At 67.4% G+C, this 55714-nt stretch carries 54 protein-coding genes (1 of these 54 only partly in view); 17 read left to right on the top strand and 37 right to left on the bottom strand.

The genetic code is table 11. The features are described 5' to 3' along the window. Together ABD104_RS12510 and ABD104_RS12505 are read left to right on the top strand one after the other, a co-directional pair. Positions 1–833 carry the 3' portion of a VWA domain-containing protein gene (locus ABD104_RS12510; RefSeq protein WP_087839450.1) on the top strand. It extends 238 nt beyond the left edge of the window, so 833 of the gene's 1071 nt are visible here — the last part of the coding sequence; its start codon lies off the left edge, out of view; the stop codon is at positions 831–833. A gap of 74 nt (positions 834–907) precedes the next feature. Further along, positions 908–2290, top strand: a complete 1383-nt coding sequence (locus ABD104_RS12505; protein ID WP_087839449.1) for a UDP-glucose dehydrogenase family protein — start codon at positions 908–910, stop codon at positions 2288–2290. Here ABD104_RS12505 and ABD104_RS12500 read toward each other — a convergent pair. Next, complete coding sequence (locus ABD104_RS12500; RefSeq protein ID WP_087839448.1) at positions 2281–3243, bottom strand: LysR family transcriptional regulator; 963 nt, start codon at positions 3241–3243, stop codon at positions 2281–2283. The genes ABD104_RS12505 and ABD104_RS12500 overlap by 10 nt on opposite strands. A gap of 114 nt (positions 3244–3357) precedes the next feature. Between ABD104_RS12500 and ABD104_RS12495 the strand changes: the two genes are divergently transcribed. Continuing rightward, positions 3358–3999, top strand: a complete 642-nt coding sequence (locus ABD104_RS12495; protein WP_087839447.1) for a DsbA family protein — start codon at positions 3358–3360, stop codon at positions 3997–3999. A 3-nt stretch (positions 4000–4002) separates the two neighbouring features. Here the strand turns inward: ABD104_RS12495 and ABD104_RS12490 are convergent, their stop codons facing one another. Further along, positions 4003–5859: an alpha/beta hydrolase family protein gene (locus tag ABD104_RS12490; RefSeq protein ID WP_243724563.1), complete on the bottom strand. Its 1857-nt coding sequence runs from the start codon at positions 5857–5859 to the stop codon at positions 4003–4005. Positions 5860–6035: 176 nt separating this feature from the next. Here ABD104_RS12490 and ABD104_RS12485 point away from each other — a divergent pair, with 176 nt between their 5' ends. From ABD104_RS12485 to ABD104_RS12470, 4 genes are all read left to right on the top strand, one after another. Then, positions 6036–6722, top strand: coding sequence for an MlaC/ttg2D family ABC transporter substrate-binding protein (locus ABD104_RS12485; protein ID WP_338618650.1), 687 nt, complete (start codon positions 6036–6038; stop codon positions 6720–6722). A gap of 171 nt (positions 6723–6893) precedes the next feature. Further along, positions 6894–7535 (top strand): guanylate kinase, encoded by a 642-nt coding sequence (gene gmk / locus ABD104_RS12480; protein ID WP_087839444.1) that lies wholly within the window; start codon positions 6894–6896, stop codon positions 7533–7535. Between the two features lie 35 nt (positions 7536–7570). Beyond that, entirely contained in the window at positions 7571–7774 is a 204-nt protein-coding gene (rpoZ, locus tag ABD104_RS12475) for a DNA-directed RNA polymerase subunit omega (RefSeq protein WP_087839443.1), read from the top strand. Positions 7775–7867: 93 nt separating this feature from the next. After that, a complete protein-coding gene (locus ABD104_RS12470; protein WP_087839442.1) occupies positions 7868–10126 on the top strand; it encodes a RelA/SpoT family protein in 2259 nt (752 codons plus the stop codon). A gap of 8 nt (positions 10127–10134) precedes the next feature. Here ABD104_RS12470 and greB read toward each other — a convergent pair whose 3' ends face one another. The 3 genes from greB to ABD104_RS12455 are packed head-to-tail and all read right to left on the bottom strand — an operon-like array spanning position 10135 to position 12364. Continuing rightward, on the bottom strand, positions 10135–10698 hold the full coding sequence (gene greB, locus ABD104_RS12465; protein WP_087839441.1) for a transcription elongation factor GreB: 564 nt from the start codon (positions 10696–10698) through the stop codon (positions 10135–10137). A 5-nt stretch (positions 10699–10703) separates the two neighbouring features. Further along, positions 10704–11546, bottom strand: a complete 843-nt coding sequence (locus ABD104_RS12460; protein WP_087839440.1) for a 3',5'-nucleoside bisphosphate phosphatase — start codon at positions 11544–11546, stop codon at positions 10704–10706. 2 nt (positions 11547–11548) lie between these two features. Next, entirely contained in the window at positions 11549–12364 is an 816-nt protein-coding gene (locus ABD104_RS12455) for an alpha/beta fold hydrolase (RefSeq protein ID WP_254914617.1), read from the bottom strand. A gap of 286 nt (positions 12365–12650) precedes the next feature. Between ABD104_RS12455 and ABD104_RS12450 the strand changes: the two genes are divergently transcribed. Continuing rightward, positions 12651–14339, top strand: coding sequence for an acetate--CoA ligase (locus ABD104_RS12450; protein ID WP_087839438.1), 1689 nt, complete (start codon positions 12651–12653; stop codon positions 14337–14339). Here ABD104_RS12450 and ABD104_RS12445 read toward each other — a convergent pair. Continuing rightward, positions 14269–15105 (bottom strand): ferritin-like domain-containing protein, encoded by an 837-nt coding sequence (locus ABD104_RS12445; RefSeq protein ID WP_420495164.1) that lies wholly within the window; start codon positions 15103–15105, stop codon positions 14269–14271. The genes ABD104_RS12450 and ABD104_RS12445 overlap by 71 nt on opposite strands. A 58-nt stretch (positions 15106–15163) precedes the next feature. On the opposite strand from ABD104_RS12445, the gene hslO reads away from it, so the two are divergent. Next, positions 15164–16096, top strand: a complete 933-nt coding sequence (hslO, locus tag ABD104_RS12440; RefSeq protein ID WP_087839436.1) for an Hsp33 family molecular chaperone HslO — start codon at positions 15164–15166, stop codon at positions 16094–16096. 96 nt (positions 16097–16192) lie between these two features. Next, positions 16193–16897 (top strand): TadE/TadG family type IV pilus assembly protein, encoded by a 705-nt coding sequence (locus ABD104_RS12435; protein WP_087839435.1) that lies wholly within the window; start codon positions 16193–16195, stop codon positions 16895–16897. A 64-nt stretch (positions 16898–16961) separates the two neighbouring features. Here the strand turns inward: ABD104_RS12435 and ftsB are convergent, their stop codons facing one another. The 7 genes from ftsB to ABD104_RS12400 all read right to left on the bottom strand — a co-directional run bounded on the left by ftsB (position 16962) and on the right by ABD104_RS12400 (position 23486). Next, the gene (gene ftsB, locus ABD104_RS12430; RefSeq protein WP_087839434.1) at positions 16962–17309 is read right to left on the bottom strand and encodes a cell division protein FtsB; all 348 of its coding nucleotides are present in this window, start codon (positions 17307–17309) and stop codon (positions 16962–16964) included. Positions 17310–17358: 49 nt separating this feature from the next. Further along, positions 17359–18642: a phosphopyruvate hydratase gene (gene eno, locus ABD104_RS12425; RefSeq protein WP_087839433.1), complete on the bottom strand. Its 1284-nt coding sequence runs from the start codon at positions 18640–18642 to the stop codon at positions 17359–17361. Positions 18643–18664: 22 nt separating this feature from the next. Then, complete coding sequence (kdsA, locus tag ABD104_RS12420; protein ID WP_087839432.1) at positions 18665–19552, bottom strand: 3-deoxy-8-phosphooctulonate synthase; 888 nt, start codon at positions 19550–19552, stop codon at positions 18665–18667. Between the two features lie 16 nt (positions 19553–19568). Further along, positions 19569–21227: a CTP synthase gene (gene pyrG / locus ABD104_RS12415; RefSeq protein WP_087839431.1), complete on the bottom strand. Its 1659-nt coding sequence runs from the start codon at positions 21225–21227 to the stop codon at positions 19569–19571. A 199-nt stretch (positions 21228–21426) separates the two neighbouring features. Further along, on the bottom strand, positions 21427–22101 hold the full coding sequence (locus ABD104_RS12410) for a Rossmann-fold NAD(P)-binding domain-containing protein (RefSeq protein WP_132980019.1): 675 nt from the start codon (positions 22099–22101) through the stop codon (positions 21427–21429). Beyond that, on the bottom strand, positions 22085–22747 hold the full coding sequence (locus ABD104_RS12405) for a 3-oxoacid CoA-transferase subunit B (protein WP_087839429.1): 663 nt from the start codon (positions 22745–22747) through the stop codon (positions 22085–22087). The genes ABD104_RS12410 and ABD104_RS12405 overlap by 17 nt, the downstream gene beginning before the upstream one ends. 46 nt (positions 22748–22793) lie before the next feature. Next, positions 22794–23486 carry a CoA transferase subunit A gene (locus ABD104_RS12400; protein ID WP_124689058.1) on the bottom strand — a complete coding sequence of 231 codons (693 nt, stop codon included), beginning with the start codon at positions 23484–23486 and terminating at the stop codon, positions 22794–22796. Positions 23487–23645: 159 nt separating this feature from the next. Here ABD104_RS12400 and ABD104_RS12395 point away from each other — a divergent pair, with 159 nt between their 5' ends. Beyond that, positions 23646–25274: an electron transfer flavoprotein-ubiquinone oxidoreductase gene (locus ABD104_RS12395; RefSeq protein WP_087839546.1), complete on the top strand. Its 1629-nt coding sequence runs from the start codon at positions 23646–23648 to the stop codon at positions 25272–25274. Positions 25275–25285: 11 nt separating this feature from the next. Here ABD104_RS12395 and ABD104_RS12390 read toward each other — a convergent pair whose 3' ends face one another. Genes ABD104_RS12390 through ABD104_RS12375 form a run of 4 tightly spaced genes read right to left on the bottom strand, consistent with a single transcriptional unit; the run spans position 25286 to position 28745 of the window. Then, the gene (locus tag ABD104_RS12390; protein WP_207958656.1) at positions 25286–26107 is read right to left on the bottom strand and encodes a heme ABC transporter ATP-binding protein; all 822 of its coding nucleotides are present in this window, start codon (positions 26105–26107) and stop codon (positions 25286–25288) included. After that, positions 26104–27210 carry a FecCD family ABC transporter permease gene (locus ABD104_RS12385; RefSeq protein WP_087839427.1) on the bottom strand — a complete coding sequence of 369 codons (1107 nt, stop codon included), beginning with the start codon at positions 27208–27210 and terminating at the stop codon, positions 26104–26106. Before ABD104_RS12385 ends, ABD104_RS12390 begins: the two co-directional genes overlap by 4 nt. 13 nt (positions 27211–27223) lie before the next feature. Continuing rightward, positions 27224–28117 (bottom strand): heme/hemin ABC transporter substrate-binding protein, encoded by an 894-nt coding sequence (locus ABD104_RS12380; protein ID WP_243724560.1) that lies wholly within the window; start codon positions 28115–28117, stop codon positions 27224–27226. A gap of 13 nt (positions 28118–28130) precedes the next feature. Then, positions 28131–28745, bottom strand: a complete 615-nt coding sequence (locus tag ABD104_RS12375; protein ID WP_087839425.1) for a biliverdin-producing heme oxygenase — start codon at positions 28743–28745, stop codon at positions 28131–28133. A 251-nt stretch (positions 28746–28996) separates the two neighbouring features. Between ABD104_RS12375 and ABD104_RS12370 the strand changes: the two genes are divergently transcribed. Beyond that, positions 28997–31174 (top strand): malate synthase G, encoded by a 2178-nt coding sequence (locus ABD104_RS12370; protein ID WP_087839424.1) that lies wholly within the window; start codon positions 28997–28999, stop codon positions 31172–31174. Between the two features lie 77 nt (positions 31175–31251). Here ABD104_RS12370 and ABD104_RS12365 read toward each other — a convergent pair whose 3' ends face one another. Continuing rightward, positions 31252–31896, bottom strand: a complete 645-nt coding sequence (locus tag ABD104_RS12365; RefSeq protein ID WP_132980018.1) for a peroxiredoxin-like family protein — start codon at positions 31894–31896, stop codon at positions 31252–31254. Positions 31897–32016: 120 nt separating this feature from the next. Between ABD104_RS12365 and ABD104_RS12360 the strand changes: the two genes are divergently transcribed. Continuing rightward, positions 32017–33030, top strand: a complete 1014-nt coding sequence (locus ABD104_RS12360; RefSeq protein ID WP_087839422.1) for a Bug family tripartite tricarboxylate transporter substrate binding protein — start codon at positions 32017–32019, stop codon at positions 33028–33030. A 14-nt stretch (positions 33031–33044) separates the two neighbouring features. Beyond that, positions 33045–34034, top strand: coding sequence for a 2-dehydropantoate 2-reductase (locus ABD104_RS12355; RefSeq protein WP_279817701.1), 990 nt, complete (start codon positions 33045–33047; stop codon positions 34032–34034). On the opposite strand, the gene ABD104_RS12350 is transcribed toward ABD104_RS12355, so the two are convergent. The 18 genes from ABD104_RS12350 to ABD104_RS12265 all read right to left on the bottom strand — a co-directional run bounded on the left by ABD104_RS12350 (position 34024) and on the right by ABD104_RS12265 (position 52768). Further along, positions 34024–34599, bottom strand: coding sequence for an NUDIX domain-containing protein (locus ABD104_RS12350; RefSeq protein WP_132980015.1), 576 nt, complete (start codon positions 34597–34599; stop codon positions 34024–34026). The two genes, ABD104_RS12355 and ABD104_RS12350, sit on opposite strands and share 11 nt — an antisense overlap. Continuing rightward, the gene (locus ABD104_RS12345; protein WP_132980014.1) at positions 34596–34916 is read right to left on the bottom strand and encodes a DUF2818 family protein; all 321 of its coding nucleotides are present in this window, start codon (positions 34914–34916) and stop codon (positions 34596–34598) included. Before ABD104_RS12345 ends, ABD104_RS12350 begins: the two co-directional genes overlap by 4 nt. A gap of 73 nt (positions 34917–34989) precedes the next feature. After that, positions 34990–36471: an NADH-quinone oxidoreductase subunit NuoN gene (gene nuoN, locus ABD104_RS12340; protein WP_132980013.1), complete on the bottom strand. Its 1482-nt coding sequence runs from the start codon at positions 36469–36471 to the stop codon at positions 34990–34992. Between the two features lie 18 nt (positions 36472–36489). Then, complete coding sequence (locus ABD104_RS12335; protein ID WP_165963206.1) at positions 36490–37977, bottom strand: NADH-quinone oxidoreductase subunit M; 1488 nt, start codon at positions 37975–37977, stop codon at positions 36490–36492. A gap of 11 nt (positions 37978–37988) precedes the next feature. After that, on the bottom strand, positions 37989–40025 hold the full coding sequence (gene nuoL, locus ABD104_RS12330) for an NADH-quinone oxidoreductase subunit L (RefSeq protein ID WP_132980011.1): 2037 nt from the start codon (positions 40023–40025) through the stop codon (positions 37989–37991). 27 nt (positions 40026–40052) lie between these two features. Further along, on the bottom strand, positions 40053–40361 hold the full coding sequence (gene nuoK, locus ABD104_RS12325; RefSeq protein ID WP_087779243.1) for an NADH-quinone oxidoreductase subunit NuoK: 309 nt from the start codon (positions 40359–40361) through the stop codon (positions 40053–40055). Then, positions 40358–41005 (bottom strand): NADH-quinone oxidoreductase subunit J, encoded by a 648-nt coding sequence (locus ABD104_RS12320; protein WP_132980010.1) that lies wholly within the window; start codon positions 41003–41005, stop codon positions 40358–40360. The genes nuoK and ABD104_RS12320 overlap by 4 nt, the downstream gene beginning before the upstream one ends. A 14-nt stretch (positions 41006–41019) precedes the next feature. Further along, positions 41020–41508, bottom strand: a complete 489-nt coding sequence (gene nuoI, locus ABD104_RS12315) for an NADH-quinone oxidoreductase subunit NuoI (RefSeq protein ID WP_132980009.1) — start codon at positions 41506–41508, stop codon at positions 41020–41022. A gap of 41 nt (positions 41509–41549) precedes the next feature. After that, on the bottom strand, positions 41550–42623 hold the full coding sequence (gene nuoH, locus ABD104_RS12310) for an NADH-quinone oxidoreductase subunit NuoH (RefSeq protein ID WP_132980008.1): 1074 nt from the start codon (positions 42621–42623) through the stop codon (positions 41550–41552). Next, complete coding sequence (nuoG, locus tag ABD104_RS12305) at positions 42623–44950, bottom strand: NADH-quinone oxidoreductase subunit NuoG (protein WP_132980007.1); 2328 nt, start codon at positions 44948–44950, stop codon at positions 42623–42625. The genes nuoH and nuoG overlap by 1 nt, the downstream gene beginning before the upstream one ends. A 76-nt stretch (positions 44951–45026) precedes the next feature. Further along, positions 45027–46346 carry an NADH-quinone oxidoreductase subunit NuoF gene (gene nuoF / locus ABD104_RS12300; RefSeq protein ID WP_132980006.1) on the bottom strand — a complete coding sequence of 440 codons (1320 nt, stop codon included), beginning with the start codon at positions 46344–46346 and terminating at the stop codon, positions 45027–45029. Beyond that, positions 46343–46846 carry an NADH-quinone oxidoreductase subunit NuoE gene (gene nuoE, locus ABD104_RS12295; protein ID WP_132980005.1) on the bottom strand — a complete coding sequence of 168 codons (504 nt, stop codon included), beginning with the start codon at positions 46844–46846 and terminating at the stop codon, positions 46343–46345. The genes nuoF and nuoE overlap by 4 nt, the downstream gene beginning before the upstream one ends. A gap of 31 nt (positions 46847–46877) precedes the next feature. Further along, positions 46878–48131 (bottom strand): NADH-quinone oxidoreductase subunit D, encoded by a 1254-nt coding sequence (locus ABD104_RS12290; RefSeq protein WP_132980004.1) that lies wholly within the window; start codon positions 48129–48131, stop codon positions 46878–46880. A gap of 2 nt (positions 48132–48133) precedes the next feature. Next, the gene (locus ABD104_RS12285) at positions 48134–48727 is read right to left on the bottom strand and encodes an NADH-quinone oxidoreductase subunit C (protein ID WP_132980003.1); all 594 of its coding nucleotides are present in this window, start codon (positions 48725–48727) and stop codon (positions 48134–48136) included. 90 nt (positions 48728–48817) lie between these two features. Beyond that, complete coding sequence (locus tag ABD104_RS12280) at positions 48818–49294, bottom strand: NuoB/complex I 20 kDa subunit family protein (RefSeq protein ID WP_087779235.1); 477 nt, start codon at positions 49292–49294, stop codon at positions 48818–48820. A 38-nt stretch (positions 49295–49332) separates the two neighbouring features. Beyond that, a complete protein-coding gene (locus tag ABD104_RS12275; protein WP_087839409.1) occupies positions 49333–49692 on the bottom strand; it encodes an NADH-quinone oxidoreductase subunit A in 360 nt (119 codons plus the stop codon). Positions 49693–50069: 377 nt separating this feature from the next. After that, the gene (locus ABD104_RS12270; RefSeq protein ID WP_132980001.1) at positions 50070–51734 is read right to left on the bottom strand and encodes a methyl-accepting chemotaxis protein; all 1665 of its coding nucleotides are present in this window, start codon (positions 51732–51734) and stop codon (positions 50070–50072) included. 146 nt (positions 51735–51880) lie between these two features. Then, positions 51881–52768 carry an NAD(P)-dependent oxidoreductase gene (locus ABD104_RS12265; RefSeq protein ID WP_132980000.1) on the bottom strand — a complete coding sequence of 296 codons (888 nt, stop codon included), beginning with the start codon at positions 52766–52768 and terminating at the stop codon, positions 51881–51883. 115 nt (positions 52769–52883) lie between these two features. Between ABD104_RS12265 and ABD104_RS12260 the strand changes: the two genes are divergently transcribed. Next, positions 52884–53885 (top strand): SDR family oxidoreductase, encoded by a 1002-nt coding sequence (locus ABD104_RS12260; protein WP_338618611.1) that lies wholly within the window; start codon positions 52884–52886, stop codon positions 53883–53885. Positions 53886–53910: 25 nt separating this feature from the next. On the opposite strand, the gene ABD104_RS12255 is transcribed toward ABD104_RS12260, so the two are convergent. Further along, a complete protein-coding gene (locus ABD104_RS12255; RefSeq protein WP_343927617.1) occupies positions 53911–54543 on the bottom strand; it encodes a UdgX family uracil-DNA binding protein in 633 nt (210 codons plus the stop codon). Between the two features lie 128 nt (positions 54544–54671). Between ABD104_RS12255 and ABD104_RS12250 the strand changes: the two genes are divergently transcribed. Together ABD104_RS12250 and ABD104_RS12245 are read left to right on the top strand one after the other, a co-directional pair. Then, positions 54672–54995 carry an ArsR/SmtB family transcription factor gene (locus tag ABD104_RS12250; protein ID WP_132979997.1) on the top strand — a complete coding sequence of 108 codons (324 nt, stop codon included), beginning with the start codon at positions 54672–54674 and terminating at the stop codon, positions 54993–54995. Further along, on the top strand, positions 54992–55423 hold the full coding sequence (locus tag ABD104_RS12245) for an SRPBCC family protein (protein ID WP_087839405.1): 432 nt from the start codon (positions 54992–54994) through the stop codon (positions 55421–55423). Before ABD104_RS12250 ends, ABD104_RS12245 begins: the two co-directional genes overlap by 4 nt. Positions 55424–55714: the final 291 nt, after the last annotated feature.

The following is a 55714-nucleotide window of genomic DNA, read 5'->3' as shown; positions in this document are numbered from 1 at the left end:
CCCTGCCCTCGGACACCCTCACCGTCGTCCTGGCGGTGGATGTCTCGCGCAGCATGCAGGCCGCCGACATCGCCCCCAACCGTCTGGTGGCGGCGCAGATGGCGGCCAAGCGCTTCATCTCCGAGCTGCCGTCCAACGTGCGGCTGGGCATCGTCTCGTTCGCCGGTACCGCCGCGGTCGTGCAGACGCCCACGGACAACCGGCAGGACATGATCGAAGCCATCGATCGTTTCCAGCTGCAGCGCGCCACCGCCACCGGAAGCGGGCTGATCCTGGCCCTGTCCATGCTGTTCCCCGACGACGGCATCGACCTGGAATCGGTCATCTTCGAAACCCCGTCCGTCCGCGCCGGGCGCCGCGCCGTACCGCTCGACCAGGCGGCCGCCGCCGAGGCGGCCAAGAAAAAACAGAAGACCTTGCAACCGGTGCTGCCGGGCTCGTACACCTCGGGCACCATCATCCTGCTCAGCGACGGCCGGCGCACCACCGGCCCCGACCCGCTGGACGCCGCGCGCATGGCCGCCGAACGGGGGGTGCGCGTCTACACCGTGGGTTTCGGCACCCAGCAGGGCGCGCCCATCGGCGACGAGGGCTGGTCGTTCTTCGCAAGACTGGACGAACCCACGCTGCGCACGGTCGCGCAGATGACGGGAGGCGAGTATTTCCTGGCCAGCTCCGAGGCCGACCTGAGTTCGGTATACCGCAATCTCAACGCCAAGTTCTCGATGGAACGCAAGGAAACCGAACTCAGCGCCCTGCTGAGCGCGGCGGCGGTCGTCCTGCTGACCCTGGCCTGCGTGCTGTCCATGCTCTGGTTCCAGCGCAGCCGCTAGCGCACCGTTCCGTTGCGCCGCCGTGACAGGCCTTTGTCAGCAGATTGCAATGCGCGCCCGATATAAATCGGGACATGAATCTCGCGATCATAGGGGCCGGCTACGTCGGCCTGGTTACCGGTGCGTGCCTGGCCGACGTGGGCAACCGCGTCGTCTGCGTCGAACGCAATACCGAGCGCCTGCGCGTGCTGCGCGGCGGGGGCATCCCCTTCTTCGAACCCGGGCTGGCCGAGATGGCCGCGCACAACGCGCAGGCAGGACGCCTGGCCTTCACCGATGACCTGCCCTCGGCACTGAGCGATGCCGAGATCGTCTTCATCGCGGTCGGCACGCCGGCGGACGAGGACGGCTCGGCGGACCTGGGCCACGTGCTCGAGGCCAGCGCGGCCCTGGGCCGGGCGATCCCGCGCGACATGGTCGTCGTCGTGAAATCGACCGTGCCCGTCGGCACCTGCCACCGCGTGCAGGCACTGATCGAGGAAACCCTGCGCGAGCGCGGCGCCCCGTGGCGCGTCTCGGTCGCCTCGAACCCGGAGTTCCTGAAGGAAGGCAGCGCGGTCGACGACTTCCAACGTCCCGACCGGATCGTGATCGGCACCGAGGACGCCCGCGCGCTGCGGCTGATGGCGGCTCTGTACGCCCCCTACAACCGCAATCGCGACCGGCTGATCCACACCGACGTGCGCTCGGCCGAATTCACGAAATACGCGTCCAACGTCATGCTGGCCACGCGCATCTCGCTGATGAACGAGCTGGCCAGGATCGCCGAGAAAGTCGGCGCGGACATCGAGGCGGTGCGCCACGGCGCCGGCGCCGATCCCCGCATCGGCCACCACTTCCTGTACGCAGGCGTGGGCTACGGCGGATCGTGCTTTCCGAAAGACATCCAGGCGCTGGCCCGGCTGGCGGCCGACCATGGCGAATCGACGCCGTTGCTGGACAGCGTGCAGCGGGTGAACGAGGAACAGAAGCGCGTCATGGCGGCGAAGATACGCCGGCACCTGGGCCCGTCGCTGCACGGCCGCTGCGTCGCGCTGTGGGGCCTGGCCTTCAAGCCCAATACCGATGACATACGCGAGGCGCCCAGCCTCGCGCTGGTGCGCGAGCTGCTGGCCGACGGCGCGACCGTGCGCGCGTACGATCCGGTCGCCGCCGACAACGCGCGCCGCGCGATCGACCACCCCGGCCTGGTCATCGTCCCCAACGCGCTGGCGGCCTGCGAAGGCGCCGACGTGCTGACCGTGGTGACCGAATGGCGCGAGTTCAAGTCGCCCGATTTCCGCGGGCTGGCGGGCCGGCTCAAGTCCCGCGCGATCTTCGACGGCCGCAACCTGTACGACCCCGAATACGTGGAAAGCTGCGGGCTGGCCTACTACGGCATAGGACGCGGCGCCCGTCCCGCCCGCCCGGGGCGGGAGGACGCGGACACGCCCGCGGTCACGACCGGCTACTGGTGACGGCTTGCGCCGCGCCGGCCGCGCGCGGCCTGCGCGGCCAGGATGTCCTGCAGTTCGGCGTCCCAGGCCGGCGGATCCGAAAAGCGCTGCGCCAGGAAATCGAGCAGCGTGCGCAACGTGGGCGGCATGTGCTTGCGCGAGGTGTAGACGCCGTACAGGGTCATGTCGCGCGGCGGCGCATCGGGCAGCAGCACCCGCAGGCGTTCCGCGCGCACCAGCCCGCCCACCGCATAGGTCGGCAGCATCGCGATGCCGGCCCCGCACACGGCCGCCTCGACCAGCGTGGTCGCTTCGTTGGAGCTGATGTTCCCGCCCACCGCGACGGACACCGGCGCGCCGGCGCGAACGAAGTGCCACAGGCTCTTGCCGGTGTACGAATGGGTCAGGCAATTGTGCAGGCCGAGTTCCTCCAGCCTGCCCGGCGTGCCGTGGTGGCTCAGGTAGTCGGGCGAGGCGCACAGCACCGAGCGGCATGCCGTCAGCCGGCGCGCGATCAGGTTGGGATCGAGGTCGTTGGTGACGCGCAGCGCGAGGTCGATGCGTTCGTCGACCAGGTTGACGGTGCGGTCCGCCATGACCATGTCCACGGCCACGTCGGGGTATTGGCGGGTGTAGTCGACGATGGCCGGCGCCAGGTGGGCCTGCCCGAAGGACGTGCTCGCCGTCACGCGCAGCACGCCGCGCGGCGCGCTGTCCGGGCTGGACACGGCGGCGCGCATGTCCCCTTCCAGTTCCAGCATCTGGCGGCAGCGGGCCAGCACCTCGGCGCCGGGCGGCGTCAGGCTCAGCCTGCGCGTGGTCCGGTGCAGCAGCCGGGCCCCCACCCATTCCTCCAGTTCGGCCAGATAGCGCGAGACGGCCGGCCGGGACAATTCCAGCGCCTCGGCCGCCGCGGACTGGCTGCCCCGGTCGACTACTTCGACGAATACGCGCATCGCGCTGAGTCTGTCCATACCTGACCGGTTCCGGCAACAAATAATTCTTGATTCTACGGTTTTTACTATCGTTTTTTGTAATTATCCTGGCACCTGGCGAAAATCCGGACGCATGCGTCCCCCAAGCCCATCATGGAAACGACCAGGCTTCACTACATCTACGATCCCTTCTGCGGCTGGTGCTATGCCTCGGCCCCCTTGATGGCCGCGGCCCGCCACCTGCTGCCCGTGACCGCGCACGGCGGCGGCATGATGGCCGGCAGCAACCGACAGCCCGTGACCGACCGCCTGCGCAACTACGTCATGCCGCACGACCGGCGCATCGCGGCCATGACCGGCCAGCCTTTCGGCCAGGCCTATTTCGATGGCCTGCTGCGCGACCACGATGCGGTGTTCGATTCCGAACCGCCCATCACCGCCATCCTGGCTGCACTCGACGCGGGCGGCGAAGGACGCGACCTGGACCTGCTGGCCCGGCTGCAACGCGCCCATTACGTGGAAGGCCGGCGCATCGCCGACGCCGGGGTGCTGACCGAGATGGCGGCCGACATCGGCCTGGATCGGCCGGCCTTCGAAGCCGCCTATGCGGCGCGCAAAGGCCAGCCGACACGCGACCACATCGCCGAAAGCCGCGCCCTGCTTGCCCACGCCGGCGGCCAGGGCTTCCCGACCTTCGCGCTGGAACGCAATGGCCGCTACCGGCTGCTGGATACCGGCCGCTACCTTGGCCGCGTCGACGAATGGCGCGCGGCGCTGGCCGGGCTGATCGACTAGGGCCTACAGGTATTTGGCCAGGAACGCTTCCATCGCGGCGTAGAACTCGAACTGGTTCTCCTCGTTGTGGAAGCCGTGCCCTTCGTTGTCCTTGACCATGTATTCGACTTCCACGCCACGCGCGCGCAACGCGGCCACGATCTGGTCGCTCTCGTCCTTGTTGACGCGCGGGTCCTTCGCCCCCTGCGCCACGAACAGCGGCGCCTTGATGCGGTCGACGAAGAACACCGGCGACGCCGCGTGCAGCATGTCCTTGTCCCGCTCGGGATCGCCCACCATCTCGTGCATGGAATCCAGGAAAGGCTTCCAGTACGGCGGAATGGTATTCATGAACGTGAAGAGGTTCGAGACTCCCACGTAGTCCACGGCCGCCGCGTACAGGTCCGGCGTGAAGGCGATGCCCGCCAGCGTCGCGTAGCCGCCGTAGCTGCCGCCGTAGATGGCGATGCGCCCGGGGTCGGCGATGCCTTCGCGCTTGAGCCATTCGACGCCGTCGGTGATGTCGTCCTGCATGGCCCGGCCCCACTGCCTGAACGAGGCCTCCCAGAACTTGCGCCCGTAGCCGGTCGAGCCCCGGAAATTCATCTGCAGTACGGCATAGCCGCGGTTGGCCAGGAACTGGACTTCGGGGTTGTAGCCCCAGGTATCGCGCGCCCACGGCCCGCCATGGGGATGGATGACGACCGGCAGGTTGCGCGGCGTCACGCCCACCGGCAGCGTCAGATAGCCGTCGATCTTCAAGCCATCGCGGGCGGTATAGCGCACGGGCTTCATCGGCGCCATGTCGCGTTCCAGCAGCCACGGCTGGATCTCGCCCAGCTTGGTCAGCTTGCGCGAGGCGGCGTCGTACAGGTAGCGCGCTCCCTGGGTGCGGTCGTTGTAGGCCGCCACGACGAAACGTGTCTCGTCGCGCGTCTCGCTCTGCAGCGCGACCTCGTAGCCGCGCAGTTGGCTTTCCAGGTCGGCGTAGATCTCGGCGGTGGCCGGATCAAGCACCTGGCGCTGGGCCTTCCAGGTCACATAGCCGATCTCGGTCAGGACCTTGCGCCGGTGCGAGTAGGCCAGCCCCGAGACGTCGACCTCGGGATGCTCGAATATCAGCGCGCCTTCGCGCGCGGTGTGCGGATCGAATTCGAACAGCGCGGCCTTGTCCCGGCCGCGGTTGGAGCTGACGTAGATGCGCTTGTTGTCGAACGTGAAGAATAGCGGCGCGACGCTTTCCTTGAAATCCGTGGTCAGGATGGGGCGGAACTCCTCGGCCTCGGTATCGCGATAGAGCAAGGTATTGTTGACCCCGTCCGTGGCCACCGCCAGCCTCAGCCGGCCATCGTGGTCCGTGGCCCAGCCGGTGATGTTGCCGGGGTTCTGCGCGATCAGCTCTTCCTTCCCGGTGGCCACCTCGACGCGGAACACGTCGAACACCTGGGGGTCCCGCCGGTTGTGCGACAGCAGCACGTGCGCGTCGTCGTCGATCAGGTCGTCCACCACGTCGGCCCGCACGCCGTCGTAGGGGGTGAGGTCGGTCGGTTCGGACGCGCCGTCCAGCGGCACCGACAACAGGTGGAAGTTCTCGTCGCCGCCGAAATCCTTGACGTACAGGATATGGGCCGGCCCCTTCCAGAGGAACCCGCCCACGTCCCGCTCGGCTTCCCCGGTCAGCGCCCGCGCCGGGCCGGTGGGGACGCCCTGCTCGTCCAGCGCCTGCACGTGGACGTTCTGGCGGCCCTGGGCAGGCGCCAGGAAGGCCAAGTGCCGGCCGTCGGGCGAGATGCGATAGCTGGAACGTTCCGGTTTGCGGAAGAAATCGCGCACGTCGTAGCGCTTGACGAGCCGTATGGCGGAAGTGGAGGTCGAGGTCATGGCGCGGTCCGCGGGGAAAGGAAGGAAAGGATCGGAAAACATAGCACAGCGACACGGCGCCATCCGCCGCCCCCGGCCTTCGCAGCATTCTGTTTCAGTCGTCCGGAACACCGGACGTGATATACCCTCCAATACATACCGACGGCCTCCGGCCGCCGTCCGTCCAGGGAGATTCCATGCTCGACTCGCGCCCCGCCCCCCAAGCCCTCGCCCCGATCCGCCACCGCCTGGCCTGGCTCGCCTGCTGGGCCACCGCGCTGGCCCTCGCCTTCTTCGCCGCCGGCCAGGCCCGCGCGCAGGCGCCCGACCCGCAGGACCCGCCCAACGTGATCATCCAGAAGGCTGCCAACAACGTGCTGGACCGCATCCGCAAGGACCAGGAGCTGAAATCCGGCTCGCCCGAGAAGATCAACCAGGCGATCGACGAACTGATCCTGCCCTACGTGGACTTCGAGAAGACCACCCGGCTGGCGGTGGGCCGCTATTGGCGCCAGGCCACGCCCGAGCAGCGCAGCTCGCTCGTGAAGGAATTCCGCAACATGCTGGTGCGCACCTACGGCGGGTCGGTCTCCGCCATCACCCCGCAGGCCCGCGTCGACATGCGCCCCTTCCGCGCCGAGCCCAACGCCACCGACGTCGTCGTGCGCACCACGGTCACCGACGGACAGCGCGACCCCATCCCGGTCGACTACCGGCTGGAGAAAAGCGCCCAGGGCTGGAAGATCTACGACCTGAACGTCATGGGCGTCTGGTTCATCCAGAACTATCGCGACCAGTTCGCCTCCATCGGCTCGCAGGGCGGCGTGGACGCCATCATCAAGGCGCTGCAGACCAACAACCAAAAAATGAGTACGGGTAGATAACCCCCCTACGCCCTTACGGGCGCCCCCCAGGGGGCGATGCGGGTGGACCGGCGGAGCCGGATCCACCGCATCCTGGGTCTCTGTGGGGCTGTCTCGGTGCGGAGCGCCGTATTCTTGCGTCCCCCAAGGGCGGGGGGGGATATAATATTTTTTTGTTTGCCGCACTGATTCATGCCTCCACGCGCCGGTAACGTCTTCATGGTCGTCGCGCCCAGCGGCGCCGGCAAGTCCAGCCTGGTCAACGCCCTGCTCAAGGCCAGACCCGAAATCCGCTTGTCCATTTCCTGCACTACCCGCCCGCCCCGGCCGGGCGAGACCGACGGCAAGGAATACCACTTCGTCAACGTGCCCGCCTTCGAGAAGATGCAGCGCGACGACGACCTGCTCGAATGGGCCGAGGTACACGGGAATTTCTACGGCACGCCGCGCAGCTGGATCGAGCGCCAGACCGAGGCGGGCAACGACGTCCTGCTGGAAATCGACTGGCAGGGAGCCCGCCAGGTGCGCGCCAAGTTCCCCGAAGCCATAGGCATCTTCATTCTTCCACCGTCCATCGAAGCCCTGGAAACGCGGCTGCACGAACGCGGCCAGGACGAGCCCCACGTGATCGCGCGGCGGCTGCTGGCGGCGGGGGGCGAGTTCGCGCATGCCCCCGAATTCGAATATGTTATTATTAATCAAGACTTTAGCGCAGCCTTGGCCGACATGACGACGATCGTTACCGCCGCCAGGCTGCGTTTTCGTTCTCAGGCAGCCCGGCATGCCAGCCTGTTTTCGCAACTGGGCATTCCGCAAACTTCCGCACCGCTTTGATTCGCGTCCAGTACGCACAGCTTTCAGGGACCCTCATGGCACGTATCACCGTAGAAGACTGCTTGAAGCAAATTCCGAACCGGTTCAAACTGACCCTCGTGGCGACCTATCGCGCCCGGCAATTGGCCCAGGGCCACGCCCCCAAGCTCGATAGCAAGGACAAGCCGACCGTGACCGCGCTGCGAGAGGTCGCTTCCGGGGTGACCGGAGTGGAAATGCTGAAAAAGGTCCCCACCTGATTGACAAGACCATGATGGTCTTGCCGCCGGCACGTATGCCGGCGATGCCCGGAGCGGCCCGGTCCTCCCGGGGACGCTCCTCCTGAGGCGACCATGGGATTTCCAGTCTCTTCCTCGCGTCCCGGAAGCAATTCCGGGACACCGACAGCAGTTGCTGCCGCCGCCGGCGCACAGGCGCTTGCCTCAGCCGGTCCGGCGCCGGCCCCCGCCGGCGTGTCGTTCGCCCCGCTGGCCGAAACCATTTCGCAGTACCTGAGCCCGGAAGACGTCCGCCGGGTGCGCGAAGCCTACCGTTTCTCCGACGAAGCGCACCTGGGCCAGTTCCGCGCCAGTGGCGAGCCCTACATCTCGCACCCCATCGCCGTCACCGAAATCTGCGCCGCCTGGAAGCTGGATGCGGCGGCGCTGATGGCCGCCCTGCTCCACGACGTCATGGAAGACCAGGGGGTCACCAAGCAGGAGCTGATCGAACGCTTCGGCACCGAGGTCGCCGACCTGGTCGACGGACTGTCCAAGCTGGACCGGCTGGAGTTCGCCAGCAAGGCCGAGCAGCAGGCCGAGAGCTTCCGCAAGATGCTGCTGGCCATGGCGCGCGACGTACGCGTCATCCTGATCAAGCTGGCCGACCGGCTGCACAACATGCGCACGCTGGGCGCCGTCAGCCACGAGAAACGCCGCCGCGTGGCGCGCGAAACGCTGGAGATCTATTCGCCCATCGCCCACCGCCTGGGGCTGAACATCATCTACCGCGAACTGCAGGAACTCTGCTTCGAGGCGATGTATCACCACCGCTACATGGTGCTGCGCAAGGCGGTGCTGGCCGCGCGCGGCAACCGCCGCGAACTGGTGGGCAAGATCCAGGAAGCCGTGCGCGCGGCGCTGCCCGCCGCCGGTATCGAGGCCGAGGTCAACGGCCGCGAGAAGAACCTGTACGGCATCTACACCAAGATGCTGGAGCAGAAGAAATCGTTCTCGGAAGTGCTGGACATCTACGGCTTTCGCATCGTGGTCAATTCGCAGCCCGAGTGCTATCTGGCGCTGGGCACGCTGCACCAGCTGTTCCGGCCGGTGCCGGGCAAGTTCAAGGACTACATCGCCATTCCCAAGGTCAACGGCTACCAGTCGCTGCACACGACGCTGGTGGGCCCCTACGGGACGCCGGTCGAGTTCCAGATCCGCACGCGCGACATGAACCAGGTGGCCGAGAGCGGCGTGGCGGCGCACTGGCTGTACAAGACCTCCGACGTCGACCTGAACGACCTGCAAAAGCGCACTCACCAGTGGCTGCAATCGCTGCTGGACATCCAGCGCCAGACCGGGGACAGCAGCGAGTTCCTCGAACACGTCAAGGTGGACCTCTTCCCCGATGCGGTCTACGTCTTCACGCCCCGCGGCAAGATCATTTCGCTGCCGCGCGGCGCCACGCCCATCGATTTCGCCTACAGCATCCACACCGACGTGGGCAACCAGACGGTGGCCGCCAAGGTCAACGGCGAGTTCGTGCCGCTGCGCACCGAGCTCAAGAGCGGCGATGCGGTCGAGATCGTCACCGCCGAGCATTCCCGCCCCAACGCCCAGTGGCTGAACTTCGTGCGCACCGGCAAGGCGCGCTCGGAAATCCGCCACTACCTGCGCACGGTCAAGTACGAGGAATCCGTCAGCTTCGGCGAACGTCTGCTGGGCCAGGCGCTGAAATCCATGAACATGCCGATGCCGGACAGCACCGACCCGATCTGGGACAAGCTGGCGCGCGGCAGCGGCGCGCGCTCGCGCGACGAGATCCTGGCCGACATCGGGCTGGGCAAACGGCTCGCTGCGGTGGTTGCGCGCCGCTTCATGCCCGAGGGCGATCCCATCTCGACCACCGCCGAGCAGGTGGAACGCTACACGGAACAGGGCACCGCCTCGCCCATACGCATCCAGGGCAACGAAGGCCTGGCCGTGCAGCTGGCGCCCTGCTGCACGCCCATCCCCGGGGATGCCATCGTCGCCTACGTGCGCCTGGGCCACGGCCTGGTGGTCCACACCGAAGACTGCCCCAATGCCCGGCGCCAGCGCGCCCGCGAACCGGAACGGTGGCTGGACGTCGCCTGGGACGACCAGACCTCGCGCCACTTCAACGTCCGCATCGATGTCGTGCTGCGCCAGGAGCGCGGAGTGCTGGGCCGCGTGGCGGCCGAGATCTCGGCCTCGGACGCCAACATCACCCACGTCTCCATGCAGGACGAGGCGTCGTCCACCGTGGCGGTGCACTTCACCATCCAGGTGGAAAGCCGGCAGCACCTGGCCCAGGTCATCCGCCACCTTCGGCGCGTGCCGCAGGTCCAGCGCATCATCCGCGTCAAGGGCTGACCGGCCCGCTACTGCGGCGCCGGATCGGGATAGCGCACTTCCAGGATTTCCAGTTCATCCACACCCGACGGCGTGCGCAGCACGACCGTGTCGCCTTCGCGCGCCTTGATCAGGGCGCGCGCCACGGGCGAGATCCAGCTGATCCGCCCTTGCAGCGGTTCGGCCTCGTCCACGCCCACGATGGTCACGGTGTGCTCCTCGCCGGCGCGGTCCATGTAGGTGACCGTGGCGCCGAAGAACACCTGGTCACGATTGGGCTGCGCGGAGGTGTCCACCACTTCGGCGATGTCCAGGCGGCGGGTCAGGAAGCGCATGCGGCGATCGATCTCGCGCAGGCGCTTCTTGCCGTACAGATAGTCCCCATTCTCGGATCGGTCGCCATTGGACGCGGCCCACGACACGATCTGGACCACGGACGGCCGCTCCACGTTCATCAGGTGGACCAGTTCCCCGCGCAGGCGCGCGTAGCCGTCGGGCGTCATGTAATTGCGTACCCCGGCCGGCAGGGCCAGGTGCTCGGGCAGGTCGTCGTCCTCCTGGCCCTCGGATTCTTTGACAAAAGCCTTGTTCATGGAGCTCAAAACCAGTCGTGCCAGATGGGCGTCAGGTGCGCGGGCAGGGGCGGCAGGCAGCCCAGGTCTACCCGGCTTTCCTCGGGACCGTGGAAATCCGAGCCGCGCGAAGCCAGGAAGCCGTAGCGCACGGCGACCTCGGCGTACTCGCGGTATTGGTCGGGCGTATGGCTGCCGGTGACGACCTCGATGCCGACTCCGCCCAGTTGCAGGAATTCGTCGTACAGCGCATGGAACTGCAGCGGCGTGTAGGGATAGCGGCCCGGGTGGGCGATGGCAGCCACGCCGCCGGCGCCTCGTATCCACCCCACGGCATCGGGCAGCGTGGCCCAGCGCATGGGCACGTAGCCGGGCTTGCCTTCCACCAGGTAGTTCTGGAAGACCTCGCCCACGTCCTTGCACACGCCGCGCTCGACCAGGAAACGCGCGAAATGGGTGCGGCTGATGAGTTGCGGGTTGCCGACATGGACCAGCGCCCCCTCGAAGGCGCCCGGGATGCCGACCGCTGCCAGTTGCGCCGCCATTTCGCGGGCGCGGCGCTCGCGGCCGGAACGGGTGTCGCGCAGCCCCTCGACCAGGACCGCGTCATCGGGATCGACGCCCAGGCCCACGATGTGGACCGTTTCGCCGGCCCAGGTGACCGAGATTTCCACCCCCGGGACGAAGCGCATCCCCAGTTCCCGCGAGGCCGCCGCGGCCTCGTGCAGTCCGCCGACCTCGTCGTGGTCTGTCAGCGCCAGCACGTCGACGCCGTTGCGGCGTGCACGCGCCGCCAGGCCGGCCGGCGGCAGCATGCCGTCCGACACCTGGGAGTGGCAGTGCAGATCGACGTTCAGGGCGGGTTCCATGTTCACATTGTAGGACGGCCGTCCGGCACCGTCGCCGCCCGCGCCAGGAAATCTGCTACGAGTTGCGCCACCTCGTCCGGACGCTCCTGATGCAGCATGTGGCCGGCATCCTCCACCAGCGCCCGTTGCAGCGAAGCAACGCAGGCCAGCCTGTCCTCGTAGCCCGGTTCGGCCCAAGCCCTGGCGCGGACGGCGCTGTCTGCCGCCTCGACCCACAGCACCGGCGCCGCGATCCCGCGCCAGCAGGCCAGCACCTCCTCCAGCCGATAAAGAACGCGATTGACGATCTTGTGGGCGGGATCGGCGCGCAGCCGCCACCGTTCCCCGTCGGGGCAGCCGTTCTCGCGGGCCAGGAAAAGCGCTTTACCGGCGTCCAGCCCGGGATTGTCCCGCATCAGGCGCTGGGCGTAGGTTTGCGGACTGTCGTAGTCCGCCAGCCGCGCGCCGGCCGCGATCTGGTCCAACCACTGGCGCAGCCTGCCCGGCGCCGCCTCGGCCGGCTGCGCCGCCAGGCCCAGCCCTTCCAGGTTGACCACTGCCGCCACCCGGTCGGGGCGCACGCCGGCATACAGCATCGCCATGTTGCCGCCCATGCTGTGTCCCAGCAGCAAAAGCGGGCCGGAAGGCGAAAGATGACGGCAAAAAGCGTCGAGATCGCCCAGGTATTCGCCCACCTCGTAGGAATCTCCCCCACCCCATTGCGTCCTGCCGAAGCCGCGCCAGTCTGGCGCCACGATATGGAACCTGCGAGCCAGCCGGTCGGCCACGAACTGGAACGAAGCCGACGAGTCCATCCAGCCGTGAAGGGCCAGCAGCAACGGGGCGCCATTGTCGCCCCAATGACGAAAATGGTGACGCAAACCCCGAACTTCCAGATACTCCGATCGCGGGGCGACTAGCGGCTCGTACATGATCATTTATCGACAATTAGGGGAAATTGAGGGAAAACCCGCGAAAAACGCGGGCCGGAGTGGTGCCCTGCTCCTGCGCCGGCAGCACCAAAGCCATTGCGGTTATCGGTCAGGTCAGTAATGATTGCCATATAACGCAGCAAACCCCGTCCGCCGACCTGGCCGGACCAGATCCTGAATCCAGCGGAGGGTTATGGAAGACCAGTACCAGGCACTCTACACCACGTTCCGTTGGTGGGTCCCGCAACGCCTGAACATCGCCGATGTCTGCTGCCGCCGCTGGACCGTCACCAGCGCCGATGCCCGCCGCATCGCGATCTACGCGGAAGATGCCGAAGGACGGCGCGAAGTCTGGACCTACGGCCGCCTGCACGAATACGCCAACCGTTTCTCCAATGGCCTGCGCCGCATGGGCGTGCAACGCGGCGACCGCGTGGCCATCGCCCTGCCCCAGCGCCCCGAAGCCATCGTCGCCCATATCGCCGTCTACCAGATGGGCGCCATCACCGTTCCGCTGTCGGTCGCGCTGAACGCCCAGACCTACGAACAGCGGCTGCGCGACAGCGAAGCCCGGATCGCCATCGTCGACGGCGCCGCGGCCGCGGCACTGCTGCCGGCCACCGAGCATTGCCCCCTGCTGCGCCAGACGGTCGGCATCGACCTGGACGACGAGCGGGTCCTTTCCTGGCGCACGCTGCTCGCTCGCCAGGAAAGCGCCTTCGACATGCATCCCACCTCGGCCTCGGACCCCGCGCTGCTGCTTTATACGGCGGGCGCGGGCAGCGTGCCCAAGGGCGTGGTCCTGCCCCATGCCACCCTGATAGGCAACCTGCCCGGCTTCGTGGCCGCCCAGAACTGGTTTCCCCAGCCTGCCGACGTCCTGTGGACGGCATCCGAATGGGGCAGCCCCCACGGCCTGTTCGGCGCGGTCCTGCCGGGCCTGTATTTCGGCCAGCCGATGGTGGGTATGCGCCGGCCGCCGGATCCCGAAGCCACGTTCGCCCTGCTGGAACGCTACCGCGTCACCAACGTCGCCCTTACCACCCGCGACCTGCGGCGGCTGCTCAAGGCCGTGCCGCGCCCCGCGGAACGCCATCGGCTGGCCCTGCGCGCCATCACGGCCACCGATACCTCGCTCGGCGCGGCGCTGTTCGAACAATGCAGGGCCGCGCTGGGGATCGAACCCAACGAAACCTTCAGCCAGGTCGAGATCGGCACGATCATCGGCCAAAGCAGCCAGAAATGGCCCGCCCGGGCGGGCAGCCTGGGCAAGCCCTACCCCGGCCACCAGATCGCCATCGTCGACGCGCTGGGCCGGCCGGTCGCCACCGGAGAACACGGCGAGATCGCCGTCAATCGCTACGACATCCACGGCCATCCCGATCCTTCCTTCTTCGCCGGCTACTGGCGGGGCGAGGAAACCGGGCGCCCGGTCAGCGGCACCTGGCACCGCACGGGCGACCTTGCCCGGCAGGATGCCGACGGCTACCTGTGGTACGTGGGACGCCTGGACGAGATGTTCCAGCTGGGCAACCGCCTGGTCGCGCCGGGACCGATCGAGGACTGTCTGACCCGGCACCCCGACGTGGCCGAGGCGGTGGTCGTGCCGACGCCGGATGGCAGCGGCATCAAGGCCTATGTCGTCGCCCAGGCTGTGCCGGAACAGGACAAGGCCGCCCGCGAGGCAGCCCTGCGGGAGGCCCTGCTGGCGCATGCCTGCGGCCAGTTGGGCACGGACGGCGCGCCCAAGGACATCGAATTCGTCGAAGCCCTGCCGCTGACGCCGTCCGGCAAGATCCGGCGCCAGGCGCTCAGGCAGATCGAGGACGATCGCGGCCGGAAATGGCCGACTGCTCCAGCGAGCGCAGCTCCGCTTCCGTGAAGCCGGCCGCCCGGCGGGCGGGAAGATTGAACGGCCCGAACTGCCCCGGCGCGTCATGGCGCCGGGCCAGCACCGCGTAATGGTCCACGGGATCGACGCCCTCGCGCTCGCACAGATACCGGTACCAGCGATTGCCGATGGCCACGTGGCCGATCTCGTCGCGCAGGATGATGTCCAGGATGCCGGCCGCCGCCTCGTCCCCGGCCCCCGCCAGCTTGGCCCGTATCGCCGGGCTCACGTCCAGGCCCCGGGCTTCCAGCGTGCGCGGCACCAGCGCCATCCGGGCCAGCGGATCGAGCCGGGTCCGCTCGGCCATCTGCCATAGCCCGTCGTGGGCCGGAAAATCGCCGTAGGCGTGGCCCAGGATGCGCAGGTGGTCGGCCAGCAGCGAGAAATGCAGGGCTTCCTCGCCGGCGACCTTGAGCCAGTCCAGGTAGTACTCGTCCGGCATGCCGGCGAAACGCCAGACCGCATCCAGCGCGAGGTTGATCGCGTTGAACTCGATGTGGGCCAGTGCGTGCAGCAGCGCCGCCCGCGCCTCGACCGAGGCCACTCCCCGTCCCGGCACGTCGCGCGGCGACACCAGCGGCGGCCGCGCCGGCCGGCCGGGCACTCCCACGGGCTCTTGCAAGACGCGGCCGGCGTCCACATATACAGGCGTGGCTGCCAATTCGCGGGTGCCGGCGGCCTTCCCGGCGGGATCATCCAGGACCAGCAGCGCGCAGGCGGCCTGCCGCAGTTCCAATTCAGCAGTCATGGGGTGCATTGTAGAATGGCCGGTCCAGGCGCCCGCTGCTGCCCCATTTTTTTCCGAGGAAGCCGTCTTGTCCGACCAACTCAAGAAATACCTGTTCGAGGACCAGACGGTCCGGGCCGAAGTCGTGTCCATACGCGATACCTGGAGGGAAATCCAGGCACGGCACGACTATCCGCCCGCCATCCAGAAGCTGCTCGGCGAACTCGTCGCGGCCAGCGCGCTGCTGGCCGCCAACATCAAGTTCAACGGCACCGTGGTGCTGCAATTGCAGGGCGACGGCCCCATCGGCCTGGTCGTCGTGGAATGCCACGCCGACCTGGGCATGCGGGCGACCGTCAAGCTGCGCGAAGGCCACGCGGTACCTGACGACGGCACGTTCCAGAGCCTGCTGAACCCCCACGGCGGCGGCCGCTTCTCGGTGGTGCTGGATCCGCAGGACCGCCTGCCCGGCCAACAACCCTACCAGGGCATCGTCGCCCTGCAGGGCGAATCGGTGGCCCAGGCGCTGGAACACTACATGCTGGCCTCCGAGCAGTTGCAGACGCGCATCTGGCTCGCCGCCGACACCGGCTGCGCCGCCGGCGTGCTGCTGCAACAGTTGCCCCGCCAGGGCGGCAAGACGACGACCGACCCCGCGCCGGCCTCGGTCGCGGAAGACACCTGGGAACGCGCGCAGATCCTGGCCGAGACGATCAAGTCCGAGGAATTGCTGACGCTGACGCCCGACGCGCTGATCCGGCGCCTGTACTGGCAGGAGACCCTGCGCACCTTCGAGCCGGCGGGCGTGTCGTACCGCTGCACCTGCTCGCGCGAAAAAGTGGCCGACGTGCTGCTGCGCCTGGGCAAGGAGGAAATCGACGACATCCTGGCCGAGCAGGGCCGCGTCCAGATCAACTGCGACTACTGCGTGAAGAGCTTCGAGTTCGATCCGGTCGACTGCGCGGAACTGTTCGCCAACGCGTCGGCCAAGGTGCGGCACCAGAGCGAGGCCCGGCACTAGAGCCGGAACCAGGCGGCGGCGGTCCGCCGTGGTTCCCACAATCGACGTGCCGGCCGCGCGCAGGCACGCTGGAGGGCCCGCAATGACCCTCCGCCCATGCCTTCCCTGCTTTCCCAGCGCGGCGCCGCCATGGCCGAATTCACGGTCGTCGCCATCCCCCTGCTATTGACGGGCCTGGGGGCCTTCGAAACGGGCCGCTGGCTGCTGACACGCCAGGCCGTCGGCTATGCCCTGTTCGAGGCCGCCCGGGCCGGAACGGCGGCGCATGCCGATCCGGCCGCCATGGCCCAGGCTTTCGAACGCGCCCTGTCCCCCGCCTTGGGCACCCCCGCCCTGGCCAGTCCGGGCGACCAGTCGGCCGCGGCAAGGGCACGCATGGCGGGCTGGGCCCGCCATCATGGCCTGCCGATGGCGCGGATCGAACAACTCAGCCCGACTGCCGCCAGCTTCCAGGACTTCCCGGCCGGACGCGCGGCGGGACCGCGCGAACTCGACTACGACTATCAGCGCCTGCACCACGACACCGTCTACTTTTCGCGCTACCGCGGCGGCATCGGCCCACGCTCGGGCCAGACGCTGTTCGACGCGAATACGCTCGTGCTCCGGCTGACCTACCTGCACGCCCCCTACCTGCCGGGCATGCGCGCGCTGCTGCGGTCGCTGGCGAACGCTTCGGAAACCGATGATTACGTCAGGCGGGCCCGCGCCGCGGGGCTGCTGGTGATACGCCGCGAGATCGCCATGCCCATGCAGTCGGCGGCACGCGAGCACGGCAGGAACCGGGACATCCTGGCGCCGTAGGGTCTGTTCCCGCTAAAGGCCGCTCGCACAGGCCGGGAATGGGCCCTGTGAATGGTCCCTGGCGTCAGCGCCGGTCGGGTGTGGAAGCCGCCGGCCGGGCGGCCGGCTGGGCGGCGCTGGCCGGCACGGTGCCGGCCGGCGGGGTGTCGACGATCTGCACGAAGGCCTCGTTCTGGCGCAGCATGCCGAGCTCGTAGCGGGCCCGCTCCTCGATGGCGTCGGTCCCGCTCTTCAGGTCGCGCACTTCGGCGTCGAGCGCGACGTTGCGCGTGCGCAGCTCGTCATTGGTATGGCGCTGGGCGTCGAGCTGGCGCTCGAGTTCCCAGGTGCGCAACCAACCGCCCTTGCCCAGCCAGAGCGGATACTGGATCAGCACCAGCAACAGGGCGATTATCAGCGTGAGCAGGCGCATGGAGGCTCTTCCGTGGACCGCGCCGCACAAGGCGGCGCGGCCGCGCGCATCAGCGCAGGTTGTAGAAAGCCTCGCGGCCGGGGTAGTGGGCGACGTCGCCCAGGTCTTCCTCGATCCGCAGCAGCTGGTTGTACTTGGCCATGCGGTCCGAGCGCGACATCGAGCCGGTCTTGATCTGCAGCGCGTTGGTGGCGACGGCGATGTCGGCGATGGTCGTATCCTCGGTCTCGCCCGAGCGATGCGACACCACGGCCGTGTAGCCGGCACGCTTGGCCATCTCGATCGCCGCGAAAGTCTCCGTCAACGTGCCGATCTGGTTGATCTTGATCAGGATCGAGTTGGCGATGCGCTGCTCGATGCCGCGCTTGAGGATGCTGGTGTTGGTGACGAACAGGTCGTCGCCCACCAGTTGCACCTTCTTGCCCAGTTGCTCGGTCAGGTACTTCCAGCCGTCCCAGTCGTTCTCGGCCATGCCGTCCTCGATCGAGACGATGGGGTACTTGTCGCACCAGGTGGCCAGCATGTGGGTCAGTTCCTGGGCGCTCAGGGTCACGCCCTCGCCTTCCAGGTGGTACTTGCCGTCGCGGAAGAATTCCGAGCTGGCGCAGTCCAGGCCCAGGGCGATCTGGCTGCCGGGCTCGTAGCCGGCCTTCTCGATGGCCTGCAGCACGAGCTGGATGGCCGCCTCGTGGTTCTCGACGTTGGGAGCGAAGCCGCCCTCGTCGCCCACCGCGGTGGACATGCCCTTGTCATGGATGAGTTTCTTCAGCGCGTGGAACACCTCGGCGCCCATGCGCAGCGATTCGCGGAAGCTGCTGGCGCCCACCGGCAGGATCATGAATTCCTGCATGTCGAGGTTGTTGTTGGCGTGCGCGCCCCCGTTGATGACGTTCATCATCGGGACGGGCATGCTCATCGCGCCGCTGCCGCCGAAGTAGCGGTACAGGGGCAGGCTGCATTCCTCGGCGGCGGCCTTGGCCACGGCCATGCTGACGGCCAGCATGGCGTTGGCGCCCAGGCGCTCCTTGTTCTCGGTGCCGTCCAGTTCGATCAGCGTGCGGTCCAGGAACGCCTGCTCCTGCGCATCCAGGCCCATCAGCGCTTCGGCGATCTCGGTGTTGACGTTCTCGACGGCCTTGAGCACGCCCTTGCCCAGGTAGCGCGACTTGTCGCCGTCGCGCAGCTCGATGGCTTCGCGCGCGCCGGTGGACGCGCCCGACGGCACGGCGGCGCGGCCCATCGCGCCCGATTCCAGCAGCACGTCGCACTCCACGGTGGGATTGCCGCGGGAGTCGATGATCTCGCGCCCGATGATGTCTACGATTGCGCTCATAGGAGTCCAGTCTCTAGAAAAGTTATTGGAAATCGTTTTCGAGGAACCCGTGACGCTTGGTCACGCGGTCGAGTTCTATCAGCGATGCCAGCAGGTCGCCCATGCGCGCCAGCGGCACGGCGTTGGGCCCGTCGGACTTGGCATGCGCCGGATCCGGGTGCGTTTCCATGAACAGGCCCGACACGCCCACGGCCACCGCCGCCCGCGCCAGCACCGGCACGAATTCGCGCTGCCCGCCGGACGTCGTGCCCTGCCCGCCGGGCAGTTGCACCGAATGCGTGGCGTCGAACACGACGGGGCAATCCGTCTCGCGCATGATAGCGAGCGAGCGCATGTCCGACACGAGATTGTTGTAGCCAAACGATGCACCGCGTTCGCAGACCAGGATGTTGCCGCCGTCGCCGCCGGCCTCGATGGCGGCTTCGCGGGCCTTGGCCACGACATTGACCATGTCGTGCGGCGCCAGGAACTGGCCCTTCTTGATGTTGACGGGCTTGAGCGTGGCGGCGCAGGCGCGGATGAAATCGGTCTGCCGGCACAGGAAAGCCGGCGTCTGCAGCATGTCCACCACGTCGGCCACGGGACGGGCCTGTTCGGTTTCATGCACGTCGGTCAGCACCGGCACGCCCACCTGGGCCTTCACCTCGGACAGCACCTTCAGCCCGAAATCCATGCCCATGCCGCGGAACGACTTGCTCGAGCTGCGGTTGGCCTTGTCGAACGAACTCTTGTAGATGAAGGGGATGCCGAGCTTGCCGGTCAGCTCCTTCAGGACGCCGGCCGTGTCGATCGCCATTTGCTGCGATTCGATCACGCAGGGTCCGGCGATCAGGAAGAACGGCCTGGCGAGGCCGATCTCGAAGCCGCAGATCGGGTAGCTGCGGGTCGAGGCGTGCGGGTCTTGGCTCATGGTGACCTCCAGGCGCTCAGCCCTGCTCCGCCGCCACGCGCTGCAGCTTGTGCTTGCGCGCCGCGCGGATGTAGGCCGAGAACAACGGATGGCCGTCGCGCGGCGTGGACGTGAATTCGGGGTGGAACTGCACGCCCATGAACCACGGATGATTGGGCAATTCCATCATTTCCGGCAGGCTCTCGGTGGGCGTGCGCGCGCTGATGACCATGCCGGCCTCTTCCAGCTTGGGCACGTACACGTTGTTCACCTCGTAGCGGTGGCGGTGGCGCTCGTTCACCTCGTCGCCGTAGATGTCGTGCGCCATGGTGCCGGCCTTGACCGGGCAGCGCTGCGCACCCTTGCGCATGGTGCCGCCCAGGTCGGACGTGTTGGAACGGCGCTCGACGCGGCCCTCGCGGTCCATCCACTCGGTGATCAGCGCGACCACGGGATGCAGGGTGTCCGGATCGAATTCCGTGCTGTTGGCGCCGACCAGGCCGGCCACGTGGCGGGCGAACTCGATGACCGCAAGCTGCATGCCCAGGCAGATGCCCAGGTAGGGCACGCCGTTCTCGCGGGCATAGCGGATCGCCTGGATCTTGCCCTCGGTCCCGCGCTTGCCGAAGCCGCCGGGCACCAGGATCGCATCGAACTTGCTCAGCTTGCCCACGCCTTCGCTCTCTATCTCCTCGGAGTCGATGTAGTCGACCACCACCTTGCAGCGGGTATGGATGCCGGCGTGCACCAGCGCTTCGGTCAACGACTTGTACGACTCGGTCAGGTCGACGTACTTGCCGACCATCGCGATGTGGACCTCGCCCTCGGGGTTCTCGCGGGCATGGACCAGTTGATCCCACATGGACAGGTCGGCCGGCTCGGGCTGCAACCCCAGCGTTTCGCAGACCAACTCATCCAGCCCCTGCTTGTGCAGCATGGCGGGGATCTTGTAGATGGAGTCGACGTCCCAGACCGAGATGACCGCGTCCAGCGGCACGTTCGAGAACATCGAGATCTTGGCGCGCTCGTCGTCCGGGATGGGGCGGTCGGCACGGCACAGCAGCGCATGCGGGTAGATGCCGATCTCGCGCAGCTTCTGCACCGAATGCTGCGTGGGCTTGGTCTTGAGTTCGCCGGCCGAGGCGATGAAGGGCACCAGCGTCAGGTGCACGAAGGCCGCGCCGCCGCGCCCCAGGCGCAGGCTCATCTGGCGGGCGGCTTCCAGGAAGGGCAGCGACTCGATGTCGCCCACCGTGCCGCCGATCTCGACGATGGCGACGTCGGTCTCGCCATCCCAGGCCGCCGACGCGCCGCGCGCGATGAAATCCTGGATCTCGTTGGTGATGTGGGGGATGACCTGCACGGTCTTGCCCAGGTAGTCGCCCCGGCGTTCCTTGCGCAGCACCGATTCGTAGATCTGGCCGGTGGTGAAGTTGTTCACCTTGCGCATGCGCGCCGAGATGAAGCGCTCGTAGTGGCCCAGGTCCAGGTCGGTCTCGGCGCCGTCTTCCGTGACGAAGACCTCGCCGTGCTGGAACGGGCTCATCGTGCCGGGATCAACGTTGATGTAGGGATCGAGCTTGAGGAGGGTGACTTTGAGGCCGCGCGATTCGAGGATAGCGGCCAGAGACGCGGCGGCAATGCCTTTCCCCAGGGAAGACACCACGCCACCGGTAACGAATACGTACTTGGTCATTGCCAATGGCGCCCGGTTTTTGCCGAGCGCTTGCGGGAAATTGGAATTATAGCGGGAGTTGCGAAAGCCCGCGATCCGGACACGGGTAACCTTTGGCGACAAAAAGACATAGAGCCCCCCCTACGCGCTTACGCGCGCCCCCCAGGGGGCGGCGCTGGCGGACCGGCGGAGCCGGATCCGCGGCGCCCTGGGTCTACCCCTAATACAACACGAGCGTATCCAGGGCGGGGCGGTCGCCTTCGAGGGTGCCGGTCTGGGAGGTTTCGGCGAAGAAGACCTGGCCGTCGTAGCGGCCGACGGCGTCGCGGGTGGTGCCGGTTTCGTAGTCCACGCGCGACTCTTCGGCGCGGCCGGTGCGGGCGAACAGGGTCAGTTGGCGCAGCGATTGCAGCCACCAGCGGCGCGCGGCGCGGTCGTAGGACAGGGTCAGTTCGGCCGAGGTGGATATCTCTTCCGCCTTGGAGACGCTGCGGTCCGTGACGACGACGCGCTGCTGGCGTATGGCCAGCTCCAGATTGCGGTCGGCGGGCAGGTCCACGCCGCAGGTGGCGCACGGCAGGACGAAGCCCCAGCCCGTGGCCTGGAAACCCTGGGGGCTTCTAGCCCCGATCAGCAGCGCCCGCCGCCCTTCGGCGTTGCGGTAGACCTGCGCGACGCCCTGCCCGTCCAGGCCGAGGTCCCCTTGCACTTCGCGCTCGAGCGTGAATCCGTCCGGAACGAAGGCCTCGGGCCGCGAGGCGACGGCGGGAATGGCCAGCGCCGCCGGGATGTAAGGCCCGCCAGCCTCGGCGTGCGCGGAAGCGGCCAGGGCCGACAACACCACGCTCAGGACGGCCCGCCGGGCCGTCCCGCCCCACTCAGACCGACGCGGCAACGGCGGAGGTATCCAGCTTGGCCGCGGTCTTCTCGACCACTTCCTGCACCGTGACGCCGGGCGCCAGTTCGACCAGCCTGAGCCCCTGCGGCGTGACGTCCAGCACCGCCAGGTCGGTGATGATGCGGTCCACCACGCCCACGCCGGTCAGCGGCAGCGTGCACGCCGGCAGGATCTTCAGGTCCACCGTGCCGTCCTTCTTGCGGGCCACGTGCTCCATCAGGATCACCACCCGCCCGACGCCGGCCACGAGGTCCATGGCGCCGCCCATGCCCTTGATCATCTTGCCCGGGATCATCCAGTTGGCCAGGTCGCCCTGCTCGGACACCTGCATCGCCCCCAGGATGGCCAGGTTGATCTTGCCGCCGCGGATCATGCCGAACGAGTCCGACGACGAGAAGATGGACGAACCCGGCAATGTGGTCACCGTCTGCTTGCCGGCGTTGATCAGGTCGGGATCGACCTCGTCCTCGGTGGGAAACGGCCCGATGCCCAGCAGCCCGTTCTCGGACTGCAGCCAGACCTCCAGCCCCTCGGGCACGTGATTGGCCACCAGCGTCGGCAGCCCGATGCCCAGGTTCACGTAGAAACCATCCTGCAACTCACGCGCCGCCCGCGCGGCCATCTCATCGCGAGTCCATGCCATGTCATCTCTCCTTGATATCCGTCGACCCAGAGCGCCGTGGATCCGGCTACCTTACCGTCCGTTGTTCTATGCGCTTTTCCGGGGTCGCGTTCAGGACCAGGCGGTGCACATAGATACCGGGCAGGTGGATGTGGTCCGGATCCAGCTCGCCGTTCTCGACGATGCGCTCGACCTCGGCCACCGTGACCTTGCCGGCCATCGCGGCGTTGGGGTTGAAGTTGCGGGCGGTCTTGTTGAAGATCAGGTTGCCGCTCTTGTCGGCCACCAGGGCCTTGACCAGCGCCACGTCGGGCACCAGCGAGCGTTCCATGACGTATTTCTTGCCGTCGAACTCGCGGATTTCCTTGCCTTCGGCCACCTGGGTGCCCACGCCCGTGGCGGTGAAGAAGGCCGGGATGCCGGCGCCGCCGGCGCGCAGCTTCTCGGCCAGCGTGCCCTGCGGCGTGAACTCCACTTCCAGCTCGCCCGCCAGGTACTGGCGCTCGAACTCCTTGTTTTCGCCGACGTACGAGGAAATCATCTTGCGGATCTGCCGCGTTTCCAGCAGCAGGCCGAGTCCGGCGCCATCGATGCCCGCGTTGTTGCTGATGCAGGTCAGGTTCTTGACACCGGTGTCGCGCAGCGCCGCGATCAGGGCTTCGGGTATGCCGCACAGGCCGAAACCGCCGACCGCCAGGGTCTGCCCGTCCCGCACGATGTCCGCTAGCGCCTCCCGGGCGCTGGCATAGACCTTGTTCATCGTCTTCCTCGCTAACGTGGTGGCCAACGGCCGTGATCGCTTGAAATACAATCGGGGATGATACTTCCAACTATCTTAGCTTAGCGGCGACACCGCCGGTTCCGCACCCCCACCCCACCCGGAGGAACCCTGTACATGCAAGGCAACGAACGCGAGTCGATGGAATACGACGTGGTCATCGTCGGGGGCGGGCCGGCCGGCCTGGCCACCGCGATCCGCCTCAAGCAGCTTGCTGCCGAGAAAGGCCGCGAAATCGGAGTCTGCATACTGGAGAAAGGCAGCGAGATCGGCGCCCACATCCTGTCCGGGGCCGTCATGGACCCGCGCGCGCTGACCGAGCTGATCCCCGACTGGAAGGCCAAGGGCGCGCCGCTGAACACCCCGGTCAGCGAAGACCGCTTCCTGTTCCTGTCCGAGACCGGCGCCCGCGCCACGCCGGGCTGGCTGCTGCCTGCCTGTTTCCACAACGAAGGCAACTACGTGGTCAGCCTGGGCAAGGTGGCCCGCTGGCTGGGCGAGCAGGCCGAGGCCCTGGGCGTGGACCTCTTCCCCGGCTTTGCCGCCGCCGAGATCCTCTACAACGAGGACGGCTCGGTCAAGGGCGTGGCCACGGGCGACATGGGCGTGGGTCGGGACGGCCAGCCCACCGACCAGTACCAGCCGGGCATGGAGCTGCATGCCCGCTACACGGTCTTCGCCGAAGGCTCGCGCGGCCACCTGGGCCGCCAGCTGAACGAGAAGCTCAAGCTCGATGCCGGCAAGGACCCGCAAAGCTACGGCATCGGCATCAAGGAACTCTGGGAGATCGACCCCGCCAGGCACCAGCCCGGGCTGGTCATCCATACCGCCGGCTGGCCGCTGGACGCCGATACCTACGGCGGCTCGTTCCTGTACCACCTCGAGGACAACAAGGTCGCCATCGGCCTGATCGTGGGCCTGGACTACAGCAACCCGTGGCTGTCGCCCTTCGAGGAGTTCCAGCGCTTCAAGACCCATCCCGCCATCCGCGGCTTCCTGGAAGGCGGCAAGCGCATCGCCTACGGCGCGCGCTCCATCACCGCCGGCGGCCTGCTGTCCCTGCCCCGCCTGGCCTTCCCGGGCGGCGCGCTGGTCGGCTGCGAGGCCGGTTTCCTGAACGCCTCGCGCATCAAGGGCAGCCACGCGGCCATCAAGAGCGGCATGCTGGCGGCCGAGGCCGCGTTCGAGGCCATCGAGGCGGGCCGCAGCCACGACGAGCTGGCCAGCTATCCGGCCGCCTTCGAGGCCTCCTGGCTGCACGAGGAACTGAACAAGTCGCGCAACTTCAAGCAGTGGTTCAAGAAGGGCCGCACGGTCGGCACGCTGATGACCGGCATCGAACAGTGGCTGCTGCGCGGCAACTTTCCCTGGACGCTGCATCGCGACAAGCCCGACCACGTCTACCTGAAGCCCGCCGCGGAATGCCCGCGCATCGAATATCCCAAGCCCGATGGCAAGCTGACCTTCGACCGGCTGGGTTCGGTGTTCATCTCGAACACCAACCATGAGGAAAACGAGCCCATCCACCTGACGCTCAAGGACCCCTCGGTTCCGGTCGACGTCAACCTCGCGCGCTATGCCGGCCCGGAAAGCCGCTACTGCCCGGCCGGCGTCTACGAATTCGTGAAGGACGACGCCGGCATCGAACGCCTGCAGATCAACGCCCAGAACTGCGTCCACTGCAAGACCTGCGACATCAAGGACCCCACGCAGAACATCGTGTGGGTGACGCCGCAGGGGGGCGAAGGGCCGGTCTACAACGAGATGTGATGGCGGCGGCCTCAGGCCGGGCCGTGCAGCGGCCGGGTCGCCACCAGGAAGTCCTCGTCCGCCAGCCAGTGCGCCGCGTCGACGGCGAAGCACCGGCGCACGAAGTCGCGCGTCAGCACCGCGCGCGGCTCGCCGTCGGCCAGCACCCGCCCTTCCCACAGCGCCACGATGCGGTCGGCATACTGCGCCGCCAGGTTCATGTCGTGCATGGTCACGATCACCGCCGCGCCGGTGCGATGCGCGAAATCGCGGATCGCCGTGCACACCGAGTGCTGGTGATGCGGATCCAGGCTGGCGCACGGCTCGTCCAGCAGCAATAGCCTTCCGGTGCCCGAGCCGGTTTCGCCGGGCCAGATCTGCGCCAGGACCCGGGCCAGGTGCACGCGCGCCTGCTCTCCGCCCGACAGCGCCGGCATGGGCCGCTGGGCCAGGTGCGTCACCCCGGCCGCCTCCAGCGCCGCGCGGACGATGCCTTCGAGCCGCCTGCGCGGCTCGGTGCGCGCCAGGCATCCCAGGTGCACGACCTCGTCGACCGTAAACGGCAGGCTCAGCCCGGCCCGCTGGGGCAGCACCGCCCGCTGCCGGGCCAGCTCGCCGGCCGCCCACTGCCGCAGCGGCCGTCCCTTGAACAACACCTCGCCCGCTGCCGGCCCCAGGTCGCCCGCCATGGTCGACAGCAGCGTGGACTTCCCTGCCCCGTTCGGGCCGATCAGCATCACGATCTCGCCTTCGCCCACGGCGCAATCGATGCCGTCGAGCACCACGCGCGGATGCGGCTGGCCGGCCTGGCGACGCGCGACCGTCAATGAACGCACTTCCAGCATGTTCGTCATCCTTCGAACATCCTGCCCTTGGCCCGCAGCAGCAGGAACAGGAAGAACGGCGCCCCGATCAGCGCGGTCAGCACGCCTATGGGCAGTTCGGCCGGCGCGATGATCAGGCGGGCGACCAGGTCGGCGGCCACCGTCAACGCGGCGCCCAGCAGCGCGGCGCCGGGCAGCACGACGCGCGCGTCCGGGCCCGCCATCAGGCGTATGCAGTGGGGCGCGACCAGGCCCAGGAAGCCGATGATGCCGCAGAAGGCCACCGCCATGCCCACCGCCAGCGCGCTGAACACCACCGCCAGCGCCTTCAGGCTTTCCACGGCCACGCCCAGGTGGCGGGCCTCGGCCTCGCCCAGCGCCATCGCGTTGAGTCCGAGGCGCAGCCGCCACATGCCCGCCAGCGCCACGGCGCCGACCAGCGACACCACGCCCACGATGGGCCAGGTGGCGGGCGCCAGGCTGCCCAGGTTCCAGAAGGTCAGGTTGCGCAGTTGCTCGTCGGTCGCCATGTAGCTGGCCAGCCCAATGAGCGCCATGGCAATGGCGTTCATGGCGATCCCCGCCAGCAGCATGGCGGCCACGGATACGCCCAGCGACGTGCGGCCGATCCGGTAGACCAGCAAGGTGGTCAGCACGCCCCCGGCGAAGGCGGCGACCGGCAACAGCGCCAGTCCCATCGCCTGGGCCAGCGCGGGCCACCACAGGTTGCCGAACACGATGGCCAGCGCGACCGCCAGCGCCGCGCCGCTGGATACCCCGATCAGGCCCGGGTCGGCCAGCGGATTGCGGAACAGGCCTTGCAGCGTCGCCCCCGCCATGCCCAACAGCGCGCCCACCGCCACGCCCAGCATCACGCGCGGCAGGCGTATGGTCCACAGCACGCCCATCTGCTGGGGCTCGAACCCGCCCTGGGCCAGGCCCGCCTTGTGCAGCAGGATGGCCAGCACGTTGGACGCCGAGATGGGATAGGCGCCACGGCCGGCGGCCACCACCACCAGCGCCACCAGCAGCGCGGCCAGGACCGGGAACAGCCAGGCGGCCGGCATGCGGCCCGCACGCGCGCGGGCCCAGCCCGACGGCGGCGCGGCGGTCTCCACGCGGGAAACAGTCATTGCCGCACCGCCCTCATGCGCGCAGCGCGCCATACAGGTCCTCGACCGCCTGCGGCAGGCGCGGACCGAATCCCAGCAGCAGCACGATATCGATCAGGACCGCGCGCTGGTTCCTGCCGGCGGGCGTCATCGCCAGGCCCGGCGTGGCCAGCAGCCGCGCCCGGGCATCCGGCTCCTGGGTGCCGTCGAAGGTGCCGACGATGGCATCGGGCGCCGCGCCGGCCAGCGACTCGGCCGACAGCGGCTTGTAGTTGGCGAAGTCGCCGCCGAACACGTTGACCGCGCCCACCAGCCTGAGCATCGCGTCGGCGCCCGTGTCCCGGCCGGCCGCCATGGTATTGGCGCCATGCCGCATCAGGCACGCCACGCGCAGCGGCCGGCCGCCCGGCCCGCGCAGCGGGGCGGCCGCGATGCGCGCCTGCAATGCCTGCCAGCGCAGCGCCAGCCTGTCGGCCAGCGCCTTGCCCTCGGCCTGCCGGCCCAGCGCGGCCGCCACGGTACCGATGCGTCCCAGCACGCCTTCGAAGGTGTAGTCGCCGTCGACGTGCACCACCCTGACCCCCGCCGACTCGATCTGCCTGAGCACGGCAGGCGGCCCCGCTTCCTGCCCTGCCAGCAGCACCTGCGGCCCCAGTGACAGCACGCCCTCGGCCGACAGCGTGCGCTGGTAGCCGACCTTGGGCAGCGCCAGGGCCTGGGGCGGATAGAGGCTGCTGGTATCGACCGCCAACAATTGGGGTTGGCCACCCAGCGCGTAGACGATCTCGGTCACGCCGGCTCCCACCGACACCACGCGCGGCCCCTGGGCCCGCGGCTGGGCGGCGCGCGCCGGAGCCAGGGCTCCCAGCAGGAGACCGGCCGGCAGCGCCGCCAGCAAAGACCGGCGGCGCTGCGTCATTGTGGACATCGACATCATTCCCTCACGCGAGCGACGGCTCGCCCTTCAGATCATAGCTGCGCGCCAGCAGCACCGCGAAGCGCTCGAAGGCCGCGCCGGCCCCGGCCACCACCCGGTCCTGCTCGCCCGCGGACAGGCCGCTGCCGTCCAGCGCCTGGACGAAGCGCTTCCACGCCGCCCCGCGTCCGTCGGACGGCGCCGCGAGGTTGCGGGCGCCGAAGTTCTCGTCCAGCCCCAGCCGCTGGCCCGCCTCCTTGAGCAGGAAGGCCGCGCCCAGCTTGGAGCCCTCGGACACGTACAGCCAGCCCAGGCCCTCGGGCAATGCCATGCCCTGGCCTTGCGGCGCCTCGGCGGCCTCGGGCACGGCCTGGCCCAGGTCCCGCAGATCGGCCTGGGCCGCCGCGAGCCGCGGCCGCGTCGCCAGGTCCGGGATCAGCGCCGCGTAGGCGCTGTCGTCGTACAGCGGCTCGATGTCGCGCTGGAAAAGATACTGGGCGGCGACGAAGCGGCCGTAGTTCTCCCGGTTGTCGAATGGCTTGAGCGACATCACGAGCTTGTCGAGTTTCTCGTGCAAGGGAGCGGTTTCGGTTTTCAGGCGAAGGGCCAGCGACGACGGAGAGGCGCTTTGGAGCGACATGGATGGATACCTCGGACGGAAATGCAAAGGAGAATCGATCTCAATTACATCGAATTATGCCTGCTCGGCCGGCGTCTGTCTCGTCCCGCGCGTCCCCTTCCCCCGCATTCCCTCTTCCCACGCAAAGCAATTGTGACTCCGGCACACGGTATTCGGGGCCCTGCGCCCGGCTCCTACGTTTATCATCGATACATCCATTGGCGCGGCCCGCGGGGCCGCCAGCACCATCAGGCATAGCCAGGAGAATCTCCATGACGGAACGCACCCATCGCCACGGCCTGCAAGTGGCGAACGAACTCGATCGCTTCATCGAACAGGAAGCCCTGCCCGGCACGGGCCTCGACGGCGATCGCTTCTGGCAAGGCTTCTCGCAGATCGTGCACGATCTCGCGCCCCGGAACCGCGCGCTGCTGGCCGAGCGCGACCGCCTGCAGGCCGAGATCGACAACTGGCACCGCGCCCACCCCGGCCCCGTCACCGACCAGGCTGCCTATCGCGCCTTCCTGGAACGCATCGGCTACCTGCAGCCCCAGCCCGAGCAGGTACGCGTCACCACCGACAACGTCGATACCGAGATCGCCGAACAGGCCGGCCCGCAACTCGTGGTGCCGGTCTCCAACCAGCGCTATGCCCTGAACGCGGCCAACGCGCGCTGGGGCAGCCTGTACGATGCCCTCTACGGCACCGACGCCCTGCCCGAGACCGGCGGCGCCGAACGCGGCTCCGGCTACAACCCGGCGCGCGGCCAGGCCGTCATCGCCCGCGCCCGTGCCTTCCTCGACCAGGCCGCGCCGCTGGCCCAGGGCTCACATGCAGACGCCACCGACTACTCGGTGCGCGACGGCAGGCTCGTGGTCGCGCTCAAGCAGGGCGAGACCGGCCTGCGCCGGCCGGAACAATTCATCGGCCACCAGGGCCAGGCCCAGGCCCCCTCGGCCGTCCTGCTCAAGAACAACGGCCTGCACTTCGAGATCCAGGTCGACCGCACCAGCCAGATCGGCGCCACCGACGCCGCCGGCGTCAAGGACGTCGTGCTGGAAGCGGCCATCACCACCATCATGGACTGCGAAGACTCCGTCGCCGCGGTCGACACCGAGGACAAGGTCAAGATCTACCGCAACTGGCTGGGCCTGAACAGGGGCGACCTGACCGAGGAAGTCACCAAGAACGGCAAGACCTTCACCCGCCGCCTGAACCCCGACCGCCAATACACCGCCGCCGACGGCTCGACGCTGACCCTGCACGGGCGCTCGCTGATGTTCGTGCGCCACGTCGGCCACCTGATGACCAACCCCGCCGTGCTCGACAAGGACGGCAACGAGATCCCGGAAGGCATCCTGGACGCCGTCGTGGCCACGCTGGCCTCGCTGCCCGACCTGAAGATCCGCCGCAACTCGCGCAAGGGCTCGTTCTACGTGGTCAAGCCCAAGATGCACGGCCCCGCCGAAGTCGCCTTCGCCAGCGAACTGTTCGACCGCGTCGAGGACCTGCTGGGCCTGCCGCGCCACGCGATGAAGATGGGCATCATGGACGAGGAACGCCGCACCAGCGTCAACCTCAAGGCCTGCATCGCGGCCGCCAGCCCCCGCGTGGCCTTCATCAACACCGGCTTCCTGGACCGCACCGGCGACGAAATCCACACCGCCATGGAAGCCGGTCCCATGCTGCGCAAGGGCGACATGAAGGCCTCGGCCTGGATCGCCGCCTACGAGCGCAGCAATGTGCTGATCGGCCTGGACGCCGGCCTGCGCGGCCGCGCCCAGATCGGCAAGGGCATGTGGGCCATGCCGGACCTGATGGCCGCCATGCTGGAACAGAAGATCGCCCATCCCAAGGCGGGCGCCAACACCGCCTGGGTCCCTTCGCCCACCGCCGCCACCCTGCACGCCATGCACTACCACCAGGTGGACGTGCAGGCCGTCCAGCAGGAACTGGAAAAGACCCGGCTCGGAACGGTCAGCCAGGAACTCCTGCAAGGCCTCCTGACCGTCCCCGTCGGCGACCCCGCCGCCTGGTCGCCCGCCGACATCCAGCAGGAACTCGAGAACAACGCGCAAGGCATCCTGGGCTACGTGGTCCGCTGGATCGACCAGGGCGTGGGCTGCTCCAAGGTGCCCGACATCCACAACGTCGGCCTGATGGAAGACCGCGCCACCCTGCGCATCTCCAGCCAGCACATCGCCAACTGGCTGCGCCACGGCATCACCAACGAAGCCCAGGTCCGCGATGTGCTCAAGCGCATGGCCAAGGTGGTCGACCAGCAGAACGCCGGCGATCCGCTGTACGAACCCATGTCCGGCAACGAAGAAACCTCCCTGGCCTTCCAGGCCGCCTCCGCCCTGGTCTTCGAAGGCCGCAGCCAGCCCAACGGCTACACCGAACCGCTGCTGCACGCCTACCGCGCGAAGAAGAAGGCGCAGGCCCGCTAGCCGCTCATCATGCCCACCCCGCGCGGCTCATGTCCGGCCCGCGCGGGGGCAGCCGCCCGGAGCCGGATGCGCCCGCCTCAAGCCCCCTTCCTGGAGGCATCTCCCGCATACTGGTCCACGGCCCCCGCCATCTCCCTAAGCACCTGCTCCATGGACTTCACCCCGTAGGGATAGAAAGCCTTCTTCTCGCCCCGCTTCCACCGCTCCCGCACCTGCGGGTCCCGCAAGTCCCAATCCGGCCGTATCTCCCGCGTCAGCGCCCGCAACTCGCCATGCAGCTCGGCCACCGACGGGCGGCCCCAGTAGTAATAGCCGTTCCAGACCTTGCGTATCTCCAGTCCGGGCGCCAGCAGCAAGGTGTGCGGAATCATCGGTTCATGCTGCGTGTCCGTGTACTCCAGGATGTCCAGCTCATCCCGCACCCGCTTCTGCTCGTCGTACAGAAAGGGATAGTGCGCCCCCAGTTGCTGGCGCAGATTGTTGGTCGTGTGCCAGTCGTCCGTGGTCACCACCACCAACCGGCAGTTGCCCACCACCAGTTGCGGATGGAACCGGGTCAAGGCCTTCAACTGCTCGCGGTCCTTGGGGCAGAAGAACCCGCGGATCAGCACCAGCAGCATGGGGTCGTCCCCCTGCAGCGCCGACAGCGCGCGGGCCGTCTTCGTATGGTCGGGCAGGACATAGTCGGGCAGCACCTGCCCCGCTTCGAGCTTCACCGTCATGATGCACCTCCTATCAAGCCAGGATGGCGCGCGGCAAGTGCCGTGCCCACGCTGTTTTGACGCGCTGCGGGACGGGCACTATTCTTAGCGGGCAACAAGAAACCCATGAGGAGACCCACCATGCCCCACCGCCTCCGCGCCCCCTGCGCGCGCCGCGCCTTCCTCGCACAATGTGCGGCCGCCGCAACGCTCGCCGGCGTCGCGCTCCAGCCCATGGCCCACGCCGCCGACGCCTACCCCTCCAAACCGGTCACCCTGGTCACCTCCTTCTCGGTAGGCAGCGGCCCCGACACCGTGCTGCGCCTGGTGGCCGACCGCCTGGGCAAGGCCTGGGGCCAGCGCGTCGTGGTCGAGAACCGGCCGGGCGGCGCGGGCTTCATCGCCATCGATTCCTTCAAGCGCTCGGCGCCCGACGGCTACTCGCTGCTGCAGCTCGACAGCGAACAGCTCGCCGCCCTGCCCCATCTGTACAAAAGCCGCCAGTACGATCCCGACAAGGTCTTCGACCCGGTCGCCACGCTGTTCATCACGCCCTTCCTGGTTTCCGTCTCGGCCCAATCGCCCTGGAAATCGGTCTCCGACCTCGTCGCGGCCGCCAAGGCCAAGCCCGGCCAGGTCACCTATGGATCCTGGGGCATAGGCAGCCCCGGCCACCTGGGCGGCATCGCCCTGGAAAACGAAGCGAACGTCAGTATGCAGCACGTGCCCTACAAGGAAGTCGGGCAACTGTACGCGGCCGTCAGCACCCAGGAAGTGAACTGGAGCATGGCCACCATTGCCTCCAGCCAGGGCCCCTACCAGGCCGGCAAGCTGCGCTACATCGCCGTCGCGGCCCCCAAGCGCATCCCGCAGATGCCCGACGTGCCCACGGTGGCCGAAAGCGGTGGCCCCGCCAGCCTGGACGTCAATTCCTTCGTCGTGCTGCTGGCGCCCAAGGGCCTGCCGGCGACCATCCGCGACAAGATCAACGCCGACGTCGCCAAGGTCGTGGCCGACCCCGAGATCAAGAAGCGCCTGGATACCTTCGCCTTCCAGACCATCAGTTGGTCGCCCGACGAAATCCACCGCCAGGTCGCGGCCAAGTCCAAGACCTACCAGGGGCTGATCCAGAAGGCCAACGTCACGCTGGAATGACCCGGGGAACGAGCATGAAGGTCTGCATCGTGGGCGCCGGCGCCATCGGCGGCTTCATCGGCGCCCGCCTGGCGGCCACCGGCGCCTGCTCGGTCAGCGCCCTGGCCCGCGGCGCCACGCTCGAGGCGCTGCAATCGCACGGCTGGCGGCTGCGGCAGGAAGGCGGACTCGTCCAGGTCCCGGCCACGGCCAGCGACCGCACCGAGGCCCTCGGTCCGCAGGACCTGGTCGTCGTCGCGGTCAAGGGCCCCGCCCTGGCCGCCGTGGCGGACTGCCTCGCGCCGCTGCTGGGCCCGGACACCGCCGTGCTGCCGGCCATGAACGGCGTGCCCTGGTGGTTCGCGCAAGGCCTCCTGCCGCCGGAACAGGCCCGCCTGTCGACCATCGACCCCGATGGCCGGATCGCGCGCGGCATTCCCCTGGCGCGCGTGATCGGGTGCGTGGTCCACGCCAGCACCTCGACGCCGGAGCCGGGCGTCGTCCAGCATCACATGGGCGGCGGGCTGGTCATCGGCGAACCGGACGGCTCGTCCTCGGAACGGGTCGAGCGCATCGTCGCGCTGCTTGCCCAGGCGGGCTTCGACGCCACCGCCTCGCGGGCCATCCGCCAGGACATCTGGTACAAGCTGTGGGGCAACATGACCATGAATCCGGTCTCGGCCATCACCGGCGCCACGGTCGACCGCATCCTGGACGACCCGCTGGTACGCCGGTTCTGTTCCGACGCCATGGACGAGGCGGCCCGCATCGGCCTCGAACTGGGCTGCGCCATCGACCAGAGCGCCGAGGACCGCCACGCCGTCACGCGCAAGCTCGGCGCCTTCAAGAGTTCCATGCTGCAGGATGCGGAGGCGGGGCGTCCGCTGGAGCTGGACGCCATCGTGGCCGTGGTGCGCGAGCTTGGCCGGAAAGTGGGCGTACCCACGCCCAGCATCGACGCCCTGTTCGGCCTGGCCCGCCTGTACGGCCGGGCGCACGGCCTCTATCCGGACGTTAGCGCGTAGAAGAGGATACGAAGAATGCGCCGATCACCGTCTTGACGTCGGTGACTTCCCCCTGGCGGATCCAGGCAATCAGGTCCTCCAGCGGGGCCGTGAACACTTCCAGGAACTCGTGCTCGTCCAGGCGCTGCTCGCCCCGCTCCAGGCCCTCGGCCAGGAACAGCACGATGCGCTCGTTGGCATAGGCGATGGCGTTATGGATGGTGGTGAGCTCGGTCCACTTGTTGGCCCGATAGCCCGTTTCCTCCAGCAGCTCCCGCTGCGCGGTCGCGAGCGGGGCCTCGCCGGGGTCGATCTTGCCCGCGGGGAATTCGATGAAGGCCCGGTGCATGGGATAGCGGTACTGCCGCACCAGCACCACCTGCCCATCCGGCAGCATGGGCACGATCATGGAGGCGCCCGGATGCATGATGTACTCGCGCGTGGCCGTGGCCCCTCCCGGCAGCCGGACGGTGTCCCGGCGCACGTCCAGCAGCTTGCCGCGGAACACCGCCTCGCTGGTGAGGGGCTCCTCGCGCAGCCGCTCCGAACTGCGCGCCAGTTCTTCCAGTGCTCGATCGTCGCTCATCGGGCGGTCCGTTTGAAAAGATAGCGGTACACGAAGCCGGGATAGGCCAGCACGAGATACAGCGTCAGGGTGATGGCATAGAACTGCCATCCCTGGGGAAACACGTTGCCCAGGCTGGCCTCGAATCCCAGGCCGATGCCGCCGACCACCAGGTACAGCACCAGCACTTCGACCAGCCTCAGCCAGAACGGCTTGCGGGCGGGCGCGCCGTCCCGGCGGAAGGCCACCGCGCCGAACACGCGTTCCGTCAGGAACGGCAGGTTGGCGGTCACCAGGGCCAGCAGGATCAGGACGTAGATGGCGAGGGTCTGTTTCAAGGCGGGGTTCCTGTCACGACAAACCCGGTCGGGAACGGCGGCGGCGCAATCGCGCCCCCGCCGGAAAAGAAGCTCAGAGCGCGAGCGAGCTGGAGATGGCCTGGGCGCACAGGGCGACCAGCGGCGCGGGGAACACGCCCAGGACCAACAGCAGCACGCCGTTGACCGACAGCACGGTGCGGAAACCGGCCGAACCCTGCAGCGGGGCCTGGTCGACCGGATCGTCGAAGTACACGACCTTCACCACCCGCAGGTAGTAGAAGGCGCCGATCAGCGAGAACAGCACGGCCACCACGGCCAGCACGACGTGGTTGGTCTGGATCAGCGACTGCAACACCGCCAGCTTGGCGTAGAAGCCGACCGTGGGCGGAATGCCGGTGAGCGAGAACATCTGCACCAGCATTACGCCGGCGAACCACGGGTTGCGGCGGTTCAGGCCCTTCAGGTCGTCGACGTTCTCGCACTCGAAGCCCGAGCGCGACAGCAGCATCAGCACGCCGAACGAGCTGAGCGTGGTCAGCACATAGACGACCACGTAGAACATGGCCGACGTATAGGCGTTCTGGGCGTTGAAGGCGCTGCCCTCGATCACGCCGGACATCAGGCCCAGCAGCACGAAACCCATGTGCGAGATGGTCGAATAGGCCAGCATGCGCTTGATGTTGGACTGCATGATGGCGGCGAGATTGCCGATGGCCAGCGACAGCACGGCCATGATCGCCAGCATGGGCTGCCAGTCGGCCGCCAGGCCGAACAGGCCGTCGACCAGCAGGCGCAGCACGATGGCGAACGCGGCCAGCTTGGGCGCGCCGCCCAGCAGCAGCGTCACGGCCGTGGGCGCGCCCTGGTAGACGTCGGGCACCCACATGTGGAACGGCACGACGCCGAGCTTGAACGCCAGGCCCGCGACCAGGAACACCAGGCCGAAGACCAGGATCATGTGGTTGTCGGTCGCGCCGGAGGTGGCGCGGGCGATGCCGGCCAGGTTCAGCGTGCCGGTGGCGCCGTAGATCATGGACATGCCGTACAGCAGCAAGCCCGAGGCCAGCGCGCCCAGCACGAAGTACTTCATGGCGGCCTCGGTGGACACGGTGTGCTCGCGGCGCAGCGCGACCAGCGCGTAGAACGACAGCGACATCAGCTCCAGGCCGAGGTAGATCGTCAGCATGTTGCCGGCCGAGATCATGACCATCTGGCCCAGCAGCGCCAGCAGCGACAGCACGTACAGCTCGCCGCCGCGCAGCATGCCGCGGTCCTTGGCGTAAGCCTTGCCGTAGATCAGCGTCACGCCTACCGCGATATACGAGAACACCTTGAGCACGTGGCCCAGGCTGTCCGCCACGTACATGCCGTCGAAGGCCGTGCCCTGCACGCCCGAGGCCAGGTCCGACAGGCTCATCCAGGTCAGCGCCACCAGTGCGGCCAGGGACAGGATGTGCGTCACCGCGCGGCCTTCATCCTTGACGAACAGGTCGATCAGCAGGATGGCGGACGTCAGCACCAGCAGTGTGATCTCCGGCGCGACGAGAGACAGGTTCAGATTGGCGAATTCCATTGCGTAACGTCCGGCGTCTTACAGTTTCGAAATGGCGACATGCTTGAGCAGCGCGTCGACCGAGACGTGCATCACGTCGGTGAAGGGCGCGGGATGGACGCCCATGTACAGCACGGCGATGGCCATCACGCCCAGGATGAAGAACTCGCGGGCGTTGACGTCGGCCAGCTCGCGCACGTGCTGGTGGGTGATGTCGCCGAACACGACGCGCTTGACCATCCACAGCGAGTACGCGGCGCCCAGGATCAGGGCCGTGGCGGCCAGCAGGCCGATCCAGAAGTTGTACTCGACCGAGCCCATGATGACGAAGAATTCGCCCACGAAGCCGCTGGTGGCCGGCAGGCCGCTGTTGGCCATCGAGAACAGCACGAAGAACGTGGCGAACTTCGGCATGGTGTTGACCACGCCGCCGTAGTCGGCGATGCGGCGCGAGTGCACGCGGTCGTACAGCACGCCTATGCACAGGAACATCGCGCCCGACACGAAGCCGTGCGAGACCATCTGCACGATGGCGCCCTCGACGCCGGCGGTGTTGAAGATGAAGAAGCCCAGGGTCACGAAGCCCATGTGCGCCACGGACGAATACGCGACCAGCTTCTTCATGTCGTCCTGAACCAGCGCCACCAGGCCGATGTAGATGACGGCGATCAGCGACAGCGCGATCATCAGGCCCGACAGGCTATGCGCGGCGTCGGGCACGATGGGCAGCGACAGCCGCAGGAAGCCGTAGGCGCCCAGCTTCAGCATGATGGCGGCCAGCACCACCGAGCCGCCCGTGGGCGCCTCGACGTGGGCGTCGGGAAGCCAGGTGTGGACCGGCCACATCGGCACCTTCACCGCGAAAGCCATCAGGAAGGCCAGGAAGATCAGGATCTGCTCGGTCTGGCCCAGCGGCAGCTTGTGCCAGGCCAGGATGTCGAACGTGCCGCCGGCCGAATGCCACAGGTAGATGAACGCGACCAGCGTCAGCAGCGAACCCAGCAGCGTGTACAGGAAGAACTTGAACGCCGCGTAGACCCGGTTGGGGCCGCCCCACACGCCGATGATGATGTACATCGGGATCAGCGTGGCCTCGAAGAACACGTAGAACAGGAGGCCGTCCAGTGCCGCGAACACGCCTATCATCAGGCCCGACAGGATCAGAAAGGCGCCCATGTACTGGGCGACGCGGCTGGTGATGACTTCCCACCCGGCCAGCACCACGATGATGGTGATGAAGGCCGTCAGCAGGACGAACCACAGCGAGATGCCGTCCACGCCCAGGTAATAGGACACGCCGTACTCGGCGATCCAGGCGGCCTTCTCGACGAACTGCATCTGCGCCGTCGAGGCGTCGAAGCCGGTGTAAAGCGGCAGGGTGACCAGGAAGCCGGCGATCGCGCCGATCAGCGCCAGCACGCGGGCGACGGTGGGGTTGCTGTCTCGGCCCACCGCCAGCACCAGGATGCCGAAGACGATCGGGGTGAAGATCGCAAGCGAGAGCCACGGAAAAGAAGTTTGAGCCATATCGCTTGCCATCAATTGTTCAGCAGGACGAAGAAGGTCACCAGGGCCATGATGCCGATGATCATGGCGAAGGCGTAGTGATAGATGTAGCCCGATTGCAGGTGGCGGACCACCCCGGCGAACCAGCCCACCAGACGGGCGCTGCCGTTGACCAGGAGGCCGTCGATCAGGGACTTGTCGCCCACCTTCCAGAAGCCGCCGCCCAGCGCGCGGGCACCGCGCGCGAACACGGCTTCGTTGATCTTGTCCATGTAGTACTTGTTGTCGAGCAGGTTGTACAACCAGCCTGCGCGAGCCTTGATGGCGGCGGGAATGGCCGGCTTGACCATGTAGAAGAACCACGCCAGGACCACGCCGGCCAGCATCAGCCAGAACGGCACGGTACTGAACGCATGCAGCCCGTAGGCCACCCAGCCGTGGAAGTCCTCGGCCAGGTGCTCCATGACGGGGCGATCGGGCGAATTGAAGATCACGCCCTTGAAGAAGTCGCCGAACAGCATGGGGCCGATCGCGATCGCGCCGATCACCACCGACGGGATGGCCAGCAGCACCAGCGGCACCGTCACCACGGCGGGCGACTCGTGCGGCACGCCGCCGTGATGGTGGTCGTCGTGGCCGTGGTCGTCATGGCCATCGTGCGCGTGGTCGTCGTGTCCATGCCCGTGCGCGCCCGAGGTGTCGAAGCGCTCCTTGCCGTGGAAGACCAGGAAGTACAGGCGGAACGAGTAGAACGCCGTCACGAAAACGCCGGCCAGCACCGCGAAGTAGGCGAAGCCCGACCCCCAGACGTGGGACAGCTTGGCCGCCTCGATGATGTTTTCCTTCGAGTAGAAGCCGGCGAAGAACGGCGTGCCGATCAGCGCCAGCGAACCCAGCAGGAAGGTGATCCAGGTGATGGGCATGTACTTGCGCAGGCCGCCCATGTTGCGGATGTCCTGGTCGTGGTGCATGCCGATGATGACCGAGCCCGCCGCCAGGAACAGCAGCGCCTTGAAGAAGGCGTGGGTCATCAGGTGGAAGATCGCCACCGAGTAGGCCGAGGCGCCCAGCGCGACGGTCATGTAGCCCAGCTGCGACAGCGTGGAATAGGCCACCACGCGCTTGATGTCGTTCTGGATGATGCCCAGGAAGCCCATGAACAGCGCGGTGATCGCGCCGATGATGATGATGAACGACAGCGCGGTGGGCGACAGCTCGAACAGCGGCGAGAAACGCGCCACCATGAAGATGCCCGCCGTCACCATGGTGGCGGCGTGGATCAGCGCGGAGATCGGGGTCGGGCCTTCCATCGAATCGGGCAGCCAGACGTGCAGCGGGAACTGCGCCGACTTGCCCATGGCGCCCACGAACAGCGCGATGCAGGCCACGCTCAGCAGCATCCAGTCGGTGCCCGGGAAGGTCAGGCCGGCCAGTTTGTCGGACTGCGAGAACACTTCGGTGTAGTTCATCGAGCCGGCGTAGGCGAACAACAGGCCGATGCCCAGCACGAAGCCGAAGTCCCCTACCCGGTTGACCAGGAAGGCCTTCATGTTGGCGAAGATCGCGGTGGGACGGGTGTACCAGAAGCCGATCAGCAGGTAGGACACCAGGCCCACGGCTTCCCAGCCGAAGAAGAGCTGGAGCATGTTGTTGGACATGACCAGCATCAGCATCGAGAAGGTGAACAGCGAGATGTAGGCGAAGAAGCGCTGGTAGCCGGGATCGTCCTTCATGTAGCCGATGGTGTAGATGTGCACCATCAGCGACACCGAGGTGACCACCACCATCATCATGGCCGACAGCGTGTCGATCATGAAGCCGATTTCCAGCTTGATGCCGCCGATCGCGCTCCAGGTGTAGAGCGTGCCGTTGAAGGTGTTGCCCGCCAGGACGTCCTGCAGCACGAAGGCCGAGCCGATGGCCGAGACCAGCACGCCCAGGATCGTGACCCAGTGCGCGCCGGCGCGGCCGACCCAGCGTCCGAGGAAGCCGGTGCCGAACAGGCCGGCGATGGCGGACCCGACCAGCGGGGCGAAAGCGATGAGGAGATAGAGCTTAGGTACCGACATGTCTTGATTTTCTCGTAGCCCGGACCGTCAGCCCTTCAGCCGGTCAAGTTCATCAACATTGATCGTGTTCAGGTTGCGGAACAATACAACCAGGATCGCCAGGCCGATGGCGGACTCGGCGGCCGCCACGGTCAGGATGAAGAACACGAACACCTGCCCGCTCAGATCGCCCATCCAGCTGGAGAAAGCGACGAAATTCATGTTCACCGCCAGCAGCATCAGTTCGATCGCCATCAGCAGCACGATGATGTTCTTGCGGTTGAGGAAGATGCCGACGATGCTGATCGCGAACAGGATCGCGCCCAGCACGAGGAAGTGGCCTAGGGTCAGGGTCATGGTTGGCTTCCCTTGGGTTCGGTGGCGGCAGGCGCCTGGGCGCCCTCGCCTTCCCGGGAATTTTCGGTTTGCGACGGAATCGATACCAGGCGGACGCGGTCCTGGCGACGCACGCGGATCTGCTCGGACGGCCGGGTCACCTTGACGTCGGAGCGGCGGCGCAGCGTGAGCGCGATGGCGGCGACCATGCCCACCAGCAGGATCACGGCGGCGATCTCGACGGCGTAGATGTACTCGGTGTACATCGCCACGCCGATGGCGCGCGTGTTGTTGAAGTCGGCCGGCGCCTGCGGCACGCTGGGGTCCCAATAGGCATTGGCCAGCACGAAGGCCATTTCCCCGACCATGATGGCGCCCACCACGATGCCCAGCGGCAGGTAGGTCTTGAAGCCCTGGCGCAGCTTGGCGCTGTCGATGTCCAGCATCATCACGACGAACAGGAACAGCACCATCACCGCGCCCACGTACACGAGCACCAGCAGGATGGCGAGGAACTCCGCCTTCAGCAGCATCCAGATCATGGAGGCGGTGAAGAACGACAGCACCAGGTGCATGACGGCGGTGACGGGGCTGCGCGCGACGATGACCCGGCAGGCGGCCACGACGAGGATCGCGGCGAATATATAGAACAGTATGGCGGTCATGGTGTGGGTTTCGTTTACCGGTATTTCGCGTCCTGCGCACGGTTCTGCGCGATCTCGGCTTCATAGCGGTCGCCGACCGCCAGCAGCATTTCCTTGGTGAAATACAGGTCGCCCCGCTGTTCGCCGTGATATTCGTGGATGTGCGTCTCGACGATGGAATCCACCGGGCAGCTTTCTTCGCAGAAGCCGCAGAAGATGCACTTGGTCAGGTCGATGTCGTAGCGGTTGGTACGGCGCGTGCCGTCGTCGCGCACCTCGGATTCGATCGTGATCGCCACCGCCGGACAGACCGCCTCGCACAGCTTGCAGGCGATGCAGCGCTCTTCCCCGTTGGGGTAGCGGCGCAAGGCATGCAGGCCCCGGAAGCGCGGGGACATCGGGGTCTTTTCCTCGGGATACTGCACCGTGATCTTGCGGGCGAACATGTACCGCCCCGTCAGGCGCAATCCCTTGAGGAGTTCGGTCAGCATCAGGCTGCCGAAGAATTCCTTGATCGCTTGCATGATTCAGTCCTGCCTATTCTTGGGCTCGCACAGGGCGGGCATTACTTCCAGATGTTCCAGGGCGTCTGCATCCAGACCGCCACCACGAGCAGCCAGACCAGCGTCAGCGGGATGAAGACCTTCCAGCCCAGGCGCATGATCTGGTCGTAGCGGTAGCGCGGGAAAGACGCACGGAACCAGATGAACAACGAGACCACGAAGAACGTCTTGACCGCCAGCCAGATCCAGCCCGGCACCCAGGTCAGCGGCGCCACATCGACCGGAGGCAGCCAGCCGCCCAGGAACATGATCGAGGCCAGCGCGGACAACAGGATCATGTTGGCGTATTCGCCCAGGAAGAACAGGGCGAAGGTCATGCCCGAATATTCCACCATGTGGCCGGCGACGATTTCCGACTCGCCCTCGACCACGTCGAACGGGTGGCGGTTGGTTTCCGCCACGGCGGAAATGACGTAGATCACGAACAGCGGCAGCAGCGGCAGCCAGTTCCACGACAGGAAGGTCAGCCCCATGCCGGCGAAGCGTCCGTCGGCCTGCTTGAGCACGATCTCGCTCATGTTCAGGCTGCCGGACACCAGCAGCACCGTCACCAGCACGAAACCGATGGCCAGCTCATAGGACACCATCTGCGCCGAGGCGCGCAGCGCGCCCAGGAAGGCGTACTTCGAGTTCGAGGCCCAGCCGGCGATGATCACGCCGTAGACCCCCAGCGAGGTGATCGCCATGATGTAGAGCAGGCCGGCATTGACGTTGGCCAGCACGACCTCGGGACCGAACGGCACCACCGCCCAGGCGGCCAGCGCCGGCATCAGCACCACCGCGGGCGCCACGATGTAGAGCACCTTGTTGGCGTTGCTGGGAACGATCACTTCCTTGGTCAGCAGCTTCAGCACGTCGGCGAACGGCTGCAGCAGCCCCTTCGGGCCCACGCGGTTGGGGCCGAGGCGGATGTGCATCCAGCCGATCATCTTGCGTTCCCAGTACGTGAGATAGGCCACGCACAGGATGATGGGCACCGCGATGCAGACGATCTTGACGATGTTCCACACCACCGACCAGGCTGCCGGGCCGATCAGCTCCGTTCCATGAGCCTGAATGACGTCGATCCACTGCATCAGGCACGCTCCACGCTGAGTTGTTCGAATGCGCCGCCGAGCGCGAAGGTCGAGGCATGGGCGGCGGCGATGCGCACGGCGCCGGCGGGCACTGCGTCATCCACGGAAAGAAAGAGTTCGACCGAGCCGGTCGCCGACTTCACGCGCACGCGGTCGCCGTCGGCCAGGCCCAGACCGGCCACGGTGGCCGCGTTGGCGCGGGCTTCGGGCACGTCGGCGGCCGGGGTGGCCTGAAGCGCTCCGGCGCGGCGCACGATGGCGTCGCTGAAGAACACCGGCACGTCGGCCACGCGCTGCAGGCCCTGGACCGACTCGCCCACGCCAGGCTTGGCGCCGATGGCGTTCGACAGGCGCGGCGCGATCTCGCCGGCCAGCACCGCGTCGCGCACGGATTCGGAAGTCTCGTCGTCGAAGCCCGGCAGTTCCAGCGCATTGCCCAGCACGCGCAGCACCTTCCAGCCCGGGCGCGTCTGGCCCAGCGGGCGGACCGTGCCCTTGAAGCTCTGCGCCCTGCCCTCGGCATTGACGAAGGTGCCCGAGGTTTCGGTGAACGGCGCGATGGGCAGCATCACATGGGCCCAGTCCTCGGCCGCGGAACGGAACGAGGTCAGCGCGACGTTGAATTGCGCGGCGCGCAGCGCACGCAGCGCGGCCACGCCGTCGGCCGCGTCCAGCGCCGGCTCGGCATGCACGACGATATGGGCCTTGAGCGGCTCGGCGAACATCTGCGCCGCGGTCTTGCCGCCGCGCACCGGCACGGCTTCGGCCAGGTAGCCGCCCACCGTGTTGCCGCCCTCGGTGGTGAAGCCCAGGCGGGCGCCGGTGGCCTGCGCGATCAGTTGCGCGTTGGCCGCCAGCGTCGAGGCCTGCGGATGCTGTACCGCCAGGTTGCCCAGCAGCACGGCGGTGTTTTCGCCGGAAGCCAGCAGCTCGGCGATGCGGCGAGCCGCTTCGCCCGGCTGCACGCCGGCCAGTTCGGGCGCGACGGCCGCTTCCTTGGCCTGGGCCAGCGCCACGGCGATCTCCGCCAGCACCGACGGCAGCGCCGCCGGCGCGACCGTGACGCGCCCGGCCACGGGCATCAGCGGATCGTCGGCCGCCACGTCGACCAGGATGACCTGCGTGCCGGCCTTGGCGGCCTGGCGCAAGCGCTGGGCCAGCAGCGGGTGGTCCTTGCGCAGGAACGAGCCGACCACCAGCACGCGGTCCAGCGTGGCGATGTCGGCCAGGGCCATGCCCAGCCACGGGGCGCCGCTGCGCGCGGCGTCGAAACCCGCGTCGGTCTGGCGCAGGCGGAAATCGATGTTGTCGGAACCCAGGGCACGCACCAGGCGCGCCAGCAGGGCGAATTCCTCGGTCGTGGCGTATTGCGCCGCCAGCGCGCCGATCTGGCCGGCGCCGTAGCTGTTCTTGACCGATTGCAGCCCGGCCGCCACGGCGTCCAGCGCCTCGGCCCACTCGACCTCCTTCCACAGTCCGTCGGTGCCGCGCACCATCGGGACGGACAGGCGGTCCTCGCTGTTCAGGCCTTCGTACGAGAAGCGGTCGCGGTCGCTGATCCAGCACTCGTTGACGGCTTCGTTCTCGAACGGCACGACGCGCATGACGCGGTCGTTCTTGACCTGGACGATCAGGTTGGCGCCGATGCTGTCATGCGGACTGACCGACTTGCGGCGGGCCAGCTCCCAGGTCCGGGCGCTGTAGCGGAACGGCTTGGACGTAAGCGCGCCGACCGGGCAGATGTCGATCATGTTGCCCGACAGTTCGGACTCGACCGCGCGGCCCACGAAGGTGGTGATCTCGGAATGCTCGCCACGGTTGATCATGCCGAGCTCCATGACGCCGGCGATCTCCTGGCCGAAGCGCACGCAGCGGGTGCACTGGATGCAGCGGGCCATTTCCTCGGCCGACACCAGCGGGCCCAGGTTCTTGTGGAACACGACGCGCTTTTCCTCGCTGTAGCGCGAGGAAGAGCCGCCGTAGCCCACGGCCAGGTCCTGCAGTTGGCACTCGCCGCCCTGGTCGCAGATCGGGCAATCCAGCGGGTGGTTGATCAGCAGGAACTCCATCACGCCCTTCTGGGCGTTGATGGCCTTCTCGGAAGCGGTATGGACCACCATGCCGTTGCTGACCGGCGTGGCACAGGCGGGCAGCGGCTTGGGGGCCTTCTCGACGTCGACCAGACACATGCGGCAGTTCGCCGCGATCGACAGCTTCTTGTGATAGCAGAAATGCGGCACGTAAAGGCCGACCTTCTGGGCGGCATGCATGATCATGCTGCCCTCGGCCACCTCCACTGTCTTGCCGTCGATCGTAATTTCAACCATCTTATTTCCGTTTGCCCCGTCATCGGGCGGGGCGTGTGCGTTTCGGTAAATACTTGCTTTGCGCGCGGACCGGCGGCTACAGGTACTCGGGCACCAGGCAGTGCTTGTGCTCGATGTGGTACATGAACTCGTCGCGGTAGTGCTTCAGGAAGCCCCGTACCGGCATGGCCGCGGCATCGCCCAGCGCGCAGATCGTGCGGCCCATGATGTTGCCGGCCACCGAATCGAGCAGGTCCAGGTCCTCCGGGCGGCCCTTGCCGCTCTCGATGCGATGGACCACGCGGTACAGCCAGCCCGTACCTTCGCGGCACGGCGTGCACTGGCCGCAGCTTTCCTCGAAATAGAAGTACGACAGGCGCAGCAGCGACTTCACCATGCAGCGCGTCTCGTCCATCACGATGACCGCGCCCGAGCCCAGCATCGACCCGGCCTTGGCGATCGAGTCGTAGTCCATCGTGCAGTCCATCATGATGTCGGCGGGCACCACCGGAGCGCTGGAGCCGCCGGGAATCACCGCCTTGAGCTTGCGGCCCCCCCGCACGCCGCCGGCCAGTTCCAGCAGCTTGGAGAACGGCGTGCCCATCGGCACCTCGAAGTTGCCCGGGTACTCGACGTCGCCCGAGACCGAGAACAGCTTGGTGCCGCCATTGTTGGGCTTGCCCACCTGCAGGTAGGCGTCGCCGCCGTTGCGGATGATCCAGGGCACCGCGGCGAAGGTCTCGGTGTTGTTGATCGTGGTCGGCTTGCCATACAGGCCGAAGCTGGCCGGGAACGGCGGCTTGAAGCGCGGCTGGCCCTTCTTGCCTTCCAGCGATTCGAGCAGCGCGGTTTCCTCGCCGCAGATGTAGGCGCCGTAGCCGTGGTGGGCATGCAGCTGGAAGCTGAAGCTCGAGCCGAGAATGTTGTTGCCCAGGAATCCGGCGGCGCGCGCCTCTTCCAGCGCTTCCTCGAAACGCTCGTACACCTCGAAGATCTCGCCGTGGATGTAGTTGTAGCCCACGGTGATGCCCATCGCGTAGGCGGCGATGGCCATGCCCTCGATCACGATGTGCGGGTTGTAGCGCAGGATGTCGCGATCCTTGAACGTGCCCGGCTCGCCTTCGTCGGAATTGCAGACCAGGTACTTCTGGCCCGGGAAGGTGCGCGGCATGAAGCTCCACTTCAGGCCGGTCGGAAAGCCCGCGCCGCCACGGCCGCGCAGTCCCGAGGACTTGACCTCGGCGATGACCTGCTCGGGCGTCATGCCGGTGGACAGGATCTTGCGCAGGGCCTCGTAGCCGCCGCGCGCGACGTAGTCGTTCAGGCGCCAGTTGCCGCCGTCCAGCCCCGCCATGATCTGCGGGTCGATGTGGCGGTTGTGGAACGCCGTGCTGATGACCGGTTCGGCCACGCTCATTTTGCACCTCCGGCATTCGCCTCGGCCTTCAACTCATCGACGAGCGCGTCGAGCTTGGCCTCGGACATCTGAATGCACATACGCTTGTTGTTCACCAGCAGCACGGGCGCGTCGCCGCAGGCTCCCATGCATTCGCCCTCGATCAGCGTGAACACGCCGTCCGGGGTCGTTTCCCGATAATCGATACCCAGCTTCTGCTTCAGGTGATGCCCGGCCTTCTCTCCGTCGCGCAGGGCACAGGGCAGGTTGGTGCAGACCGAGATCTTGTACCGGCCCATGGGCTTGAGGTTGTACATGTTGTAGAAGGTCGCGACCTCCTGCACGGCGATGGGCGGCATGCCCAGGACGTTCGCGACTTCTTCCATCACCTCTTGCGACAGCCAGCCCTTCTCGTCCTGCGCGATGGCCAGCGCCGCCATCACGGCGGACTGTTTCTGTTCGGCCGGGTACTTGGAGACTTCGCGGTCGATCTTCTTGAGGGCCTGTTCGGAAAGCTGCATGGTGGTATCCGGTTGGGACGCGGTCATGGGTTCAGCGGTCGATCTCGCCGAACACGATGTCCTGCGTGCCGATAATCGTGACGGCGTCGGCGATCATATGGCCGCGCGCCATCTCGTCCAGCGATTGCAAGTGGGCAAAGCCCGGGGCGCGGATCTTCAGGCGGTACGGCTTGTTCGCGCCGTCGGACACCAGGTAGATGCCGAACTCGCCCTTGGGGTGCTCGACCGCGGCATAGGCCTCGCCCGGGGGCACGTGGAAACCTTCGGTGAAGAGCTTGAAATGGTGGATCAGCTCTTCCATGCTGGTCTTCATCTCGGCGCGGCTGGGCGGAGCGACCTTGTGGTTGCTCGTCATGACCGGGCCGGGATTGTTGCGCAGCCATTCCACGCACTGCTTGATGATGCGGTTGCTCTGGCGCATTTCCTCGATGCGGACGAGGTAGCGGTCGTAGCAGTCGCCGTTCACGCCCACCGGCACGTCGAAGTCGACCAGGTCGTAGACCTCGTAGGGCTGCATCTTGCGCAGGTCCCACTCGATGCCCGAGCCGCGCAGCATGGGGCCGGTGAAGCCCAGCGCCTTGGCGCGCTCGGGGCTGACGATGCCGACGTCGACCAGGCGCTGTTTCCAGATCCGGTTGTCGGTCAGCAGGGTCTCGTATTCGTCGACGTAGGCCGGGAAGCGATTGGTGAAGGACTCGATGAAGTCGAGCAGCGAACCCGAACGGTCCTCGTTCAGGGCCTTCATTTCCTTTTCGCTGCGCAGCTTGCTGGGGCGGTACTGCGGCATGCGCTCGGGCAGGTCGCGATAGACGCCGCCCGGGCGGTAGTAGGCCGCGTGCATGCGGGCCCCCGAGACCGCTTCATAGCAGTCCATCAGGTCCTCGCGCTCGCGGAAGGCGTACAGGAACACCGCCATCGCGCCCACGTCCAGGGCGTGCGAGCCCAGGGACATCAGGTGATTCAGGATACGGGTGATCTCGTCGAACATCACCCGGATGTATTGCGCCCGCAGCGGCACTTCCACGCCCAGCATCTTCTCGATCGCCATGACGTAGGCGTGCTCGTTGCACATCATGGACACGTAGTCGAGACGGTCCATGTAGGGCAAGGCCTGCAGGAAGGTCTTGTGCTCGGCCAGCTTTTCCGTGGCCCGGTGCAGCAGCCCGATATGGGGGTCGGCGCGCTGGATGACTTCGCCGTCCAGTTCCAGCACCAGCCGCAGCACGCCGTGCGCGGCCGGGTGCTGGGGACCGAAGTTGAGGGTGTAGTTCTTGATCTCTGCCATGATTAGCGCCCTGCTCCGTAACCGTCTTCGCGGATGACCCGAGGCGTGACCTCGCGCGGCTCGATGGTGACGGGCTGGTAGATGACCCGTTTCTGCTCGGGGTCGAAACGCATCTCGACGTTGCCCGACAGCGGGAAGTCCTTGCGGAAGGGATGGCCGATGAAGCCGTAGTCGGTCAGGATGCGGCGCAGGTCGGGATGCCCCTCGAACAGCACGCCGAAGAAATCGAAGGCCTCGCGCTCGTACCAGTTGACGCCGGGCCAGACGTCCACCAGGGAAGGCACGACCGGCATGTCGTCGTCGGCCGCGCAGGTGCGCACGCGCAGGCGCCAGTTGTGCGTGATCGACAACAGGTGCAGCACCACGGCGAAGCGTCCGGTCTCGCGGACCTCGTTGCCGTAGGTGGAATAGTCCATGCCGCACAGGTCGATGCAGCTCTCGAAGCGCAGCCCGGCATCGTCGCGCAGCGTCCGGCACACTTCCACGTACCGGTCCACCGGCACTTCGAGCGTCAGCTCGCCCAGGGCGAGTGTCAGGCGGATATCTTCGCCCAAGGCGCTGAGCAGATTCTGGCGCAGGGTTTCAAGCTTGGTCATGAGCGCTCGGATCAAAAGACGGCGCCGGACGGGCCTGGGCCGGTCCGGTCGGGAAAATGGAAGTGGAGAGTGCGCACACCGGCATCGAGGTCAACGCGCGATGGTATTGGTGCGGCGGATCTTGTTCTGCAGTTGCAGCAAGCCGTACACCAGCGCTTCGGCGGTAGGGGGGCAGCCCGGGACGTAGACGTCGACCGGCACGATGCGATCGCAGCCGCGCACCACCGAATAGGAATAGTGGTAGTACCCGCCGCCGTTGGCGCACGAGCCCATGGAGACCACCCAGCGCGGCTCGGGCATCTGGTCGTAGACCTTGCGCAAGGCCGGCGCCATCTTGTTGCACAGCGTGCCGGCCACGATCATCAGGTCGGACTGGCGCGGGCTGGGCCGGAAGATGATGCCGAAGCGGTCAAGGTCGTAGCGCGCCGCGCCCGCGTGCATCATTTCGACCGCGCAACAGGCCAGGCCGAAGGTCATGGGCCACAGCGACCCCGTCTTCGCCCAGTTGATGACCTTGTCGGCGGTCGTGGTGATGAAGCCTTCGTTGAGAATTCCGTCGATAGCCATGAATGAAACCCGGTGTGTCCTTCGGCGTGCTGCTGGGATCACTCCCAGTCGAGCGCGCCCTTTTTCCATTCGTAGATGAAGCCGATCACGAGAACGGCCAGAAATACCGCCACGGTCCCGAAACCCAGCAGGCCTACCTGCTCGTTGGCCATGGCCCACGGAAACAGAAACGCGATCTCGAGGTCGAACAGGATGAACAGGATGGCGACGAGGTAGTAGCGCACGTCGAACTTCATGCGCGCGTCCTCGAAGGCCTCGAAGCCGCATTCGTACGGAGAGAGCTTTTCGCTGTCCGGCCGGTTCGGGCCGATCACGGAGCCAAGGAACATCAGCGCGAAACCGATGACGCTGCCCACGATGATGAACAGCAGGACAGGAAGGTAACTCTCGATATTCATCAGGTAACCTGTTCGAGTCACGCCACGGGCCTGAGGATGCCCGAGGCGTCATTTGCAAAATCGGCAGGATGCGGACCAGACTTCCTTGCGGCGGGCATGCCGAATGCCGCCTGTTGCCGCCCCGTCCGGAGCCGGCGCCATTCTAGACCACCTGCGTGTGCTTACATGCAAGGATGTATGTTTTTGCGCGGACCGCTGCGTTGTGAAGCCAGCGCGCATGGCGCAAAACCAAAACTGTCTTACCGGCTACTGCGGTAACTGTCGGACACGCATGTTTCATACCCACGCTCGTCCGACCGAAAGTATAGCGCAAACCCTGAGTCAACCGAAACGCCGCCCTACCCCTGCGCCCCAGGAAAAACCGCGTGCGGCAAGGCTTACGACACCCTGAACGCATTGACGGTTGCGTCGACCGTGCGAACGGTTTCCCGCAGGCTGGCTGCCTGTGCCGCCATGGCGCCCGCCGCCTGCCGGTAATGGCCGGCCATGCCGGCCACGTCGCCCACGCGGCTCGCGACCCCGTCATTCAGCGACGACTGCTCGCGCAGCGCCTGCCCGATGGCGGCGACCACCCGTGCCGCCCGTTCCGAGCCCGAGTGCAGTTCGCCCATGAAACGGCCCGCCTCCTCGGCGCTGGCCTGTCCCACCGCCACCGCCTCCACCACTTCCCGCATCAATTCGGCGGCAGCCATCGTTTCATCGGCGATACGTTCCACGGTCTGGCCGATCTGCAGGCTGGAGGCCGCGCTTTTCTCGGCCAGCGTCCTGACCTGCTCGGCCACGACCGCGAAACCCCGGCCGTCCTCGCCCGCCCGCGCCGCCTCGATCGCCGCGTTCAGGGACAGCAGCTTGGTCTGCCCCGCGATGTCGGAGATCAGGCGAGCCACGTGGCGGATCGACTCGCCATGACGGCCCAGCGCATCCAGGGCTCGCGACGCCGCCGCCATCCGGCCTGCGATCGCGTCCATCCGGCCGCCTGCCGTCCCGATCAGCTCGCCGCCGCGCTGCGCCAGGCCACAGGCATCGCGGGACAGGCCGATCGCCTCCTCGACCGACGCCGCGACTTGCGCCATGCTGGCGGCCACCGCCTGCATGGATCCGGCCATGCGTTCCGCGGCGTCGTTCTGGCGGGCGGCCCCCGCGGCCACGTCGGCCGCGCCGGCGGACACCTCGTCCCCGGCCGCGTTCATGGTGGCCGACAAACCCTGCATCGCCGCCAGCGACGTACGCATGCGCGCCACCAGCCGGTCCAGCGCGCGCGCCATGTCCGCCACCTCGTCATTGCCGCGCACATCCGCGCGGGGGCGGAAATCCAGGTCGTCAGCGATCGATGCCAGGCGCGCGCGCATGCCGTCGATCGCGCCCACGATGGCGCGCCCCGCGCGCCAGGCGCCGGCCAGCATCAACAGGATGGCCGCGAGTCCCACGCCTGCGATCAGGCTTGCCAGGCCCCGGCTGGCCTGCCGCAGTTGCGCCGCCCTCTCGGCCGCTGCCTGCGCGCCGGCCTCCGCCAGGGCCTGCATGGCCTGCTGCGCCTGCACGTAGTAAGACTCCTGCGCCGAGTAGGCGGCCAGGTATTTCAGGAGCAGGAAGCGCTGTCGCTCCTCGCTGTCCACCTCCACCAGTTGCTTGAGCAGATCGGTAAGCGGTTTTTCCTTTTCTGCCCAAGCATGGAACGCCGCATCGAAGGTGCGCAGCGACTCGGCCTCGGCATCGGTGGCGGGCGCTTCGGACAGGGCGGCCCGCGCGGCTTCCATCGCTGCCCAGGTGCGGCCCTTCGACTGCAGCATGCGCTCCCATTCGTTGCGCGCCTCGATGGAATACTCGTCTGCCCACTGCAGCGGCTCCAGGCTGTGGCGGGCGATCTGCACCTGCCCTTCCCTCAGCGCGCCCAGCGCCACCAGCGCCGGCACCCGCCGCTGCGCGTAGTCGTCCACCGCCGCGCTCAGGCGCAACAGCCCCACCACCGAGCAACCGGCCACGACCGCGATCGCCACGATGCCGGCGGCCCCCAAGGCGAACAATTTGCTGCGTATCTTCATGACGTCCTGATGAAAATCCTAGGCCACAAACGGCAACGGCGGGGTTCCGGAGAACCCCGCCGTTGCGCGTCATTCCGTTTATCGGCCCGGACCGGACGGCGCTTTAGCAGCGTTACATCAATGACGGTTCGGTGACAGCGCCGCCTTCACTCGTAGCGCCGCACCAGCCCCGCCACATCGCCCATGAAGACCTCCGGCTCGTGCTCCCGAACCTGTTCGTACAGCCCCGAGCAGAACGCCGAGACCGGCGTCCGCGCATCGAACTCGGCCGCCATGCGCTGCGAAATACCGATGTCCTTGGCCATCAGCTCGACCGCCGTGCGCGTGGGCTGGAAACGGCCGGCGGCCATCGCCGGCCCGAAGATCTGCAAGGGCTGCGAATCCGCGAAACCGCCCGCCAGCGCCGGCGCCAGGCGCTCGACGTCCACGCCGGCGCGCTGCGCGAGGCCGTAGGTCTCGGCGATCGTGAGCACGTTCACCGCGACGATCATCTGGTTGCATATCTTGGTGGTCTGGCCCGCACCGGCCGGTCCCATATGGGTCACGCGCGAAGTCAGCGGCGCCAGGAACGGCCCCGCCTTCTCGAGATCCGTGGCCTCGCCGCCGACGAAGCAGATCAGCGTGCCGCCCTCGGCGCCCGGCACGCCGCCCGACACGGGCGCATCCAGCCAGGACGCGCCCGTCCGGTCGCGCAGGCGGCGGCCGAAATCGCGCGCCTGCCCGGGCTCTATGGTCGAGAAATCGATCACCACCTTCCCCGCGCCCTGCCGGCCGGCACTGGCCAGGCCATCCGGGCCGAACGCCACCGACTCGACCGCCGCCCCATCCTTGACGCAAATCCCCACCACGTCCGCCGCCTGCAGCACCTGCGCGGGCGTGCCTGCCAGATTCGCGCCGGCCGCGACCAGCTCGGCCGCCCTGCCGGCATTGCGGTTCCACACAGTGAGCGCATGGCCCGCCGCAAGCAGGCGCCGCGCCATGGGCAGCCCCATGTTGCCGAGTCCGAGGAAGCCGAAATGACGGGATGTACTCATGAAACGCTGCTCCAGTCCGAGGGGCGGCCCGCGCCGCATGCGAGGGATGATAGCCGTCCGCCGGCGGGCACGCTTCCTGCGCAAGCACAGCGACGAGCAAGCAAGGAGCGTCCCCATGAAATATCGCCTGAAAAAACTGTCGGACCAGGTCGTCGTCATTACCGGCGCCAGCAGCGGGATAGGCCTGGCCACGGCCCGCGAGGCCGCGCGGCGCGGCGCCCGCTTGGTACTGGCCTGCCGCGACCAGGAGCGCCTGGACACGCTGGTCGAGGAACTGCGTGCTGACGGCGGCCAGGCCATTGCCGTGCAGATGGACGTCGGCAAGCGTGAAGACCACGAACGGTTGCTGCAGGCGGCGCTGGAAGCCCATGGCACCGTGGATACCTGGATCAACAACGCCGGCGTTTCGATCTTCGGCAGGATCGAGGACGTGCCGGTCGAAGACCAGCGCAAACTCTTCGACACGAATTACTGGGGCGTGGTCTACGGCTCCATCGTGGCCGTGGGACATCTGCGCGAACATGGCGGCGCCCTGATCAACGTGGGCAGCGAAGTGTCGGACCGCGCCGTGCCGCTGCAAGGCGCGTATTCCGCCTCCAAGCACGCGGTCAAGGGCTTCACCGATGCGCTGCGCATGGAGCTGGAAAACGAAGGCGCGCCCGTCTCGGTCACTCTGATCAAGCCGGCATCCATCGCGACGGGCTTCACCGCCCATGCCCGCAATTACATGGACGTCGAACCGCGCCTGCCGCCCCCGGTCTACGCTCCCGAGGTAGCGGCCCGCGCCATCCTGTACGCCGCAGAGCATCCGCGCCGCGACCTTTACGTAGGCAGCGCCGCCAAGGCGATCGGACAATTCGGGCAGCGCATGCCCGGCCTGGCCGACCGCATGGGGAGTTGGCTGATCAAGCACCAGCGCACCGGCATCCCATCCCGCTCGCGAGACGATGGGCTGGAATCCCCGGGCCGGGACGATACTCCCGCCTATCCCCAACGCGGGCGGCGCCATAGCGCCTATACGCACATGGCGACCCGTGGCCGCGCGCCCATGCTGGCCGCCTGCGCGGTGGTGCTGGTGGGCGCCGTGCTGGGAGTAGCCCACGCCCGGCGGTCCTGAACCCTGCCTACGTCGGAGGCTTCGGCTACGCCCGTGCGCGCGCCAGCCGGCCCGCCTGCCTGAGCGCGGAGACGATGGTGTCGTAGGCCTGCTTGCGAGCGCTCTCATCGGGCGCACGCAACGCATACGAAGGATGGTAGGTGGGCACGATCAACCGCCCTTCCCATTCCAGCACGTCGCCCAGCTTGTCGCGCAGGCCCGCGCGATAGTCATGCAACACCGACTTGAGCGCCGTCGCGCCCAGCGCCACCACGACGCGCGGATCCACGGCCTCGTACTCCTTCTCCAGCCAATAGCGGCAAGCCTCGATTTCGCGCTGTCCGGGGGTCTTGTGCATGCGCCGCTTGCCGCGCTGCGCCCACTTGAAATGCTTGACCGCGTTGGTCACGAATACCTCGTCCCGGTCCACCCCCGCCTCGGCCAGGGCCGCATCCAGCAACGCACCGGCGGGCCCCACGAAGGGCCGGCCCGCCAGGTCTTCCTTGTCGCCCGGCTGCTCGCCCACCATCATGATGGGCGCATGGCGCGGGCCTTCGCCGCCGACCCCTTGCGTGGCGTCGTGCCACAGCCGGCAACGCCGGCAGGCTTCCAGCGTGGCCGGATGCTGGTCCGGCACCACCAGCACCTCGGACAAATCGGCTTCGGCATGCGTGCTCATCGTCTGCTCCCGGGTCGTCAGCTCGACCGGCGCAAGTCCCATGCCCAGCACGGCAAGGATGGGTAGTTGACGAATTCATAGCCAAGTGGTTATTCTTTATTCATAACCACATGGTTATTTATTAATCCATGACCACCTCTCAAGACCTGCTCTTCAGGACCCTTGCCGATCCCACCCGGCGCGCCCTTTTCGAACACCTGTGCCACCACGGCGAACAGACCGTTGCGGCGTTGACCGCCCAGGCCGGCGTCTCGCAGCCGGCCGTATCGAAGCACCTGCGTTTGCTGAAACAGGCCGGCCTCGTACTCGATCGCCATGAGGGACGCCAGACGCACTACAGCGCCCGGCGCCGCGCACTCGTTCCGCTGCTCGACTGGACCAGCCAGATGGCCGGGTTCTGGGAACAGCGATTCGATGATCTTGAAAACCTACTCAACAGGATGGACCAATGAGCGATACTCCGACCGAAACCCGCTCCGTCGTCGTCGAGCGCGAATTCCCCCACCCGCCGGACCGGCTCTGGCGCGCGTTGACCCAGCCGCACCTGATCGAGGAATGGCTGATGAAGAATGACTTCCACCCCGCCGTGGGCCACCGCTTCAAGCTCCAGGGCGAATGGGGCGGCACGCTGGATTGCGAGGTACTGGTCGTCGAGCCGGACAAGGCGCTGTCCTATACCTGGAACTTCACGCACGCCGATCCGGCCTTCGATTTGCGCAGCGTCGTTACCTTCACGCTCACGCCCACCGGCACGGGCACCCGCCTGCGCATGGAACAGGCCGGCTTCCGCCCCGACCAGAAGCAGGCATACGGCGGCGCCAGGGCCGGATGGCCGCAGTTCTTCGAGAAACTGCAACAGGTATTGGAGAAATCGGCTTGAAGCCAAGGGCGCGGTCAAATGGAACTCGCACGATGGCCAGTTCGGCCAGGCCCAGTTAGCCGACCGGGTGGCACAGGCCAGCCAGTTGCCGGGGAGCGGCTGTAGGCGAACATCCCGTGACGGCAAGAAAGGCCCCCACGCTTCCCGCTACGCGGCGGCGCTGCCCCCCGAGGGGGCGCTTTTTTGCCTTGGGGCGGCCCGGCGGCAAAAAATGCCCCCACGCTTGCCGCTACGCGGCGGCGCTGCCCCCCGAGGGGGCGCTTTTTTGCCTTGGGACGGCCCGGCGGCAAA

The sequence above is a fragment of the Pigmentiphaga daeguensis genome, from assembly GCF_039523035.1.
In the GTDB taxonomy this organism is placed as follows: Bacteria; Pseudomonadota; Gammaproteobacteria; order Burkholderiales; family Burkholderiaceae_B; genus Pigmentiphaga; species Pigmentiphaga daeguensis.
The sequence above is the reverse complement of the archived record's forward strand: the minus strand, read 5'-3'. Positions and strand labels throughout refer to the sequence as shown.

Bases quoted from the DNA above. Each gene is read 5' to 3' on its own strand.
- ABD104_RS12505 (WP_087839449.1), top strand. From the start codon at position 908: ATGAATCTCGCGATCATAGGGGCCGGCTACGTCGGCCTGGTTACCGGT.
- ABD104_RS12500 (WP_087839448.1), bottom strand. From the start codon at position 3,243: ATGGACAGACTCAGCGCGATGCGCGTATTCGTCGAAGTAGTCGACCGG.
- ABD104_RS12495 (WP_087839447.1), top strand. From the start codon at position 3,358: ATGGAAACGACCAGGCTTCACTACATCTACGATCCCTTCTGCGGCTGG.
- ABD104_RS12490 (WP_243724563.1), bottom strand. From the start codon at position 5,859: ATGACCTCGACCTCCACTTCCGCCATACGGCTCGTCAAGCGCTACGAC.
- ABD104_RS12485 (WP_338618650.1), top strand. From the start codon at position 6,036: ATGCTCGACTCGCGCCCCGCCCCCCAAGCCCTCGCCCCGATCCGCCAC.
- gmk (WP_087839444.1), top strand. From the start codon at position 6,894: ATGCCTCCACGCGCCGGTAACGTCTTCATGGTCGTCGCGCCCAGCGGC.
- rpoZ (WP_087839443.1), top strand. From the start codon at position 7,571: ATGGCACGTATCACCGTAGAAGACTGCTTGAAGCAAATTCCGAACCGG.
- ABD104_RS12470 (WP_087839442.1), top strand. From the start codon at position 7,868: ATGGGATTTCCAGTCTCTTCCTCGCGTCCCGGAAGCAATTCCGGGACA.
- greB (WP_087839441.1), bottom strand. From the start codon at position 10,698: ATGAACAAGGCTTTTGTCAAAGAATCCGAGGGCCAGGAGGACGACGAC.
- ABD104_RS12460 (WP_087839440.1), bottom strand. From the start codon at position 11,546: ATGGAACCCGCCCTGAACGTCGATCTGCACTGCCACTCCCAGGTGTCG.
- ABD104_RS12450 (WP_087839438.1), top strand. From the start codon at position 12,651: ATGGAAGACCAGTACCAGGCACTCTACACCACGTTCCGTTGGTGGGTC.
- ABD104_RS12445 (WP_420495164.1), bottom strand. From the start codon at position 15,105: ATGCACCCCATGACTGCTGAATTGGAACTGCGGCAGGCCGCCTGCGCG.
- ABD104_RS12435 (WP_087839435.1), top strand. From the start codon at position 16,193: ATGCCTTCCCTGCTTTCCCAGCGCGGCGCCGCCATGGCCGAATTCACG.
- ftsB (WP_087839434.1), bottom strand. From the start codon at position 17,309: ATGCGCCTGCTCACGCTGATAATCGCCCTGTTGCTGGTGCTGATCCAG.
- eno (WP_087839433.1), bottom strand. From the start codon at position 18,642: ATGAGCGCAATCGTAGACATCATCGGGCGCGAGATCATCGACTCCCGC.
- kdsA (WP_087839432.1), bottom strand. From the start codon at position 19,552: ATGAGCCAAGACCCGCACGCCTCGACCCGCAGCTACCCGATCTGCGGC.
- pyrG (WP_087839431.1), bottom strand. From the start codon at position 21,227: ATGACCAAGTACGTATTCGTTACCGGTGGCGTGGTGTCTTCCCTGGGG.
- ABD104_RS12405 (WP_087839429.1), bottom strand. From the start codon at position 22,747: ATGGCATGGACTCGCGATGAGATGGCCGCGCGGGCGGCGCGTGAGTTG.
- ABD104_RS12400 (WP_124689058.1), bottom strand. From the start codon at position 23,486: ATGAACAAGGTCTATGCCAGCGCCCGGGAGGCGCTAGCGGACATCGTG.
- ABD104_RS12395 (WP_087839546.1), top strand. From the start codon at position 23,646: ATGGAATACGACGTGGTCATCGTCGGGGGCGGGCCGGCCGGCCTGGCC.
- ABD104_RS12390 (WP_207958656.1), bottom strand. From the start codon at position 26,107: ATGACGAACATGCTGGAAGTGCGTTCATTGACGGTCGCGCGTCGCCAG.
- ABD104_RS12385 (WP_087839427.1), bottom strand. From the start codon at position 27,210: ATGACTGTTTCCCGCGTGGAGACCGCCGCGCCGCCGTCGGGCTGGGCC.
- ABD104_RS12380 (WP_243724560.1), bottom strand. From the start codon at position 28,117: ATGTCCACAATGACGCAGCGCCGCCGGTCTTTGCTGGCGGCGCTGCCG.
- ABD104_RS12375 (WP_087839425.1), bottom strand. From the start codon at position 28,745: ATGTCGCTCCAAAGCGCCTCTCCGTCGTCGCTGGCCCTTCGCCTGAAA.
- ABD104_RS12370 (WP_087839424.1), top strand. From the start codon at position 28,997: ATGACGGAACGCACCCATCGCCACGGCCTGCAAGTGGCGAACGAACTC.
- ABD104_RS12365 (WP_132980018.1), bottom strand. From the start codon at position 31,896: ATGACGGTGAAGCTCGAAGCGGGGCAGGTGCTGCCCGACTATGTCCTG.
- ABD104_RS12360 (WP_087839422.1), top strand. From the start codon at position 32,017: ATGCCCCACCGCCTCCGCGCCCCCTGCGCGCGCCGCGCCTTCCTCGCA.
- ABD104_RS12355 (WP_279817701.1), top strand. From the start codon at position 33,045: ATGAAGGTCTGCATCGTGGGCGCCGGCGCCATCGGCGGCTTCATCGGC.
- ABD104_RS12350 (WP_132980015.1), bottom strand. From the start codon at position 34,599: ATGAGCGACGATCGAGCACTGGAAGAACTGGCGCGCAGTTCGGAGCGG.
- nuoN (WP_132980013.1), bottom strand. From the start codon at position 36,471: ATGGAATTCGCCAATCTGAACCTGTCTCTCGTCGCGCCGGAGATCACA.
- ABD104_RS12335 (WP_165963206.1), bottom strand. From the start codon at position 37,977: ATGGCTCAAACTTCTTTTCCGTGGCTCTCGCTTGCGATCTTCACCCCG.
- nuoL (WP_132980011.1), bottom strand. From the start codon at position 40,025: ATGTCGGTACCTAAGCTCTATCTCCTCATCGCTTTCGCCCCGCTGGTC.
- nuoK (WP_087779243.1), bottom strand. From the start codon at position 40,361: ATGACCCTGACCCTAGGCCACTTCCTCGTGCTGGGCGCGATCCTGTTC.
- ABD104_RS12320 (WP_132980010.1), bottom strand. From the start codon at position 41,005: ATGACCGCCATACTGTTCTATATATTCGCCGCGATCCTCGTCGTGGCC.
- nuoI (WP_132980009.1), bottom strand. From the start codon at position 41,508: ATGCAAGCGATCAAGGAATTCTTCGGCAGCCTGATGCTGACCGAACTC.
- nuoH (WP_132980008.1), bottom strand. From the start codon at position 42,623: ATGCAGTGGATCGACGTCATTCAGGCTCATGGAACGGAGCTGATCGGC.
- nuoG (WP_132980007.1), bottom strand. From the start codon at position 44,950: ATGGTTGAAATTACGATCGACGGCAAGACAGTGGAGGTGGCCGAGGGC.
- nuoF (WP_132980006.1), bottom strand. From the start codon at position 46,346: ATGAGCGTGGCCGAACCGGTCATCAGCACGGCGTTCCACAACCGCCAC.
- nuoE (WP_132980005.1), bottom strand. From the start codon at position 46,846: ATGCAGCTTTCCGAACAGGCCCTCAAGAAGATCGACCGCGAAGTCTCC.
- ABD104_RS12290 (WP_132980004.1), bottom strand. From the start codon at position 48,131: ATGGCAGAGATCAAGAACTACACCCTCAACTTCGGTCCCCAGCACCCG.
- ABD104_RS12285 (WP_132980003.1), bottom strand. From the start codon at position 48,727: ATGACCAAGCTTGAAACCCTGCGCCAGAATCTGCTCAGCGCCTTGGGC.
- ABD104_RS12280 (WP_087779235.1), bottom strand. From the start codon at position 49,294: ATGGCTATCGACGGAATTCTCAACGAAGGCTTCATCACCACGACCGCC.
- ABD104_RS12275 (WP_087839409.1), bottom strand. From the start codon at position 49,692: ATGAATATCGAGAGTTACCTTCCTGTCCTGCTGTTCATCATCGTGGGC.
- ABD104_RS12270 (WP_132980001.1), bottom strand. From the start codon at position 51,734: ATGAAGATACGCAGCAAATTGTTCGCCTTGGGGGCCGCCGGCATCGTG.
- ABD104_RS12265 (WP_132980000.1), bottom strand. From the start codon at position 52,768: ATGAGTACATCCCGTCATTTCGGCTTCCTCGGACTCGGCAACATGGGG.
- ABD104_RS12260 (WP_338618611.1), top strand. From the start codon at position 52,884: ATGAAATATCGCCTGAAAAAACTGTCGGACCAGGTCGTCGTCATTACC.
- ABD104_RS12255 (WP_343927617.1), bottom strand. From the start codon at position 54,543: ATGAGCACGCATGCCGAAGCCGATTTGTCCGAGGTGCTGGTGGTGCCG.
- ABD104_RS12250 (WP_132979997.1), top strand. From the start codon at position 54,672: ATGACCACCTCTCAAGACCTGCTCTTCAGGACCCTTGCCGATCCCACC.
- ABD104_RS12245 (WP_087839405.1), top strand. From the start codon at position 54,992: ATGAGCGATACTCCGACCGAAACCCGCTCCGTCGTCGTCGAGCGCGAA.